We start from the raw sequence: 51179 nt of genomic DNA, 5'->3' as shown, positions 1-51179 counted from the left end.
TCCTTTTCAATGAATGAAATTTAATTGTAGCTTAATTGAAATTAATTTGAGGAAGCAATTGTTTATAGGCACGCTATATCCGAAAGGGGGTTGCGGCCTGCGCCGCAATGACGTGGTTAATTGTTTCGGAGTATGCCCTGACACTTGAAGGTTAAACGTCTCTCAATGGCACAAATCGACCTGATTAAGTCACCTTGAAACTGGAGGAGAACCCATCCAAAAGCACGGTGGGATGACGTTGTATTTTTTCTCATATCGTATGTCGGCAATTGGCACTAAATACTCGTTCAAGCCACTTCTAAACTGGAGAAGATCCCGTTCAAAAACATAACGGGATGACGGAGTATTTTTTCTAATATCGTATGTCGGCGGATGGCACTTTGTAGACCAATTGAACATTTCAACTCAAGTTGAAATCTAATTTAATGATGCACAATACGCTTGAGGAGATCCCACCCAAAACACGGTGGGATGACGTGGCTAATTGTTTTTAATATTGCTTCAGGTATTAGCTAATTTAATGTCTCTGATGTGGCACTTTGGAGACTGCAGGCTATATCGAAACTCGCTGGGATTGTAGTCGGCTCCAGCAATGCTGCTTGTAGCAGTCAATCCCTGTTTTTAACCTTCAGAAAAAAACGGGGCCAATGGCCCCGTAGTTGTTTCGCTGGTGTTATGGCTGTTCTATTCGGCCGATTTCTTCTTGGCGATATAGTTATCTACCATGGTTTCGATGAAATCGAGCGGTAGAGGGCCATTTTTCAGGTAAACATCGTGAAATTCACGAATATCGAACTTGTCACCGAGTGCCGTTTTCGCTTTTTCACGCAAACGTAAAATTTCTAACATGCCAATTTTATAAGCAGTCGCTTGTGATGGCATTACCGCGTGACGTTCTACCATTTTAACGGCGTCAGATTTTGCATTAGGTGTATTGGTTACGTAGTAATCAATGCTTTCGTTACGGGTCCATTTTTTCACGTGCATGCCAGTATCAACAACCAGACGACAGGCGCGCCATAATTCCATGGCTAAACGACCAAAGTCTGAATATGGGTCGGAATAAAGGCCAATTTCCTTTGGTAATTTCTCGGTATACAAACCCCAGCCTTCACTGTAAGCCGTATAGCCACTGAATTTACGAAAAGTAGGAATGCCTTCTAGCTCTTGCGATATGGCCAATTGCATGTGATGGCCTGGAATGCCTTCATGATACGCTAACGCTTCCATTTGGTAAGTCGGCATGGCTTTCATATCGTATAGGTTGGCGTAATACATACCCGGACGTGAACCATCTGGTGCCGGGCGGTTATAAAACGCCTTACCGGCTGATCTTTCTCTAAACGCTTCAACGCGCTTAACAATTAAGTCGGCCTTTGGTTTTACCAGGAATAATTCGTCTAAACGCGTTTTCATGTTATCGATCAACGCGGTGGCTTCCGCTAAATAACGTTGCTTGCCTGCTTCACTGTCTGGGTAGTAAAACTGCGAGTCTTCACGCATAAACTGCATGAATGCTGCCAGGTTGCCATCAAAGCCAACTTTATCTTTGATGACGCGCATTTCATCATGAATACGAGCGACTTCACTTAATCCTATTTGATGAATTTGTTCCGCCGATTTTTTGGTGGTGGTAGTGTCTTGTAGGGCATGATTGTAAAAAACATCACCTTCGGGAAATTTCCAGGCACCGGCATCATTGCTTGATTTCGCTTCCAGGCCAATCAAATAATCAATTAAGTTTTGATACGCCGGTTGTACACTGGCGAGCAAAGCCTTATTGGCATCATTGATTAATTGTTCAGTTTGCCCTTCATCCAACTCTAATGCCGTCACTTTCTTGGTAAAATCTGCCAGTATGGTTGAATCTTCACCTTCGGTAAATGGTGCACCCTGGATCAAGTTTTGAGAGTCACGTATGACGTGAGGGAAGACAAAGCTAGGGGCAATAATGCCTAACTCTTCACGAATTTTTAACTGCACGATAAGTTGTTCAATCAAGGTATTTACACCAGCGATACGACTAACATAATCGTTTGCCTCTTTGACATTGGTGATGGTGTGTTGATTGATTAAAAATGAAGGAATGTTTGAATGCTGACCACGCATTTGGTTTACCGGATAATTGTGATAGCGCCATTTGTGGTCGGCGATCTCATCTTCCATGTCCAGTTCCGCTAACTGATAACTGATTTTTGTTTGAGGGTCGAGCAAATCAAAGTTAAAAGTTTGCAGTAATGCCAAGTTATCCTTGGTAATTTGCAATTCTTTTTCCGCATTCGCTTCCGAATTATCATTCCATTTGCCGTAATCTTTTTTAATGCCTAAATAGGTTTGAAATTGTGGCGAGCGCATTACCGCTTCCATAAATTTTTCTTCAAAAAAGGCATTTAAACGTTCAGATTCGGTTTGTTTTTTGGCCACAGCAACAGGTTCTACAGTGCTTTCTGTAGGCTTTTGCTCTGCTGTGGTAGAGGTAGTATTACAACCAAAAAGCATGGCTGAAGTTAACGCCAGTGCTGTTAATGATTTTTGATTACGCATAGAATTTCCTATCGAAATGGAATGAGGTTAATGCCAAGTTGACTAATTATCTGCTTATTTTTTTTAGTTATAACGGATGAATTAGTAAATTGGTATATGCAAAAAAATTGCAGGCACAGAGATTGCCTTAAATTGGTATATTTATCAAGGTTGTATTTTTAGTCTGCGCGATGAAGCGCAGACTTTACAGGATATATTGAAGTTTTGTGATACTCGCGAGTCTTAAAAAATTAAGCCTTGTGCCCTTGGGACAATTTTTTCAATGCGATCCGGGGTATCGCTGCCGTCGATTAACGAAGAGCTGGCACTGGCGATGGAGTTGATGATGGCAGTCATCTGCTCTAAGTCGAGCGTGCCTATCTCATCACTCACTTGGTGATAGTCATGGTCATTGGTCATTTGAGTACTTGATAAGCTGTGCGCAGGCACTCCTAACTTGGCCAGTGATGCATTATCAGAGCGATAAAACAAACCATATTTTTTGTACGGGTCGGCAAAGATTTGTTGCTTAGCGTTATTGCTGTTGGCGCTCAAGTTTTGCTGCAAAATAGTCGCTAAATTGGAGCGTTCATACCCGGTCATCCAATACGTGCCGGCACCAAACTCTGCCGCCTTGCCAATCATTTCAATGTTTAACATTGCCGTGATCGAATCCGCATCAATGTCATTGACAAAGTGACTTGAGCCTAATAAACCAGATTCTTCTGCGGTAAAGGTGACAAACATGATGCTTCGTTCATTGTTGCTAATATTGGTAGGGTTTGCATAGTAACGGGCCAGATTGAGTACGGCAGTTACGCCGGAAGCGTCATCGTTTGCGCCATTATAGATAAGATCTTGGTCGTTGCCGTTGATGTCTGGTGCTTGGGTACCAAGATGATCATGATGTGCAGAAAAAACTACAAACTCATCGGCTTTCGATTTACCCGGTAATACGCCAATAACATTGCTTAACGTTTGTTGTTGATGGTCAATGCTGGCACTAACCTCAATGGTGTTTATTACGGTTTCGTCGGTTAAGATCAAAACGATTGCTGCGGGAGCACGCCTTTCTAGCGACTGACTGCCATTGGTAAACTTATTGCGATATCTAGCGAACATTTCCTGGTGCGTGCTATCGATTAACACTATGGTGTTTTCGCCGTGCTGGTTTAAACTGTTTAAGCTGCTGCGCAAATCATCATTTTTGCCAATCACTAGGTGCTGAGCCGACTCTTTATTCCAGCGAATGCTACTGATGCTACCGGCGACTGCAATTTTCTCGGCGTGAATGTTTTGCTGGTTTAACTTAACCTTGAGTGTTTTTGGCAGATAACGATTCAAAGTAAAGTTTTGCTTATAGCTGTTTAACCCTTTTAGCGGTTGCAACCCTGCTTGCTGAAATTGCTTGGCGATGTAATCTTCTGCAACGGTTATTTCGCTGCTACCTGCCAGTCGACCTTTTAAATCATCGCTTGCTAAAAACTGCATATCTGCGGTGACACTGTCAAGGTCTATGCTTTGGTCATTGCTGGATAATGCACAGGCATTAAGGCACAGGGTAAGGGTAAGCAGGCTTGCTAATTGGTAATGTTTCTTCATGAATGTATTTCTTTTTATTGTGTTGTAATTGTGGATTTTTTAGTGAGTGGTTGCTCAGGCTAATGATTACCTTGTTCTAGTAAAACTTCTGGCTCAATATGGACGGTAGTTTCATTATTGCCTAACCAAATTTGTCCAGAATCGATACTGCATTGCAGCTCCATCGTACGATCAACTAAAGTCACTAATTGCTCGCAAGTTTCTTCGTTAATTTTAATCACTGATAAGTTGCTAAATGCAGATAATTTATTTTTAATTTTAGACCACCAGATATCGACGCTTGAGCCATAACTGTATAGACGCATTTGTTGGCCTCGGCTGCAGCCTTTTTTGATGCGTTTTTCATCTATCTGGCCTAAATCAACCCATAGCTTAATGACATCACTGTAATCTTTTAACCAAATTTCAGGCTCATCATCTTCAGAAAGCCCCTTGGTAAACTGCAAGTTATCTTCGGCATTGAGGATATAGGCTAAAATCCTCACCATCATTCTTCTGTCCGTTTCTGACGGATGTTGGGCAATGGTAAGGCTCAATGTTTGATAATAATTCCGATCCATATCAGATAGCTGTATGGTGGCTTTGTATATGGTTGCTTTAATTGCCATGAACTTTGTATGTCTGCCTGTGAGTAAGTTTATTTATTGCAACGGGTATAAGTGTAGTTGATATCAATTAATCTTCTTTTGCCTGGATCAATTCGATGGCGTAACCATCGGGATCTTTAACAAAAGCAATTTCGGTTGTTCCGCCTTTTACTGGCCCAGGCTCTCTCGATATTATCCCGCCTAAAGATTTAATTTTATCGCAAGCACGATAAACATCGTCTACTTCAATGGCAATGTGACCAAATGCTTCGCCCAAGTCATAGCTTGTTTGGCCCCAGTTATAGGTAAGCTCTAACACCGTGGAGTTAGCCATATCATCATAGCCGAGAAACGCCAGCGTATATTGGTATTGTTCGTTATCGCTGCGGCGTAATAAACGCATGCCCAAAACATCTTGATAAAAGTTGATCGACTTATCTAGATCGCCAACTCGCAGCATGGTGTGTAAAATTCGCATTTTGCTAAACCTTTTATTTTTCTACGGTAATGTTCATTTAATGACTAAAAGTGACTCTGGCTTAACCGCGGTTAAGCCGAGGTCTTATCTTTAAACTCGCACAAATCTTCAATAATGCAAGCCCCACAACGTGGTTTTCTAGCGACGCAAGTGTATCGGCCATGTAAAATCAGCCAGTGATGAACATCAACTTTGAATTCTTTAGGCACTACTTTTAACAGCTTTTGCTTTACTAGAACAACAGTTTTTCCCATCGCCAACTTAGTCCGGTTAGATACCCGGTAAATATGGGTATCTACGGCAATGGTGGGCCAGCCAAAAGATAATGATGGTAGATAAGAGGTGTGGGTAAAATTAAATTGCTTTGCCCTCAATTTTACATCATAGCAGATTTTACCCTACGCAGTCTCGACGGTTACTTATAATTTAGTAATTAATGTAAAAGATAACGAGCCAATAATTGTATATTGATTTATATACAGTGTTTTAAAAAGAATAGGCTTCACACCAACAACCTTCAGAAAGCAATAAAAAACAATTTTATTTAAATTAATTGAAAAAATACGTTCGAATAGGCCCATTTGGGCGAATTTGATGAGTCTTTTTTTCATACTGCTCAACATTGCAATAGAAAAGAGGACTTTTAATGGACAATACACACAATGCCGATTTTGGCTCAGCTATAGAAAGAGAAATACCAGACACAAATAAAATAGCAGTACAGAACAGAACATCCGATAAGTTAGCTAACCAATCATTAGCAAATAAGTCATTGAAATATAGTGCGGTATTTTGGTTTGTAACAACTTTGACAGGGCAGTGGCTTTTCTTTTACTACATTTTGGGATTCTATGGAGTCACCGTAATAAACGATAATATGGAACATTGGAATGCCGTGTTGGGACAATTTGGCGTCACTCCTTACCGCGCAGGAGATTTTTCTGGTAACCTTGCTTTTGCTGCCCACGCTATCGGTGCCGGTATAGTGGCTTTTGGTGGTGCATTGCAATTAATACCCAAAGTTCGAAGCTCCTTTCCAAAATTTCATAAAATTAATGGCTATGTCTATCTAACAACGGTCTTCTGCTTAGCAGTCTCTGGCTTTTATTTAGTGTGGATAAGAGATCCTGACCCATTAGGTATTCCTGAGATTGGTACCACGATTAATGGTTTTTTAATATTAGGATTTGCTTATTTAACCGTGCGCCTAGCGATTAAAAAGGATATCGCTAACCACAGAAAGTGGGCCTTGCGACTATTTTTCGTCTCAAATGCGCAATGGATATTAAGAGTTGGTACATTTAGCTACCTAGTAACGGGAAACATGCTGGGAATGAATCCTGCTTTTGGCGACCCGTTTTTTTATATGTGGACATTTGGCTGTTATGTTTTACCGCTACTAACGTTGCAATTGTATTTTTACGCGAAGGAAAGAGGCAGTAACAGTGTTAAGAATGCAACCAGTGGATTGTTGTTTGTAATCACCATACTGATGATTATGGGCATGGTCGGCTATACACCTTTCTTATTAAATGTCATCTCAGGCGGGCCAATTGGCTTGTAGACGTTATTTGAAGCTAATGTGAAGAAATGGTGGCGATGATATTAGCGTTTTTCAGCAATGCAATTGCGTTTTTACGTTTTAGTACACAACAAAAAGTCGGTTACTTGTTAACTGTACCTTTGGCAATGTGGTTCATAATGTTAGTGGTAGGTGCAATAAAAGGCATGGAAAGAGGCCTAGCGCTCGACTATTACACTAATGCGGTTATTGCCGCAGCCTTTTTAGCATCAGGTTTTATCCTTAAAACAAGCAGAAATCCAGAGAATTAAGCGTTTTTGTATGGTGACTATTTACTCAATGATTGTATTGGAAAAGTGAATAACAACTTGTGCAGGTATACCGAGGGAACATTGATTCGTGCATTTTGAAGGATTAAACAGAATTATCAGCAAGGAGATATGTAGATTCAGATAGGTTTTAGTTTTATAATCGCAAGGAGTTATAAAATATTTTTTCCTTGGTAATAATATGGTCCACCTTTTAGCCACAATTTTATATTCCTGCATCATGGGAATAACAATACTCGCATTATTAGAGGTCTTCAAAAGGCCGAACGATAGACAAAACGTATGCCTAAAAGGCCTATTATTGCTATTGCTGATACACTCGGCTGGTGAGCTTTTTGTTTATTCAGGCGCATTTGTTCATGCGCCAGGCTTAGTTGGTGTACACCTTCCGTTTAGAGTGTTACTTGGGTCGGCCCTCTATTTTTATGCATATGCTTCTATGTCTCCTGATAAGGGCACCGATAAACGTATGGTGGTATTGGCATTGTCTGGGCCCATTATTGTGGTGCTGGGTATGCTCCCCTTTATTTTCATGATCAGTCCTGCCGAAAAGATCGCTCTGGCGACTCCATCAACGAGAGACCCTGAACTTTGGAAAATCGCCGTATTTACCTGCTTGTTCACCACTTTTGTTTTTATTTTCTACACACTGTTATATTTAGTTGCTGCTTTAAAACTTCATAGTCGTCACCGTCAACAACTGATGGAGCGCTTTGCTGAAATAGAACAGCGTTCATTAGACTGGTTTAGACCCGTACTATTAATTTGGGGAACAGTATGGTTAATGTATGCCGTCGAATTTTCACTCGGTGCTTTGGGCTGGCGTTGGTTTGGCTCTGGTATATTACTGCCTATTTTAGAGGTGCTAGCGCTGGCGATTTTTATTCAGAAGGCCCTCAACCAAAAAATGCTTAATGATTCTGAGAAGGGGTTGCCTCGTGCTAGTCAGCCTAATCAAGGTCAGACTAGAACTGCATTACTTAGCGCTGAAAAAATGCAACTGATTGCATCAAAACTTGAACATGCAATGAAAGAAGATAAGTTGTTCTTGCAAGATAATTTATCGTTAAACAAACTATCTGAATCTATCTCAGAAAGTGAAAACCATATTTCAGAAACACTCTCTCAGTTTTTAAACACCAAATTTTTTCAATTTGTTAATGGCTTTCGAGTTGAAGAAGCGAAAAAAGCTTTACAAGAAAGCGACAAGTTAGTTACTAGTATTGCCTTTGATGTCGGCTTTAATTCCAAGTCTACTTTCAATACCGCTTTCAAGAAACTGGTAGGGCATAGTCCATCAGCATATAGAAACTCATTACTCGAAAAAAATACACTTTGAATAATGTATTAGAAAGGCTTTAATTAGTTAAAGGTTATTCAGTCTTATCTTTAAACTCACACAGATCTTCAATAATACATGCACCACAGCGAGGCTTACGAGCAACACAGGTATAACGGCCATGTAAAATCAGCCAGTGATGAACATCAACTTTGAATTCTTTAGGCACTACTTTTAACAGCTTTTGCTCTACTAGATCAACAGTTTTTCCCATCGCCAACTTGGTTCGGTTAGATACCCGGTAAATATGGGTATCTACGGCAATGGTGGGCCAGCCAAAGGCGGTATTTAATACTACGTTGGCCGTTTTTCTGCCCACTCCAGGCAATGCTTCCAGTGCGGCCCGGTCTTCGGGGACTTCGCCACCATGGAGTGTAACCAGCATCTGACACGTTTTCAGAGTATTCACCGCCTTGGTATTAAACAAACCAATAGTTTTGATATAGCTTTTCAGCGTATCCAACCCTAAATCGAGAATGGCTTGCGGGGTATTGGCGATGGCATATAGCTTGTCGGTGGCTTTATTGACACTAACGTCGGTGGCTTGCGCCGACAATAATACGGCGATTAATAGCTCAAATGGCGAACTAAAATTCAATTCAGTGGTTGGATTTGGGTTGTCGTCTCTTAAGCGAGTGAGGAGCTGTAAGCGTTTTTCTTTATTCATTTTATTTATTCTTATAACTTCGTTAACGAACAGAACATACGATTTTTTGTGAGAAACAAAAAATCTTCTTCGAGAAACGAGAACAGACGATTTGCGCTGCGCTGAATCATCTGTTCTCGTTTCTCGTTTCAATTAAGCTACGAGCAAATGGCAGTCTGCGGTAACCCAATGCAATTTTATCATTCGAGCAATTAACTTGCTGCGATCTCAGTTAGATGTAAAATATCCTGCTTGTACCTTGTACCTTGTACCTTGTACCTTGTACCTTGTACCTTGTACCTTGTACCTTGTACCTTGTACCTTGTACCTTGTACCTAGCCATTATCCTTCAAAATTTACGCGTACTCGTTCAATGGTCTTAGCTTCTGCTTTTGGTTGTTTTGCCGCAATTGAGCTATCGATGGCGTTCTTGGCGGCAATTAAAAAGCCCATGGCGATAAATGCGCCGGGTGGCAAAATGGCCAGTAAGAAACTCGTATCGGAGGTGAAAATTTCGATGCGTAAAATGCTTGCCCATTCACCAAGTAATAATTCAGCGCCGTCAAATAATGTACCTTGACCTAAAATTTCACGTATGGCGCCAAGGGTCATTAACACTAGCGCAAAGCCCACCCCCATCATTAAGCCATCAAAACTTGCCGGTTTTACCGGATTTTTAGAAGCATAAGCCTCGGCTCGGCCAATAATGGCGCAGTTGGTTACGATTAGGGGTAAAAATATTCCCAGAGATTGATACAAGCCAAAAGTGAAGGCATTCATCAACAACTGCACACAAGTTACGAATGCAGCAATGATCAAGACAAAGATAGGAATGCGTACTTCTTTGGGCACCCACTGACGAATTGCTGAAATGGTCGCATTTGAACAAACCAATACTAGTAAGGTGGCTAAACCAAGACCAATTGCATTGGTTAATGTAGTGGTAACCGCAAGCAGGGGACACAGGCCCAGTAGTTGCACCAGGCCAGGGTTGTTTTTCCACAACCCTTGCCAGGATAATTCTTTATATTCACTGCGCTCAGTCATGTTGGCCTCGACACGATGTGGTATTGCTAATAATGTCTTTTTGGTGTTGATTAAAGTAGAGCATAGTGTTTTTCACCGCGTTTACCACTGCGCGCGGAGTTATCGTGGCCCCGGTAAATTGATCAAACATGCCACCATCTTTTTTCACGGCCCAACGTAAGTCTTTTTCATCGATAATGTCTTTATCATTAAAGTTGTAAACCCATTCACTTTTTCGTGTTTCGATCTTATCACCCAAACCTGGCGTTTCTTTATGTTTTAACACTCGTACACCACTCAGTGTGCCGTCGACATTGATGGCAACTAACAGTTGAATATTGCCATTATAACCATCGGGTGCAACACTGGTGATTGCAACAGCGACGGGAACGTGATCCATGCGCGCAATGTAAGCCGTTTGGCTTTGGTTGGAGCCTAAATACTCTTCATCTTTGATAAACTGGCAATCCTGGTATAAATCATTGTTGATGCGCTCGGGCGCAATGACTTGATGCAGGGTCGACAATAATTGTTGCTGCTCTTGGCGGGCAATAGTGTCTTTTGTCAGTAAACTGACCAAAGACACTAAAGCGGTGCAGGCAACAGCAAACAGTGCTAACACTTTGGCATTATTTTGAATGGCTACTTTCATGGTTATTCTGCACCCTTATGACCATAGGTTCTTGGTCTGGTGTATTGATCGATTAATGGTACGGCCATATTGGCAATTAATACCGCAAAGGCAATGGCATCCGGATACCCGCCAAATTTACGAATAATATATACCAGCAAAGCGACCAGGGCGGCATAGGTAACTCTGCCTTTACGGGTTGTTGCCGCCGATACCGGGTCGGTTAAGATGAAAAATGCACCTAACATGGTGCCGCCGGCTAACCAGTGAAACATGGTAGAAGCACTACTGTCTGGGCTTAAGCTAAACGCGATAAAGGAGAATAGCCATAACGCAGTTAAGAAACTTACCGGGATCACCCAATCTATCGCTTTTTTCGCGATTAAAAATATGCCACCAAGAAAGAAACCGGCATTTACCCACTCCCAACCGACACTAAAGTTTTCACCAAACACCGGATTGCTGATACTTTCAAATACAGTCAGGCCTAAGGTTAAATCCGTTTTTAACGTATCAAGAGGTGTGGCCATGGTGATGCCATCAATGTTCATGCGGATTTGTTCGACCGAGAAACCTTCCCAGGTATAGCCGGTGAGTATCAACCACAAATGATTAAAAAAGCTAATGTCATGGGTTAATAACTCATTGGCCGGTTGCCATGATGTCATTTGTACCGGGAAGGAGATAAGTAACATTACATAGGCGGCCATCGCCGGATTAAACAGGTTAAAACCTAATCCACCATACAGTTGTTTTACCACCATAATGGCAAATACGCTGCCGATCACGGTTATCCACCAAGGTGCAATGGAGGGAACCGATATGCCAATAAGCAAGCCGGTTAGTACCGCTGAGAAGTCGGTGATTTGGGCTTTGATGTTTTTATCACGTATCGCTAAAAACGTGATTTCAGCCAGCACCGCAAAGGTGATGGCCAAACAGATTTGAATAATTGAACCCCAACCAAAAAAATACCACTGCGCAATAACACCCGGTATTGCGGCCATAATAACCAGGCGCATGAGTGCTGATGTTTCAGCTTGAATATGATTATGTGGTGAGCTTGCTATGAAAAATGCCATATTTATTTAGACTCTTGCTCTTTTAATTTCTTTGCTTTTGCTTTCGCTACGGCGATAGCAAGTTTTGCTTTTTTATCTTCATCAGATACTGCCTGCTCAGGGGGCTCAACGTTTTGCTGGTTCGCTTTGGCTTTTGCCTTAGCTACGGCAGCAGCAATCTTTGCCTTTTTCTGTTCGTTTGTAGTCAGTTCAACGTTTGTTTCAGTGTTTAACGCGAGTTCACCTTGGCTAGCTTGTTTATTTTGCTGAGTATTTTCTACTTTCGCGGCCTGTTTTTTTGCCTTTGCCTTTGCTTTGGCAACTGCCGCGGCGGTGCGAGCCTTTTTCTGCTCTGCTGCGGTCAACTCTGCTGTTGGTTTATCTGAGTCTGCAGGTGCTTTATTGGCGTTAGTTGCGGCGGCTTTTTTCGCTTTCGCTCTGGCAATGGCTTGTGCAGCCCTGGTTTTTACATCAGTATCTGCTGCAATTGTGGTATCACCAGCCGAGGCCTGAGCGGCTTTTTTCGCTTTTACTCGGGCTAAGGCTGCGGCAACAGCCGAATTATTGGCTTGCGCTTTTTCCGGGCTGGTAGCCGCTTTTCTCGCTGCCATCGCTTTTTGATGTTTTTCTTCGCGCGCCTGTTTTTCTTTTTCAAGGCGAACTTGTCTTGCTTCAAAACGCAATTTTGCTTTTTCCGCCTTAGCTTCCTGAATTTTATTGTGCCTGATTTCCGCTTTTGCCACGCGGTAATATTGTACAAGAGGTATTTGACTTGGGCAGACATACGCGCAGGCGCCGCAATCGATACAGTCAAACAGGTTCAACTGTTCTAACTTGTCAAAATCTTTTGCTTTGGCGTGCCATTGTAATTCTTGCGGAAGTAGGGAGCTTGGGCATACTTCTGCACACTGGCCACAACGAATGCACTCCACTTCGTTAGTCACCGGAGCTATTTCGGCGAAGGTTGGCACCAGAATACAATTACTGATTTTTACTACCGGCACATTGAGTGTTGGCAGAGTAAAGCCCATTAACGGCCCGCCCATAATGACTCGTTGCTGCTCTGTTTGTTCAGGCTTAGCAAAACCACATTGTTTAAGTACATGCGCTACCGGAGTGCCTAGTGGCACCCAAATATTTTGTGGCTTTTTCACCGCCTGGCCGGTGACGGTGACAACCCGCCGGATCAGTGGCGTGTCATTCAATATTGCTTCTGATATTGCAAATGCGGTTGCTACGTTTTGTACCACCATCCCAATGGCTAAGGGATGCACACCACTGGGTACTTCCTCGCCGGTTAGCGCTTTAATTAGCTGCTTTTCACCGCCGGTTGGATATTTTGTCGGCAACACACACACATGTACGTTGTCCTTATTGAGTGTTGCGGCTTGCAGAGCGGCAATGGCTTGTGGCTTATTATCTTCGATGCCAATCAGAATTTTTTCGGGTTCGAGTAATACGTTGAGAATATCAATGCCGTTCACTACGGCAGCAGAGTGTTCGCGCATCAATAAATCATCGGCGGTGATGTAAGGTTCACATTCTGCCGCATTAATGATCAAAAATTTTATGCCCGGCTTGGCACTGACTTTAATGTTGGTCGGAAAACCTGCGCCACCCATGCCGGCAATACCGGCACTGGCAATTTTATCAATAAGTTCGGCTTTCGATAAACTGTGAAAATCGTCTACGACGTGTCGTTCACGCCATTGGTCTAAACCATCAGGCTTGAGCATTAAGCATAACTCGGCCATGCCCGATGGATGGGCGATGGTAGAGTTTTTAATGGCACTAACTATGCCCGAAGTCGGTGCGTGTACCGGCACGCTCATCGGGGTGTCATTATGGGTTAATGGCTGACCTTTTAACACCCTGTCGCCAATGCTCACTAACACTTCACCAGATTTACCTATGTGCTGTTTCAACGGCAAAATTAATTCGTCGGCAAGCTCTATGGTTTTTATCGGTTTATCGTTACTTAAAAATTTTTGCTGTGGCGGGTGAATACCGCCGGCAAACTTCCAGAAATGATTTTTTTCAATACGGTCAATGATAGATTCCATTACAACAACTCCTAATCTATCTGAACAATATCGATAGATTGCAGATCCCACTGCCAGGTTTCTGGTGTTTGTGCGATTGGGATCATTTCAATACAGTCAACAGGGCAAGGTTCAACGCATAAATCACACCCGGTACATTCATCAACGATAATAGTATGCATTTGTTTGGCCGCCCCCATGATGGCGTCTACCGGACATGCCTGAATACATTTGGTACAACCGATACAGTCTTCTTCAATAATAAAGGCAACTTTAGGGGTATTGTCTTGTTGATGAGTTTCATCGAGGGGCTGAACTTCTACGCCCATCAAATCGGCAATTTTTTTAATGGTATCTTCGCCACCCGGCGCGCATTTATTAATGGCTTCACCATTGGCAACCGCTTCCGCGTAAGGTTTACAACCCGGGTAACCACATTGGCCACATTGGGTTTGTGGCAATAAAGCATCAAGTTGTTCAACCAGTGGGTCGCCTTCTACTTTAAAACGTACCGAGGCAAAACCGAGCAAGGCACCAAAAGCGATGGCGATGAAACCAAAAACAACGATGGCTAAAATGAATTCCATGATTATTTCACCAAACCGGTAAAACCCATAAAGGCTAATGACATCAGACCGGCAGTGATCATGGCTATGGCCGCTCCCTGGAAAGGTTTCGGTACATCGGCATTTGCCAGACGTTCACGCATCGCGGAAAACATAATTAATACAATAGAAAAGCCGACTGCGGCGCCAAATCCATAAATAATGGATTCAAAAAAGTTATGATTTTCTCGCAAGTTGATAAGGGCGACGCCGAGCACCGCACAATTGGTAGTAATTAATGGCAGGAAAATACCCAAAAGCCGATAAAGGTTGGCACTGGTTTTATGCACAACCATTTCGGTAAATTGTACCACCACGGCAATGACCAGAATAAAACCCATAGTGGTAAGGTATTCAAGACCAAGTGGCTGGAGCAAATAAGTACTGAACAAATAACTGAGCAGGGAGGCCAGCGTGAGGACAAAGGTTGTCGCCAAAGACATGCCAATTGCAGTTTCTGTGCGTGATGAGACCCCCATGAAGGGACATAAACCTAAGAACTGTACCAGAACAAAGTTGTTCACCAACACAGTCCCAACCAAAAGTAATAGATAATCAGTCATTTAAAATATTTTTATCTGCAGTTAATTGCTTCGCTTGCCGACTATTATCCTAGTTTCTTAAGGTTTTAACAACTTGTTGTTTGTAGGGTTATTTTATTTGTTCATTAAACGAACAAATTAATGGTTTTTAAAGGGTTTAGCAATGCAAGGCAGCTGAAATCATTTAATGCCTACGCTGCTACAGCGGCTCAGGCTTGGCCAAATAAAATCCCTGACAACCATCAACGAATATTTCATCAAAGGTGCACTTTTCCTCCTGAGTTTCAACGCTCTCGGCAAGCACACGAACCCCTAATCTATGGGCTAAATCAATCATCAAACGTAAGAAATACTGATTGTTTTTATCGATGTGGATATCGCGGGTATAACTGCCATCAATTTTTATGAAGTCTGGAGATAATTCTCTGAAAAACTTAAATGAGGTAACGCCGACCCCAAAGTGTTCAACACAAATACGCGCGCCAACTCTGTGGATCATTTCAATAAAGTGCTTACTGCCTCTGATATTTTGCTCTAAACCATATTCACTAATTTCAAATATTAAGCGCGTGGCGATATCGTGATCTTTTAATAAACGGCGCTCTAACCATATGACAAAATGTTGATCGTGGATTGAACGGGTGCTTAAGTTTATGCCAAAGGCTTGTTCACTTAGATTTTTAGCTTTTATTTCCACTAGGGTTTTTTCAATTACCAGGCGGTCAATTAAGATGATTTTATCAAGTTTTTCAGCCATCGCGATAAACGTCTCTGTCGGTAAAATATCCCCTTCAGAGCTGGTGAAACGGGATAACACCTCGTTATAAATACGGTTATTTCTACTGTTTGGTTGAATGACCTGTGATAACAGGGAAGCACTCTGGTGTTCAATTACGAAACTAATTTCTTTATTCCAGTTTTGATTGCCAAAACCAGCCGTTTCACTTTTTAGTAATTGTGGGTCGCTTTGCACATACCAGGAATTTTTATTACGGGTTTGTGCCAGACTTATCGCTGAATCAGCCAATGCCAGCATTTCACCAAGAGGTTTTTGCAAATCGAGTTTTACGATGCCTGAGTAGGCAATAGAATCGTAATCTGCAAATTGTTGGTATTCATTAAATAATCCGGTTAACTCAGCACAAAACTTTTCCGCTTGATTTACCGTGGTATTTGGTAAAAATATTGCAAAGTCAGAACCATTCAACCGGTACACATGGGCCGAGTCGATATGTTGTACTTGTTTTTTTAAGATATTGGCTACCTGGCGAATGTATCTGTCGCCTTCTTGGTAACTATGTATTTGATTTATCGTCATCAACTCGGAACAGCGGGTAATAATTAACACGCCAAAAGCCGATTCTTTACTTTGCTCTATGTAATTATCGAAAAAATCAACAAAGCTACTGCGATTTTCCAAATCGGTTAAGTGATCAATAAACGCCGTTTGTTGTAATTCTTCGAATTTGAGCTGTTTGTTACTTACAAACGATTGTAATTGCACAAGCACGCTATTCATTTCTGCAAATTCTTTCGGCAGTTTTAATGTATTGGGCGGGCCTGTAGATTCAAGCGCTGTTTTAATTTCTACGGCAATTAATTTGGAAATGTATCTTTTTGCTTTACTACTGGAGCTGTTGATGATCGAGTTGGTAATGAACGAGCCCAAAATCAACACTAACAAAACAACCGCGATGACAAACGAAGTGATGGTGTAATACACCTTATACAGTTGATCGTTATTTACCCGATATTTGATAAAAATAGCTAGCGCATTGTTTTTTACCGTGCTTAACGGCACTTCATTGTCGATAAGCGTTAACGGGTTAAATGTAGCGTTTTCATTTTTATAGCTATAGATAACTTCATCATTAAAATTGCTGATCAACAGTTCATCGTATTCAAAGGCTAACTTTAACTGCCTTGAAAACCCTTTAAGATCATCGTCTTTATAATGTTCGGTAATTTTTTTTAGAGATACCTGGTGAGCGCTTTGCTCTTCAATGACAAAATTGTTTAAGCTATAAAAGCTAAAACTGAAATAACAAACACAGAAGATGATGGTAAGAGCAATATTTTTGAAAAATATGCGCGAAAAAGTCGACATAGGTAAAGAGATCCCTCGAATCTAAATTTATTGTAGTTATTTTTATTACTTTCAATCACTTGAAATTAAAATATAGAAACTTATTTTTATCATCTTACCTTAGGTAACTATGGGGAAAAATGCAATGTTTAATAAGATGGAGCGGCGAAAAAATCCCTTTTTTCGTCTGCTTTCATTACCGTTAATTTTTGTTGCTCGCATATTAAAACGTTATTAAATATAATGTCTTACTAAATGAGCGAAGCAGAATAATCAGACCAGTTCTATGAATAACAACCAACAACCGCTAAACAAGCCCAATGGTACAGGGTTAAAACGCCTGTTTAAGGCAACTTACTGTTCGTTGCTAGGTTTTAAAGCCGCGTGGCAACATGAGGCTGCATTTCGTCAGGAATCGGTTTTAGTACTGGTGCTACTGCCGTTTTCGTTTGTTATCGCGACTTCGGTCAACCATTGGTTAATGCTGTTGTTCAGTTTATTGTTTTTATTGTTTGCTGAGCTGGTAAATTCTGCGCTAGAGGCCTTGGCCGACAAGATAACCTTGCAACACGATGAACTCATTGGCCGGGCAAAGGATATTGGCTCGGCGCTGGTGTTTATTGCCTTAATGTTTTTAAAGGTAATTTGGATCATCGCCACATTACAATATTTTCAAATTATCTAGTCGAGAATACTGCTGAAAGTGACTGCATTTATGGTCTTTCAAGATATTTATCTCTAAGTTACGGTTAGTCATAACATTTTTATATATTTTTGGGTAAACTAAACGAACTTTCTTACCGTTAACGATTCAAACTGTAAATGACCCTATTAATTGTTTATCTATCTATCGCCATTGGCGTCTCTTTTATTTGTTCAGTGCTTGAAGCTGTACTGTTGTCGATAACCCCCAGTTTTATTGCTCGCACCTCGAAAAACAAAAGTAAAGGTGGGCAAACCCTAACAAAGGTGAAAACCAATTTGGATCAGTCTCTTTCCAGTATTCTGATTTTAAATACTTTCGCTCATACCATGGGTGCTGCCGGGGTAGGTGCTCAGGCGATTCGGGTGTTTGGCGAAAAATGGGAAACCTTAATTGCTTTTTTGCTGACTCTGGCCATTTTATATTTATCAGAAATTATCCCGAAAACACTTGGCGCCACATTTTGGCGACAATTGGCCATTCCCTCAGCGTATGTTATCGCTTTTTTGGTAAAAATCGTCTATCCACTGGTTTGGTTGTCAACGCGGGTGACTAAGTTGTTTTCTAGCAAGAGTGCTCATGAAACCAGCCGAGAAGAAGTTTTAGCCGTTGCTTCGTTAAGTTATAAAGACGGGGCAATCGCCAGCCAGGAAAATCAACTGGTTGAAAATATTTTAAAGTTACGCGATGCCAATAGCGAAGACATTCTCACGCCACGCAGTGTCGTTCATGCTTTGGATCAGAATATGACCGTAAGTGCGGCCTTGGCAATAGAACAAACCGCAACCTTTACCCGCATTCCCATTTATCACAACAGCATAGATACCATTACCGGGGTGATCATAAAAGGTCAGTTATATGAAAGCGAACTCAATGGTAATGGCGCTGTATTATTAAAAGATATTGCCACCCCTTTGTATCGGATCTCGGAAAGCTTTCCGGTGTTAAATTTACTGGATCTGTTTATTAAACGCCATGAGCATATCTTTTTGGTGGAAGATCATTTTGGCCAAACGGCAGGTATCGTAACGCTTGAAGATGCGATTGAAACCATATTGGGCAGAGAAATTGTCGATGAAAGCGACAAAGTTGCAGATATGCAAAAATTGGCAAAGGCAAATTACCGACAACGGTTAAGGGAAAATTCTGCCAAGGAATCTAATGAAAATTCTGAGTAAACTATTTTTATTATCAATTTAGCTGTTTATTTATACAGTTGCATGTTGTACCTTAACAACGTTGGAAATTTAATTTAATAAACGAGGCTTAAAAATGATTGGATACGTAACTTTAGGTACAAACGATTTACAACGAGGCGCTAAATTTTATGATCAATTACTAGCTGAAATTGGTGCTAAAAGATTTATGGAAGAAGAAACCTTTATCGCGTGGGCCGTTGACCCAGATAAGCCTGGTTTAGCTATTACCAAACCATTTAATGGTGATTCCGCAACCACTGGTAATGGTGTTATGGTTGCGCTTGCTGTCGAAAACCCTCAGCAAGTTGATGCATTGTATGCGAAGGCCATTGAGCTTGGTGCCACCGACGAAGGACCTTCAGGACCAAGAGGACAAGGGTTTTATGCCGGTTACTTTCGTGACTTGGATGGTAATAAACTCAACTTTTTCTGCATGACGTAGCATGGGTATTAGGTAAATTAAGGAAATGCGATGGCACAATCGGCATCTCAGACAGCTGCATTTTGTAAGGATGTAGCTAAAAATGGGAAAATATAATCCTGTTAATCCTATGAGCTCCGAAGATTGGCTAAGTTTCGTTGCACTTCACCTTTTAGACAATAATTATAAACGTCCTTAAATGGCGTTATTACTCTCGGAGCACCTTTGCGTAAAAAGTTATATTTAATTCCGGGAACCATGTGCAACGAGCAATTATGGGCAGAATTGATCCCGTATTTGCCTCACTCGCTTGAGCTGATTTACTTGAATATACCACAGGGAAAGAATTTTACGGAACTGGCTGAGCACTATAACGATATACTTGGCGGTGATAAAGTAAACCTCATTGGTTTCTCTCTAGGGGGCTATATTGCGAGCTATTTTTCGATGCTATATCCAGAGCGCATTGAGAAATTATTTGTGATATCCAATAGCCCGGCTCGTTTGCCTGTTGATGAATTGCAGCAACGAAATGAGATTTTAAAATTCGTTAAAACCTATGGTTACCAAGGCATTAGCCGGAATCGAGTAGTAAATTTGTTTGATAAAACCAAGCAAACTGAGCGCTTGATAGATATCGTCCTGAACATGGATAGTGAGCTCGGTGAAGACGAATTTATCAGTCAGTATCAATATACGTCAGCAAGGACGGATCTTTCTCAAACTATAGGTCAGTTACCATTTCATACTCATTTTTATTATAGCGATAATGATCCATTGGTGAATTCTCAATGGTTTAATGAGCTTACGGGGGCTAGCCCAAAATTGTCGGTCATTAATACCTCTGGTTCAGGCCATATGCTGCCATTGGAAAAACCAAGAGAGTTAGCAAATTACCTAAATTCGTGGCTAGAGTTATAATATGTATCAGTATTTAGTCAGTAAAAAGAGAGCATGAATACCTTGGCGGAAAAAAAATTACAGCATTTCTATATTGCCGAAGATCAATCCATTTATTTGCTTAGCCACAAAGATGCCGCCAAGTTAAAACATTGGATTGATTTATGTAAAAGCCAATTACATCAACTGGGTTATCAAGACGTTGAGTTGCTTGGTAAAGGCGCTTATGGGTTTGTGTTTTGTGGTGAAAATGATGTGGGCAGACAGCAAGTGTTTAAATTTTCACGCGCCAATTTGCCGCAACATGTGCAAGACCGCTTAAGCGATGAAGCCGAAATGCAAGCGATGCTAGCACATCACCACATTCCGAAATTAATTGAATATTTAAAAATAAAACGCCAGTCTATTTTGCATATGAGCCGGGCTCCTGGCCACGATTTGGATGTCATCTCACACCAGCAAGGGCCTTTGGCGGTAGAGCAAGTTGTTTCGATCACCATCCAGTTAATTGAACTGTTACAGTTCATCCGCGATCCAAGCAACAACACCAAAAACAAACCGATAGTGCATGGAGATATTAAACCCTCGAATATCGTGTTCGATGAAACCAATGGCCAGATACAGTTGATTGACTGGGGGTCTTCGGTGTGGGCGCAAACGGATAAAGATGGTCACAGCACCGCCAATAATGTGATGGATTTAATGAGTGGTGATTTACAACATACCAATTCGCGCATGGGCGATATTTATTTTATCGGTGAAGAGCAGTTAAATGGTGGCTTATCATCCCCTCGTTTTGATGAACAAGGCATGGCTGCCACCATATATGCGCTGGCTTCAGGTCAGTCGTGCCGTTATGGTTATAAGGTGATCACTGCGTCTTCACTGGGCTTGCCGAAAATGTTGGCGAAAGCTTTGGATGGCATGCTTGGCGAAGATGAACGCTTGCGCAAAGAAGCAGGGGACTATTTGTTTAACAATTTATCTTTGCTTAAAAACCTGGTGTTAGCCGATAAACCAACATTGGCTGTGGTTGATGCCTTGATCCCGGTTTGGCAGCGCAGCCATGACGAGGAAATTGATACCGTTGGTTATGGTTCTCGTAAATCCTTTTTACGCGAACAGGCTGACAAAGAAAGCCTGATTGATGTTGATGATGTGCAACTGGAAAAGTATTACAAAAATTTTCTGGTGGGGATGGGCGATACGGAAAAGGCATTTATTGCCGCGGTCAGTCGCTTAGCTAAATTCCCTGTGGTGGGAGGCTTGGCGATCCGTTGGGAAAAAGACGGGGTTTATGTCGATTCTAATTTGACCTTGTTCGATCCCTTATTGGAATACTCATTTAAATCGGCGGTGAATAACATGGTAACGCTGGCTCGCGGGGTTTTTCGCGTTGGCATGTTTAAATCTTGCTTTTTTAACGCCCGTGATACCCTGCATGTCGAGCGGAAAAATAAAGAGCGGCCATTTATCGCCCATCAAGGGCAAAAGCTGAGCTTTGAGGTGAGTAAACTGGTCGAAGTCGATAATGCCAGCCAATTGCATTCTTACTTTGAAGATGGTGTCGACCCGGATGAATACCTGCATTTACCGGAAGAAATTATGGCGGTATTGGCGAAGATGAATTTGATTCATCATACCGGTTGTATCATTTTCGAATTGCTGGAAACCCATTGTAAAATTCACAGTTATTTAATGCTGCTTAATCACGATAAACAGGCCGAATTTGAGCAATGCTTAACCGACATCTTGGCATTACTGCCGACGATTAAAGGTATTGGCATTTCAGGTTTTATGAAACTACCTTATAAAGATACCCGTTTCTTTGAGCACAGAAATCAGGCAACGGATGAGTTTTACCCGAAAAATCCAAAGCTGTTGCAATAGCAAAGCACTAACTTAATTGATCACAACAGAGGCATAACAGATGGAAAATAGTAATATTGGCGACATGGCCTGGTTAGATCTAACCGTGAAAGATGCAGATACGGTTAAGGATTTTTATCAGGATGTGGTTGGCTGGCAAGTAGAAGCTTGTAGTATGGGCAGTTACGATGATTACTCGATGAATCGAGTCAGCGATGGTACGCCACAAGCCGGGGTTTGCCACGCCACTGGAGTAAATGCCGATTTACCACCGGTGTGGATGGCATATTTTATCGTGGCTGATATTGATAAATCAATTGCCGCAGTGCTGGCTAACGGTGGCGAGCTATTGACCGACGTTAAATCGATGGGCGGTGATGACAAATATGTGGTAATTAAAGACCCCGCCGGTGCCATTTGTGCCCTGTACTATAAAAAGTAATTGATACTAAGTTGATTAATACCAACACTAATACCTATTAACAAGGAAAGCTGTAACGTGACAAAGGCGTTAGCTGTATATGCAGGACCATCTGCATTAGCGCAAATAAAAGAGCAGGGCCTTAGCCAAGAGCAAATTCAAATGATGGTAGGCGCCAGTGGTGGCCCTAAATGGTTTAATTAAATTACCATACACCGACTTTTACAGTGTTAATCAAAAGAAAATCCAAATCATTAATATTAACAAATAATGCCAAACTAAATTGATTGGTTAATCTATGAGCATAATTCTTAAATGTCCATCTATTTATTTTGTTAAATTGATGAAAAATAGTACCTTAGTGACAATGCTCTTTCTCGAGCGTTATAATTTCAAATATAAATCATGATAACGATTAACTTATTGAAAAGTACCATTATTTTTAGTAACTTAAAATCCATGGGATTTAGTCTCCACTTTATAATAACAATTAAGTGTTTTCCTGAATCATTAATTAGAAATATGGATATGCCAATGAAAATATTAAAAAGAATATTAATTACTTTTAGTTTAATCGCTTTAATGTCGGGTTGTAAAACCACTCAAGAAGAAAACCCTCAAGATGTAAAGAAATATCATGACCAGGTATTGAATCTTAATGTTAAAACGTATCCTGAAGTTTTAAACACATATGCCATTAAACATAATGTTGAAGTGCAAGAGACGGAACGTTTTAAATATGTAGATTTACCTGAATATCCTTATCATTTTGACACATTATCGAGCCGAGTTTGTCGTTCATCAAATAAACAGGTTTATATCGGAAATTATGAATCAATAATAGGTAATCCGATTCAAGTTAATGACGCTTTATATGCTGAAGTACTATTTGAAAAGAACTCATATCGAGGTCCAATCCCCCCTGAACAAACGTTAATAAATACAATGTTTAATGAAATGGGGTTTGGATCTGGTTGGGATGATTACTTAATTAAAAGGCAATTCCTTGAAATTGAAACTTTAATTAAATCTAGAATTCCTTTAAACGAAATATCAAAATTAGGTTTGTATAGAATCTTTGATGGGACGATGCATCTTGAAAAAAAACAAAGATTAATTTCAAGTTATTCATTAAATAATAAAATACAAACTTCATCGAATAGAGTAGTTATATGCGATAACTATAAAAAGCGTCCTTCTTTTATTCCTGAAAAAAATAAAGTTAATGATATTGGAAATACCCCATATTTCGATTTTTTAAAAGTTATTAAAATTCAATCGGATGGAAAAGAACTTTATAGGCTTTTTACTTTCACCCCTGCGGGTTATAAATACTTTGTAAAACGAGAGGTTCGGTCTACAAATTCCTCTAACAATTATAGGAGCTATGAGGATTTATTCACTGGAGAGAAAAAACTGTCGTACTATTTGAGAAATAGTGATAGATATCATATAGCTAAAAAATTCACTAATGAATATATATCAGAGATATCGTCTAAAATTTCGAATTCTCACGATGGAAAATATTTTGAGAGTGATTTAACCATTACGGTTAACAATACGTCAAATGAGCCATTATTTATTGAAGAAGATAATTTTTTATCAACTGTAGAGCTTGATGGTTCTAAATTCTCAGGTGCACACAAAAATACACGTTCAGGAGCCATTCACGTTATATATAAAGATTGTAGTCGAGATAGCGAAACGAAAGCTTTTGTTGTCAATCCAAAAGGAACTTGTACCTTTAACTTAAGTAAAATTCGTTTTTATAGCGGTAAGGTTAAAAGAGATGAGCCGTATAACCTTTATTTATTTGGTGAGAAAGTATTGATGGAACCTATAATTGCTGAAGAATTGTTAGTTGAAATTGTTGAGCGCTCTAAGGCTTACTATAATTCTATACTTAACACAGATAAAGTCGAAAGCACTTTATAATAAAACTTATAACAGCTCAAATATGAGTGATAGCTACCTGCTTTGGTTTGACTCTCTTTCACTTTTAATTTGAGTTAATATTTTTTGTTCTTAGTTTGTTCTTGGGGTTTTTAATAAAGTAAGTTTCCCTCAGTAAAATGGTTGTCTTTGTATAGCTAAACACCGACATTCAAATTTAATAGGTTATTACTCTGTGAGTATAGTTCTGAATAATATTAATTTTTTATAACACCATAAAAACCACAATTCTTCATAACCAAGAGAATTGTGGTATTAGCTGCTAAGTTAATGAGTTTTTACAACACTTATTATCTAATATGAATCTCTTCTCCATTTAACCCAATGCTTTTTAAATTCGGCTGCAGCTTCGGTCATGGCTGTTTTATCATTTTGTTCAGGTAATGTTTTAGCTATAAGAAAACGGTTCATAGTGCTATATTTACCGCCACCAGTTAATTCAAATCGATATTCTTGAACATAACCTATATAAATCATCGCAGCAGTTTTTTTATCAATGCATCCTATTTGATAAACTCCAAAACCTCCCATAATCATTTCATTATAACTTCCACCTCTAATGTTGCACCATTTTCGGTAGCTACCTAGGGTATCTTTTGTTTTGCCATATTGATTATGAAATTGAGTTGTATAGAATTCAGTATTTTCGGTTGTATTTGAACTAGAGGTTGCTACTGCAATCATTCCATCCATTCCAACTGATTTATCACTAATAAGTTGTTTAGAGAATTGAATTGGATCACTATGTGAATATAAGTCGACTTTAGGTCCTGAGGCACAGCCTGTTAGAAAAGTAGCCATTAGAGCAAGTAATTTGAATTTCATATTTTTCCTTTATTATTATTTAATTCGTTTTTACACCACATAGTTTAATTAAAACAGTATGTTAAAATCAATAATTAAATCAAATCATAAAGATTTAAGTACATTTATTTGTCCGTATTAATCACTGATTCAAAGATAAAACTCTTTGATATTTCATCTGATGTATGGAATATTATGGCATTTATGAAACCATCCTTCTCATAAGCTAGGAGGACGCTTAGGAAATTGAGTTAATATCCAAAGTTATTGTTTTCTCGAAAGGAACTAATCTAAATCATCTAGGTAAACTTTAATATGACCAAAGCGTTAGCTGTATATGCAGGACCATCTGCATTAGCGCAAATAAAAGAGCAGGGCATTAGCCAAGAGCAAATAAAAATGATGGTAGGCGCCAGTGGTGGCCCTAAATGGTTTGTCTTAGCCGGTTTAGATCGTTATTTTTGTGGCGAATTTTTTAAATCACGAACTAGTACTCTGTATACGTTAGGCTCGTCTGCGGGTGCCTGGCGCTTTGCTTGTTATGCACAACAAAATCCACTCGCGGCCATTAATCGCTTGATCCATGCTTATTCGCATTTATCGTATCCATTGAACGCGGATAAAGACCAAGTCACTCGTGCCAGTGAACAAATGTTGGCGGATGTTTTAGCCAGCCGGGGCGCGGTTGAAATAGCCACTAACCCTTTGATTAAGTCGAACATTATCGTTGCCAAATCAACAGGGTTAACGCGATATGAACACAAAGCACTGCAAATACCCGGCTTAATAGCTTCAGCTGCCGGGAATCGATTACAGCGTAAAAAGCTGGGTAACTATTATCAACGGGTCATTTTTACTAGTGACAATAGTTATATTCCATTTGATTATGATGATGGTATTCGCTCAAAAGTGGTGTCATTAACCAAGCACAATACTGAACAGGCGCTGCAGGCGACTGGATCTATTCCGTTGATCATTAATGGGGTTCGCGATATCAAAGGAGCAGGTAAGGGCATGTATCGTGATGGTGGTATTATTGATTATCATTTTGATCAGCGCTTTTTACCAGGCTCAAATGCTAGCCAAGCACAGCAAGAAATCAAAGATGATCAGCAAGGCGGGTTAGTATTGTACCCGCATTTTTATAATGAATTTAAACCGGGTTGGTTTGATAAATACATAAAACACCGTTTTGCCAATAAGCAACATTTTGACAATACCGTTGTTTTGGCGCCTACCGCGGAGTTTGTCAACAAACTGCCGTTTGGCAAAATTCCTGACAGAAAAGATTTTACTCAATTAACCGAGGCTGAGCGGATAAAATATTGGCAATCGGTTATTGATGAGAGTGAACGGTTGGCCGAAGAGTTTGACCAGCTTATTGGCAACGAAAATGCAGCGCAAATTATCAAGCCGATATAATTAAGCTACAAAGTACAAGCCTTAGTCCATTACTTGAGTTAATAATTTTCTTCTTTGATACTAAGACCGTTAGCCAAAAATAAACTGTTATACACTTTGGTGGCAAATTCGTCGGTCATGCCGGATAAATAATCGGCGATAACGCGCTGTGGGTTTTGGCTGTTCTCGCAGGCGAGCAGCCAACGTTGACACGTTGAATCGGGTAACAAGCGTTGTGGATCGCTGGCGAAGGCTTCAAATAATTCCATGACAATTTGCTGCCCTTTATATTCCATTCGCTGAATGTCGGTTTTTTTAATCACAAATTTGTAGACATAATCTTTACACACTTTTAATGCTTGCGCCTGTATTTCTGGTAAAGCGGCGTTAAAACGTAATAGCGGCTCGGCAAAATCGCAATCCTTAGTTTCATTCAAATCGATTAGTTCAATCGCCGTAATTAAGTAGTTCACCAGCGCGCCAATGGCATCTTTTTGTAAATGGTGCTGATGAGAAAACAACTTATCGGCAAGGCTTTTTATAAGCTCATTTAACCAATTATCGTTAAGTTGTGTTAACGGCTTCACCACATGCTCGATGAAACTGTCTTTACCCACTACGCCGGTGACTATCGCATCTTCCATGTCATGAATACCATAAGCGATATCGTCGGCCAGCTCCATAATCGAGCAATCAAAAGATTTAAATTGGGTTCTATGATGTTTATTGGTTTTCACACTTATTTTTTGGAATTGATTTTTGTCATCCGTCGATAATGGCGCCAGTACCCACTCGAGCAGTTCGCTATCGTCGGCATATAGGCCCTTTGGTGGGTGCCAGTCACCGGCTTTTAATTGGCGAAAGTTTACCGGTGCAGCCGGTACTTGCGGACAGGCTAATCGGTCGATTATTTGAGGGTATTTCATTAAACCGAGTAAGGTTCGGCGGCTTAAATTCATACCAAAATGTTCGGTATAAGGTTCGAGTTTAGTCACTATTCTAAAGGTTTGGCCATTGCCTTCAAAACCGCCAAAACTGTGCATCATGAAATTTAATGCGACTTCACCACCATGGCCAAAGGGTGGATGGCCAATATCATGAGCCAGACATATGGCTTCGATCAATGAGTCTTCGCGAGGCAATAATTGTTGGCACTGATCGCCAAATTTAGAACGCAATTGTGCGGTAATGCCTGAGCCAATCTGTGCGGCTTCCAGAGAGTGGGTTAAGCGGGTACGATAAAAATCACTTTGGCCAATGCCCATTACCTGAGTTTTTGCTTGTAGGCGCCGAAATGCGGCAGAATGCAATATACGGGCACGATCACGTTGAAACGGGGAGCGATGATCTTGCTGTCTGGAGGAGCTGTTCGGTAATCGTCTTTGCAACCAGTTCTCGTTCATGCTGTGATCCTTGTCGCCAGGCCATCTTGGTATTATTATTGTTAAAAACCTCAACTCGGGAAAGTGGGGGCTGTATATCTCGAGTCCAAGTTAATACCACTATATCAAGCACATGAGGAAGATCAAGACCTCAAAATATTGTCTTTATACTAATTGCTATTATTCTCTGTCGGCTTGATGCTCCGCCAAAATCACTTGCTCGAGCAACAATACCCCTGGGCCTGCATTTTTTCTGTCGGGGATCACTAAGGTGACTGGCACTGCCAATGAGGTAGAGCCTTCTAACTTAATCGCGATTAAAGAGCCATCGTTAAGCTCGGACTCGATTAAATGTTTTGGTACCCAGCAAAAACCTATGCCTTGCTTTAATATGGTAATGGCTTCATAAAAGCTGGAAACCGTCCAGCGCTTTTCGGCCTTAAGCCAACCCTTATCGGGTTTCGCCATACCGGTATCGCCGATCACCAGCTGTAAATAATCGGCCAATTCTTCACTACTTATGCTGTTGGTTTGCAGTATTTCATGACTATGTAAACACACAGGTAGCATGGTTGTGGTGTAAAGGTAGTTTCCATGCACGCCTTCGGGAAAGTGCGGACTTAATACCAGATCTGCAGTTTTGTTTTTAATCGCTTCAGTAGAGCCTGAGATTACTTCGTCGGTTATTTTTAAACGACTGCCATGGCTTTTTGGCCAGTAGTCTTTTAACGCATTTAATAAACGATGTTTTGGATACAGCACTTCACAGGCGATGGTAATTTCTGCTTCCCAGCCGCCGTTTAAGGTATCGGCAAACTCTTCTAGTGATTGCATGTCTTGCAGAATTTTTTTCGAGCGGCGTAGCATCGCACTGCCAGCTGTCGTGAGTTGAGTTTTTCGGCCATCCACCTCTAACAGCGCAATACCTAGTTGTGACTGTAATTTTGCCACCGCATGATTGAGCGAGGACTGACTTTTATTCAGCACCTCACTGGCCTTGGCATAACTGCCATGCTCAACCACAGCATGCAATATCCGCCATTGCTCGATGGTGGTTTTGGCGCGAAAGACTTTATCCATAGTTATCTCTTTATATTGGCTGTCTCTTGTTATTAACGTTCTATTTTATTTACTCAACCCGGTTCTTAGTTCTGCACTATAGCCATAACCTTAGCTTTAGGCGTTAGCGATGACGATAGCTCTTAATGGTGCCGGGTAGCCCTCGATGGTTTTGTTGGCATCATCGGGATCAAGGAAGTCTTGTAACGACTCGGTATCCATCCATGGTGTTTGACGCTGTTCTTCAAATGCGGTTTGATCGGTACTTACTACACGCACGTTTTTAAAGCCCAATCGTTCCATCCAGTGCACTAATGCGGCGCCACTGGGCAAAAACCAAACGTTGCGCATTTTTGCATAGCGATCGCCGGGCACTAATACCGTATGTTCGTCGCCTTCAATGATTAACGTTTCCAACACTAATTCGCCACCGGGTTTTAACTGAGCTTTTAATTGCTGCAAAAAATCGATGGGCGATTTTCTGTGGTACAGCACGCCCATGGCAAATACTGTGTCGAAGGCTTTTAGCTCAGGTAAGTGCTCAACGCCTAATGGCAACAAGTTAACGTTGTCGTCTTTGATGAAGTGCTGCATCGCTAAAAATTGCATCAAAAATAATTGCGTTGGATCGATACCAACGACAAACTTGGCGCCGTCGCCACGCATGCGCCATAAGTGGTAGCCACTGCCACAGCCAATATCTAATACATAGCGGTTTTTTAAATCACTAATGTGCGGGGCCAACCGATCCCATTTAAAGTCGCTGCGCCATTCGGTATCAATATGAATACCATGTACGTGGTAGGGGCCTTTACGCCAGGGCTTGAAATTTTTCAGTAAATTGGTGATGCGTTTTTGTTCGCCCTGATTGATGTCGTCACTAGTACCAATGGTGACACTATTGCTGATATCGATTGTGCTTGCCTTTGTTTGCGGCAGCGCATCCAGAGTTTTTAGCCACTTGGAGAATTCACCGTGCAAGTCATGCTTTTGCCAGTCGGCCAATTGCTGCGGCAAACAGGTAAGCCAGTGCGCCAGGTTGTTACCAGCAATTTGTTGATAAAATCGATTAAATAAATTCATGGGAATATCTTTTGTCTGTTATTTGATGGCAATCAGTGAGAAAAAGTTAAAACATTGAAACCAGGGGGTAGCATGGCGAAAACCGGCGTTATCTAAACGCTGCAAATGTGTGGTTAGCGTATCTGGCAGCATTACGTTTTCGATAGCTGCGCGCTTTTGCGCAATTTCCAAGTCACTATAACCATTGGCTCGTTTAAAATTGTGGTGTAAATCGTTCAGTAAGTCTTTGCATACCGGATCATTGTCGTAAATTTTTTCCGATAAAATCAATACGCCACCCGGCAGCAGGGCGTCGGCAATTTTCGACAATAGCGTTTGTCGCTGTTCGCTTGGGATAAACTGTAGGGTGAAGTTTAAAACAATCACTGAGGCATTGTGCATGTCTTCACTGAGAATATCGCCTTGTTTGACGGTACACGGGGTATTGGCTTTAAACGCATTTACATGAATTTGGCAGCGTTCTACCATCTCTTTCGAGTTATCAATGGCGATAATTTGGCAGTTCTGCGCGCTGATATTTTGCCGCATCGCCAAACTGGCTGCGCCTAAAGAACAACCCAAATCGTATATGTTACTGTTATCTTGCGCATACTTGTGACTGAGCTGGCCAATGGTTTCAATGATGGTATTGTAGCCTGGCACCGAGCGTTTGATCATGTCTGGAAACACTTCAACCACTTGCGCGTCAAAACGAAAATCCGCCACTTTGGTGTGTGGCTTGGAATAAATAAGATCTGTATCTTGTTGACTCATTTAACCTGCTTATTTAATTAGCTATTTTAAGTGAATAGAATGGTCGATATTATTAGGGTCTGTTGATCTTTGCGGTGCATTTTTGCTGCCCTTCGGGTTCAAACAGGCGAGCTTTGCTCCGCGTTATGGCTCAATCATTTGGAACAACCAAACTTCTATCGCCATGCCTTGTTCAAAGCTCGCCTGTTTGAACAAAATTTGTACCTCAAAGGTCAACAGACCCTAGTTATTTTATCTTAAAATTTACCGTTAGAGAAATAATCTCAGCAATCTATTTCACAATCGAGCAAGAATGCTGATAAAAAACGCTAAAGCAATGGAAAAATCATTAATCACTATGGTTTGCAGGTGACATTAATGACATTTGCTTTATAATACCGCTTTTAATTTTAGGCATCTTAAACCGTAACAGAGCGGTTGCTCGCTAGTTCAGATGCACAGCAATATTATTTTCAGGATATTAGACATGCGCAGTTTATTTTGTGGTGAGGTGAATGAATCTCACGTAGAACAAGAAGTAACTCTTTGTGGTTGGGTTAATCGTCGTCGCGACTTAGGTGCGGTGATTTTTGTAGATTTGCGTGATCGTGAAGGTATCGTACAGGTGGTATTTGATCCCGACCTGGCGGAAGTATTAGCCACAGCAAATACTCTGCGTAATGAATTTTGTGTTCAAATTAAAGGTAAAGTTCGTGCCCGTCCTGAGACGCAAATCAATAAAGATATGGCGACCGGTGCTATTGAAGTATTAGGCTTAGAGTTAAATATTATCTCTAAAGCTGCACCACTGCCGTTGACGCTTGATAACCATCAAAAAAATTCTGAAGAGCAACGCTTAAAGTACCGTTACCTGGATTTACGTCGTCCAGAAATGACTGAACGTTTACGTTTTCGTGCAAAAGTGACATCACAAGTACGTGCGTCTCTTGAAAAACAAGGGTTCCTGGACATTGAAACGCCAATTTTAACGGCGGCAACTCCTGAAGGTGCTCGTGATTACTTGGTACCAAGTCGTACTCAAAAAGGTAACTTTTTTGCCTTACCACAATCGCCGCAGTTATTTAAACAATTACTGATGATGTCGGGTATGGAGCGTTATTACCAAATTGTGAAATGTTTCCGTGATGAAGATTTACGTGCTGACCGTCAGCCAGAATTTACCCAAATAGATATCGAAACATCGTTCATGAGTGCTGATCAGGTAATGGCAGTTACCGAAACCATGATCCGTGAGTTATTCCAATCATTATTAAATGTGGATTTGGGCGACTTCCCACGCATGCCATATTCGGAAGCGATGCAACGTTTTGGCTCAGACAAACCTGATTTACGTAACCCGCTGGAAATTGTCGATGTTGCCGATATCTTAAAAGACGTTGAGTTTAAAGTATTCTCGGGTCCTGCCAATGATGAAAACGGCCGTGTTGCGGTTATTTGTGTCCCCGGTGCGGCCAGTAAAGTCTCTCGTAAAAACCTCGATGATTACACCAAGTATGTCAACATTTATGGTGCCAAAGGATTAGCCTGGTTAAAAGTGAACGACAAAGATGCTGGCATGGAAGGCTTACAATCGCCTATCTTGAAATTCTTACCCGAAGCCGCGGTAACTGAGTTATTAGCGCGTACGAATGCCCAAACGGGTGATTTAATCTTATTTGGCGCAGACAAGAACACAGTAGTTACGGAAGCGTTAGGCGCACTTCGTTTAAAACTGGGTGAAGACTTAGGCTTAACGGTTGAAGGCTGGAAACCATTATGGGTTGTTGATTTCCCTATGTTTGAAGAAATCGATGGCAACATGCATGCCTTGCACCACCCGTTTACCGCGCCTAGCGATTTAACGGCACAAGAGTTAGAAGCCAATCCAATTGGTGCATTATCAAATGCCTACGATATGGTGCTTAACGGTTGTGAATTAGGCGGTGGTTCTGTACGTATCCACAGCCAGGAAATGCAAGCCGCCGTATTTAGAATTTTAGGCATTAGCGATGACGAAGCTGAAGAGAAATTTGGCTTCTTACTCGAAGCTTTACGCTACGGTACACCTCCACATGCGGGCTTAGCGTTTGGCTTAGACCGCATCGTCATGTTAATGACTGGCGCTACGTCTATTCGTGACGTGATGGCATTCCCGAAAACCACAACGGCTGCTTGTCCATTAACCAACGCGCCAGGTCGTGCTAACCCGGCACAATTGGTAGAGTTGGGCGTTCAAGCCATTCCAGCAGAAGCGAAAGCAGACGATTCTGAATAGAATTTGATAGTTTAAAAAAGGCCTTGCTTGAGTGATTGAGCAAGGTTTTTTTTAGCTACGAGCTACGAGCTACGAGCTACGAGCTTCGGGCAACGAGCGGCCGGCGTTTTAGTCGTGCTTGCTTTTCATTTACGCCGTTCTATGGCATCTTTAAACTCATACCTTTATAAGTCTACTAATATTCATGAGTATCATTTTAGGAATCGACCCTGGTTCGAGACTAACCGGTTATGGGGTAATCGAAAAACAGGGACGTAAATTTAATTATCTTGGCAGTGGTTGTATTAAAACCTTAGCTGCTGGCGATAACCACCCCGAACGATTACAAATCATCTTTGCTGGTGTGTCTGAGCTGATATTACAATTTAAACCCGATATGTTTGCCATCGAGCAAGTCTTTATGGGGTTAAACCCCGGTGGCGCCTTAAAACTTGGGCAGGCTAGGGGCGCGGCCATTGTCGCGGCGACCAATAATGGCATTGAAGTGGCTGAATACTCGGCCAGGCAAATTAAACAAGCCGTAGTTGGCACCGGTGCTGCCGATAAGAAACAAGTGCAGCATATGGTCACCTCATTTTTAAAGCTACCGGCACCACCGCAAGCCGATGCGGCCGATGCCTTAGCCATCGCAATTTGTCATGGTCATAGTTATGACTCGTTAATAAAAATGGCCGGCCAGGCGAAAAAAACGGTACGCGGACGGCTTAGATAAAACTAGGGTCAGAGTCAGGTTACGGTAAATTTGACTCTGACCCCGGTTTTTAAACAAGCTTTCTGTTTGCTATATATTTATACAGTGGTAATATATACAGTATTAAAGTGCATACCTAATGCAAATCATTAAAAGCAAGAATAATTGATAGGATATTACTGTGATAGGACGTTTACGCGGGTTATTAATAGAAAAACAGGCCCCAGAAATTTTACTCGAATGTAACGGTGTTGGCTATGAAGTCACTCTACCCATGACCAGTTTTTACCATCTCCCAAAGCTTGAACAAGAAGCGACTATTTATATTCATTTTGTCGTGCGAGAAGATGCGCAATTGTTATACGGCTTTGCCAACCAAACAGAGCGTAAATTGTTTCGCTTATTAATCAAGGTGAATGGTGTCGGGCCCAAATTGGCGTTGGCCATCTTGTCGAATATGTCGGCAGGGCAGTTTGTCCATTGTGTAAACCTTGATGATGTAGCCACGATTGTAAAAATACCTGGTGTTGGCAAAAAGACCGCAGAGCGACTACTCATTGAAATGCGCGATAAACTCAAAGACTGGGGCCAGGATACTGCGACTCCGGCAACAGACAGTTTCCCGGTAGACACGATTACTGCTGACAATTCCTTGCTAAGTGCAGCAAATAATAAAGATGATGCCATTACCGCGCTGGTATCTCTGGGCTACAAACACATTCAGGCAGACAAAGCGGTTAAAGCGGTATTTGTTGAAGATATGAGCTCAGAAGAGTTAATTCGAGACGCATTGAAATCTATGCTGTAATCTATAGTGAATCTGTGTTGCTAACATTAACACCAATACTGACACCCTAACCAAGAACAATAAAAATAACTAAATTTATAACACCATAACTGTAACTGAATATATAACACTAAGTCGAATACTATGATTGAAGCCGATCGATTAATACAACCTACTGCAAGTCGTGAAGAAGAAACGATTGATAGAGCCATTCGCCCGAAAATGCTCGGCGACTACACCGGCCAAGAGCCGGTAAAAGAGCAGATGGAAATATTCATTACTGCTGCTAAAAATCGAAATGAGCCACTCGATCACCTGTTGATTTTTGGCCCGCCGGGCCTTGGTAAAACGACATTAGCCAACATCGTTGCCAATGAAATGGGGGTGAACATTCGCACCACATCGGGTCCGGTATTGGAAAAAGCCGGAGACTTGGCGGCGCTGTTAACCAATTTAGAAGAAAACGATGTGTTATTTATTGATGAAATTCATCGCTTAAGCCCGGTGGTAGAAGAAATCCTCTATCCGGCGATGGAAGATTATCAGCTCGACATCATGATAGGTGAAGGCCCGGCGGCGCGTTCAATCAAACTGGATTTACCACCATTTACTTTGATCGGGGCAACAACACGTGCCGGCTCTTTAACCTCACCACTGCGTGATCGTTTTGGCATAGTACAACGCTTAGAGTTTTATAAAGTAGAAGATTTAAAAGACATCATTAGCCGCTCCTCGCATTTTTTGAATGTCGATTTAAACGATGAAGGCGCATTTGAAGTGGCACGCCGCTCGCGCGGTACCCCACGAATCGCCAATCGTTTATTGCGCCGGGTTAGAGATTATGCCGAAGTCAAAACTACCGGCCCGGTAGGCCAAGATACCGCCTGTAAAGCGTTAAATATGCTCGAGGTAGATGGTGAAGGCTTTGATTTAATGGATAGAAAACTGTTGCTCGCCATTATTGATAAATTTGGCGGCGGCCCGGTCGGCTTAGATAACGTTGCCGCGGCTATTGGTGAGGAGCGCGAAACCATTGAAGATGTGATTGAACCGTTTTTGATTCAACAAGGGTTTTTACAGCGCACTCCACGTGGTCGCATTGTTACCGACAATGCCTATTTGCACTTTGGTTTGGATAAGCCAAAGCAGTAAGTTTTTTAATTTTTAATCGAAAGTTCTTAGTCAGTCTATCTCATAACGCCTTGTATCGACTGTTCAGACAAATAATACTTAAAAATATCGAGGGAATATGCGGAAAATTTTATTATTACTAATTTTATCTATTTCATTTGCTGCCAGTGCTGCAAATGACTCTTTAGTTACTGAATTTATAACGTTAAGCGATAAAACCAAAGTTAAAGGGGCAGTAGTAAGCGATATCGAAAATGTGGCACTGCTACTAGCCGAGGATATGCGCTACCAACACCCTAATTACAGTGCCGACTTAACGAAAAAGGAATTCATTCAGGGACTAAAAAATTATATGGGAGTTGCCGATTCATTATCTACAGAAATCATAGACAAGATTGAGGGGCTAAACGCAATCTCAATTACCTATGTATCTACAACTGAAATGAATGGAGCTACTGAGGTTGATAAAAAACCATTAATGCGTTTGTTTGAGTTTAACGATGGTAAAATCACCCTGATAAAAGAGTATTGGTAACTTTGATACCTCCAATAAAGTAATGGTTATTTATTGAAATCGAAAGGCTAGTGTGAGCAATTAATAGAAAGTTGGTTTTAAGGAGCATTTATGACTTGGTCTACTATAGGTGTGATATTTGTTGTATTTATCGTTATTTTTGTTGCATCGAAAAAGAAGAAGTAGTCAACGGCTATAAAGAGCGATTAAGAGCCGTACAATACACCACTTAATCTAGAAAAAACACACCGTCATTGCGGCGCAGGCCGCAACCTCCTGACGCATGCTGTGGCTAGCAAAAATAAACTCAAATAATATCAAGGTATAAATCTCGCCAGTTTGGATTTACCCCTCCAATTAATCTATTTTTCCATCTTCGATGCCACTGCTTTAATCGCTTTTCTCTTACAATCGCGTTTTCCATGTCGTTGAATAATTCAAAATAAACAAGTTTTGTTAAGTTGTATTTAGCACTAAAACCACCAATAAGCTTTTCTTTATGTTGGTATATTCGTTGAACTAAATTGCTGGTTACGCCAATGTACAGAACTGTATTGTGAACATTTGAAATAATATAGATTGCGGGTTGTTTCATGATTGAATTCCTTTTCAATGAATGAAATTTAATTGTAGCTTAATTGAAATTAATTTGAGGAAGCAATTGTTTATAGGCACGCTATATCCGAAAGGGGGTTGCGGCCTGCGCCGCAATGACGTGGTTAATTGTTTCTAAGTATGCCCTGATATTGGAAGGTTAAACGTCTCTGAATGGCACATTTGATACGTTCACGGAAATTTAAAAAACAAGTTTGAAATGATTTTTTTGTGATTTTACAATAATCGCGATTAGCAATAAGTGATTTATTTCAATAACTGAATCACCTTCACTTTGATTGTGATGGCCAATGCTCTGTCAGATCAATATCTGCTATAACACCTTCATCGCTCACCTCTATTTCAACGAACGCCGGGCGGTTATTTTTTATGATACTCATTGCGCCGTTATCGCCGGATAAAGCTTTTAATGCAGGGAAAAAGAATTTGCCAAAACACACCGGGTGGCCAGATTGATGGTTAAATACGGGTCTTACGATACTGTTTGGGTTTGCTTGTTTTATCACTGCACTTATTGACTCAAACTGGATAAATGGCATATCCGCTAAAAAAATACTTATGCTGTCTATGGTAGCAATTGATTGTTCAATTTTTCTTACGCCGGTTGCGATGCTGGTGCCAATACCAATATTCTCTAATGGCGCGGGTATTAATGTGGCTTGATTAGCGTTGATGAGATCTATAAGAGCATCATCTTGATGACGGTGGATAACAAATACATGTTTATAGTGTGCACAAATCTTATCTAAGCATTGCAAAATCATCGGCTTATTTTTGCCACTTAAGCGTTTATCGCTGCCATAGCGCTTTGAAAACCCTGCGGCTAATACCAGTGCGACATGGTTACTCATAATTGCTCTTTGTTTATTTGATGACGAACCCGGATGATATCGGCGAGGATGGAAATGGCAATTTCTACCGGCGTTTTACTGCCAATATTTAACCCTATTGGTGCATGTAAACGGCTCAGTTGCTGCTCGCTTAACTCACAAATCCGTTGCAGTCTTTCATTGCGAGTTTCCGTGGTACGCTGCGAGCCCATTGCGCCGATATAAAAGGCCTCACTGGCAAATACGTTCATCAGTGCGACATCGTCTATACGTGGGTCGTGCGCTAAAGCTAAAACTGCGGTTCTGTGATTAACGTATTTATCAATAAATAAATCTGGCGACATCCATATGACATCAACGCCACCATTGGCTTTGTTAAAGCGCCAACTGCTGGCGAGTTCTTTGCGCATATCACACACTTTCACATCAAAGCCGGCAAGTAAACCGAGTTGCGCCACATGTTCTGTTACCTGACCAATACCGATCAATAACAAGCGATAAATCTGTGCGTAAGCCAACGTTATTGATTGCTCGGCAGTTACAATTTGTTCCGTTGCTTGTTGACCAATAGCACTGATGGTTCGCAACTCTTGCTGTAAAAAAACTTCGCGGCAAAACGGCTGCTGTGCTTCGGCAAAAGTTAACCATTGCTGGAGGTGCGACTTATTTTCAGCACCAGGTAACAGTTTCTCGACCAATAACTTAATGGTGCCACCACAGGGCAGCTCTCTTACTATGTTTTGTTCAGTGCCATGTTCACCATAAATAAAGGTTTGGTTGGACCGCTGAAACTGTCCTTGTGCTATCATCTCAACAAACACGTCTTCCAAACAGCCTCCTGAAATGGAGCCGTAACGCTTATCGCCATCGGTGACAAAAATTGAGCCGATAGGGCGAGGGGCGGAGCCGTAGGTATTTAAAATAGTGCAGAGCCAGACGGGCTTATTTTTAGTCAGCCAATCGTTCGCTTTTTTGATTACGTGAATATCGGTTAATTGCATTAAACACTTAGCGTTAACAATGATTGTTATTAACTTACTGATTATTGAATGGGAAGTAAAAATTAAATGGCTTATTTCAGGCGTAAAAGGAGGCTTGATTTAAGCTGATTTGTAACCAAAGGTTTCAACCGATCAAGCTACACTTGTTACATTCCAATTACATTTCAATTACATTGTTGTTATTTACTGAAAAAAATAGCCCATATCGCCGATATTCCCTTGAGTGTATAGCCAAAATTCGCGTAACATAGGGCATTGCGATTCAAACTAATTCACTAGCATTTTGCTACTATGACAAATAATAACGCCTTTAGCTATCAACTCAGAGTTTACTACGAAGACACCGACGCCGGTGGCATCGTCTATTACGCTAATTATTTAAAGTTTGCCGAACGAGCTCGTACCGAGTGGTTAAGAGCGCTAGGCATAAATCAGTCATTTTTTCTTGAACAAAAATTAGGTTTTGTGGTCAGAAAAGTTGAAATGGATAACAAAGCGTCTGCCAAACTTGATGACTTGCTAACCATAACAACAACAATTACAAATTTAAAGAAAGCCAGTTTGGTCTTTTCACAGGCGATTGCAAATCAACACGGAGACGTTTTGTGTAATGTTTCTGTGCTCGTTGCCAGTGTCAATTTAGAACGTGCCAAACCTTGTGCTATACCAGAACAAATTTTAGGAGCCTTACACAGTGCACGCTGAACTCTCGTTTTTTGACTTATTTTTACAAGCAAGTTTATTAGTACAAGCAGTAATGCTTTGTCTGTTAGGCTTTTCCATTGCTTCCTGGACCATGATCATCCAACGCTCGAAAGCAATTAACAAAGCGCAAGTACAATCACAAACATTTGAAGATAAATTTTGGTCTGGCGCCGACTTAAGCAGCTTATTCAAAGAAGTCAGTGCCCGGAAAAATGTGGATGGTATTGAAAGTTTGTTTGTCGCCGGCTTTAAAGAGTTTGCCCGCATTCGCAAAAGCCCTGATGCCAGTTCACAAGCGGTAGCAGATGGTACTCACCGCGCCATGCGCGTGGCGCTGTCGCGAGAAGTAGACGAGTTAGAAACTCACCTGTCATTTTTAGCCACGGTTGGCTCCATTAGCCCTTACATTGGTTTGTTTGGCACCGTTTGGGGGATCATGAATTCATTTATCGCTTTGGGTGCTGTACAACAAGCCACACTTGCGATGGTAGCACCAGGCATTGCTGAAGCTCTTATCGCCACTGCCATGGGCCTGTTTGCCGCCATTCCTGCGGTTATGGCATTTAACCGTTTCTCGCACAGCGTTGAGAGACTAGAAAACAGTTACGGTAATTTTGTCGAAGAGTTTGCCAGCATATTACAACGCCAGGCGGTTGCTTCTAATCGCCAGCAAGCTTAATAGATTGAAGTAGGATTTAGCATGTACGTTCGAGTTAAACGTAAACGCGTCGCTGAAATCAATGTGGTCCCGTATATCGATGTAATGTTGGTGTTACTGATCATCTTTATGGTCACGGCGCCACTGATCACCCAAGGGGTGAAGGTTGACTTACCAAAAGCCGATTCTGAATCGTTACCGCAAGATTCAAAAACACCATTAGTGGCCAGTGTCGATGCCGAGGGCTTGTTCTATTTAAATGTAGGTGATAGCAAATCAGACCCATTGGATCCTGATGAGTTGGCCGTGTTAGTAAAAGCGCGTCTGCTGGTTGACCCAGAAACGCCGGTTGTGGTTAATGGTGATGGTAATGTACCTTATAATTCGGTGATTCAATTGATGGTGCTGTTACAGCAAGCGGGTGTGCCTTCTGTGGGATTAATGACTGAGTCGCCGGAGTTATAAGCAGTGTTTGCCTTCTTTAAAAACGCGATAGCCAGTTTAGTCAATCAATGCATGCTGGTGTTTACCTATTTACCCGATGGTAAAAACCTGAAACAACAATACTACATTGCCATTGGCGCCGCAGTGGGCATCCATTTGGTGATGGCCATAGTGCTAATGCTGAATGCCGACTTTTCGCCAAAAGCAAAACCACAAGCTAAACCGCAAATGCAAGTGATTGATGCGGTGGTGATTGATGAAAGCAAGTTAAAGCAGCAGGTGGACAAGCTTAAAAAGCAAAAAGAAGCGTCAGCAAAACGTGAACGGGATCGAATTAAAGAACTGGAAAAACGTGCTAATGACGCGAAGATAAAACGTCAAAAAGAAGCCGAACGTATTAAAAATTTAGAAAAACAACGTAAACAAAAAGAAGTTGAAAAGAAAAAAGCGGATGATGCTGCGAAAAAATCCAAGGCCAAAGCTGCCAGCGCAGAGAAAACCCGGAAGAAAAAAGAGCAAGAACGCAAGCAAGCCGAACAAGCGGCAGAGGACGCGAAAGCAAAACGAATTAAAGAAGAAAAAGCGGCAGCGGACGCAGCTGAAAAACGCCGCCGTAAAAAACTTGAGGATGACAAACGCAAGAAAGCCGCAGCCGAGCGTGCCGAGCAAGAACGTTTGCTAGAGCAACAAATGCAAGAAGAAATGCAAGCTCGTTCGAGTGCCCGTAGTCAACAAGTGATGAATGAAGTTGATAAATACGCCGCATTAATGACACAGGCGATTAAACGTAACTTTATTGATGATCCTAGCTTTAAAGGAAAATCATGTAAGTTAAAAATAACCTTAGCCAGCAGTGGCTTCGTTATCAATGTGCAATCGGGAACGGGCGACCCTTACGTTTGTAAAGAAGCGGTGAAAGCCGTAAATAAAACCGGCACCTTACCCGTATCGAAAGATCCGGAAGTATTTGAACAACTAAGAGATATTAGTTTAACTTACCATTCTGAATATCAATAATTGGAACCTTAACAACTATTATGTTTAAAAAAGTTATTATCAGCGTTATGTTAATGAGCGCTTTTATAAGCAAAGCTTATGCTGAGCTTGAATTAGTGATCACTGGCGGCGTGAATACCGCTCGTCCGATTGCAGTATTGCCGTTTACCTACGAAGGCAGCGAACAGTTACCTGAAAACATTGCCCAAGTGATCAGCGATGATTTACTGCGCAGTGGTAAATTTAATCCGATAAACGCAATGAATATGCCACAACAGCCAAGTAAGGTTAGTGACATTGACTACCAGGCCTGGGCTGATTTAGGTGTAGAAGCCATAGTCATGGGCGAGATAAAACAAGCATCGCCAAACAATTATCTGGTTTCATTTAAGTTAATTGATGTGATCGAAGGACAAATGAAAGATGCCAATGGTAGCTCTTTGCAAAATGGTCAATTGGTACAAAGCAGCTCTCATGTATTAATTAATTCAAAACCTAACCAGTACATTCCGACAAGCTTATTCAGACCGAAAGCGCATCAAATTTCTGACAGTGTATTTGAAAAATTAACCGGAAACAGGGGCGCGTTTTTAACGAAAATTGCCTACGTGATCGTGCGCGACAGCGGTGCTAAAAAGTATCAATTAGTGATCGCCGATTACGACGGTTATAACGAGCAAGTGTTATTGAGCTCATCCGAGCCGCTAATGTCACCAACCTGGTCTCCAGATGGTACCAGGTTATCTTATGTAACGTTTGAAAAACGCCAGGCACAAATTTATATTCAAAATATTTATACTGCTGAGCGGGAAGTGTTATCAAGCTTTAAAGGCATCAATGGCGCTCCCCGTTGGTCGCCGGATGGCAAGAATATGGCGCTAGTGTTATCAAAAGATGGTAACCCAGAAGTTTATACCATGAACATTGCCACGAAAAAATTGCGACGCATTACCCGACATCGTGCTATTGATACTGAACCAAATTGGTCTCCTGATGGAAAATCTTTGCTATTTACCTCAGAACGGGGTGGTAAACCACAGTTATATCGCGTAAATTTAACCGATGGTAAAGTGAGACGATTAACGTTTGATGGTGAAATGAATTTAGGTGGTTCATATACGCCAGATGGCCGTCAGATAGTGATGGTGAATAGAACACAAGGACAATACCATCTTGCTAAGCAAGAGCTTGATTCGATGAATCCGATACAGGTTTTAACGAAAACAAGATTGGACGAATCACCAAGTATTGCCCCCAATGGCGGCATGATCATCTATAGTACTTTGCGTGGTAACCGCCAAGTACTTGGTTTGGTTTCTGTTGATGGTAGGTTTAAGGCCCTTTTGCCAGCGAAAAATGGGCAAGTTAAAGCACCAGCATGGTCACCATATTTATAATTACAATAAATTGAAAATTTTTAAATTAACAAAGGAAAAATAATGCGTTTAAACAAACTAGTAAAAAGCATTGCGGTAGCTTTGCCATTAATGGCATTGGCAGCATGTAGCTCAAATGATACTACAGAAGCAGATGCTCAAATTGCCGCAAACGAAGCTGCAGCAGTAGAGCAAGCACAAGCTGAACAACAAGCTGCTGAAACTGCAGCCGCTGCAGAAGTTGCTCGTTTAGAGAAAATTAAAGCCGATGAAAAAGAGAAGTTACAATCGTCTAATGTTATCTATTTCGATTTTGACACCTCAAAACTTGATTCATCAGTAACTGAGTTACTAGACCTGCATGCTGCATATTTAGCAAATAACTCAAGTGCTCGTGTTGTCATCGAAGGTCATGCCGATGAGCGTGGTACGCCAGAATATAACATTGCCCTAGGCGAACGTCGTGCCCAGGCCGTACAAAAATATTTAGAGAACTCAGGTGTTTCAGGGTCTCAAATTGAAACGGTTAGTTACGGCGAAGAAAAGCCCGCTATCAGTGATCGCAGCGAGTCAGCATTTGCGAAAAACCGTCGTGCAGTACTTGTATACTAATCTGTAACAGTCATCGATTAGGACAATTAATGAAATCGTATAAACTAATTTTGGGTTTTGCGGTTGCTGCTGGTGCATTTAATGCGCTAGCAGCCGAACCAGCCCCCGTTTTAGACATAAACGAACAATCCACACCCGCCATAGCTAACAAGGCATCAAGCAACGATATAGCAAAGCTGCAACGTACTTTGCAGAGTCGTAACAGAGCGCTTAATGATATGCAACAGCATATAGATGAGTTGCAAACTGAAGTAAGCGAATTACGGGGTATTACCGAAGAACAAGCGTACACCATACAACAGATCCTTCAGCGTCAACGTGAGCTTTATCAGGAAATTGATCGCAGATTAACTGCAGTGAAAACTGTCGCCCCAGAAATTTCAGCGGATAACCCCGCCAATGTGGACTATTCTTCTAATCTTAATGAAAACGAAGCTTACGACCATGCGGTTAATTTGGTGTTGAAAGAAAAGCGCTATGATAACGCCATTTCTGAGTTTAAAGCGTTCAATAGCAAGTTCCCAAATTCGAGTTATTCGGCCAATGCACATTATTGGTTAGGGCAACTGTTATTCAACAAAGGTGATTTAGTTGTTGCTGCCAATGAGTTTTCCATTGTGGTTAATAACTTTGAAAATTCACCGAAGCGTAGTGATGCGATGCTAAAACTTGGCATGGTGGCACAGAAGCAAAATGATTTGAATAAGGCTAAATCTGTCTTTAACCGTTTAATTAAAGAATACCCAGATTCTTCAGCGGCGCAGTTAGCAAAATCTCGATTAGCGAGTTTATAATTGAAATCAATCATTTTGTAATACACTCTTTTACAAAAATTGACGATAACTTGCTCTATCTGGTGGCTTTTTATGCAGACAAACTTATTTTTTCAAAAAACTGAAAATTGTTGTTGCACTTAAATTTATTATCAGTATTATATGCCCCGCGTTGAGGCAGCAACCTTAACGTAAAAAAATATGTCGGTCGTTAGCTCAGTTGGTAGAGCAGTTGGCTTTTAACCAATTTGTCGAAGGTTCAAATCCTTCACGACCGACCACTTTCTTTTTTGAAGTTAGTTAGGGTATCGAAATTAAAAGCCGAGGCTTTTAACGCTAATATCCAAATCGGTCGAAGGTTCAAATCTTTATGTCCGACCACTTTCTTTACCGAAAGTGAATTAATTATTTTCTAGGATGTCTTCCTATTACCAGAATAATTAATTTAGCAAAGTTTATATATCGGTCGTTAGCTCAGTTGGTAGAGCAGTTGGCTTTTAACCAATTTGTCGAAGGTTCAAATCCTTCACGACCGACCAACTTTTTATTTATGGAGTAGTTGGGGTATTTAAATTAAAAGCCGAGGCTTTTAACGCTAATATCCAATATGGTCGAAGGGTCAAATCCTTCACGACCGAGCAACTTCTTTTAACGAGAGTTGGTCAAAAGTAAACATTGCAAATTTAGAAATTATATTCGGTCGTTAGCTCAGTTGGTAGAGCAGTTGGCTTTTAACCAATTTGTCGAAGGTTCAAATCCTTCACGACCGACCAACTTTTTTTCATTATGAAGTAGTTGGGGTATTTAAAGTAAAAGCCGAGGCTTTTAACGCTAATATCCAATATGGTCGAAGGTTAAAATCCTTCACGACCAAGCAACTTTTCAAAGTTGGTTTTAAATTCTAAAACTCTCAAGATACTTCTGTCGGTCGTTAGCTCAGTTGGTAGAGCAGTTGGCTTTTAACCAATTTGTCGAAGGTTCAAATCCTTCACGACCGACCACTTCTTCTTTCTTCATACTTCGTATTCATCAATTTAGATTTAATCATCGAACCTAGTATTTTTGATATCTGCTTAGCCTCATCAATCATTGGTAGTCCATACCTCTAAATTTTCAAATATCATGCTAACTCCTTTAGCACAGCTGAAACTATTACCATTATAGTTATTCATTGGTTAGTTAACGGTATAAAGGGACTTATTTACATGTACTCATTCTATGCTCTTCGTTTCTCGTTTCTCTTTATATCTACTATATTAAAATCAACAATTTAAAAAAATGATTCCGTTAGATAGTTAGGGAAGAGTATGAAAAAGTTATGCCTCGCGTTTACCATAGGGTTAGCTATGTATTTCATGGCGTCATCAGTTACAGCCGAAGAGCAAAGTGTAGCGCCGTTAACCGATGTTTGGGTGGTAACAATCAATGCTGCTAATAAGGCGAAATTTGAGCGTGCTCTGGCTCAGCATATGCAATATCGTGTGGATAATGGTGATCCAAATACTTGGCAGGTTTATACCCAAGTTATTGGCGATAGCATGAACACTTATGTACTGAGAGCGTGTTGTACAAATTGGGATCAAATAGCGGCATATAAAAGCTGGGCCAGAGATTCAAAGACTTCCAGTCAGTGGCGTAAAACGGTGCGCAAATACGTAGTAAAGAATGAGCATTACTATACCCGCTACGATGAGAGAAATAGCTCATGGGACACCCAGAAGAGCTTTAAATACTTCTCGGTTAATACCTTATACCCAAAACCGGGCGAAGGCTTTGCATTAAAAGCTTCGGTAAAAGCGCTCAGTGATGCGGCTAAACAAATGCAATGGCATGAAAGTTGGTCCTGGCACAGTCGCATAGGCGGAAAGCCACAAATGCAACTGGTGATAGGGCACGAAAATTATGCTGATATGATGCCGCAAGCGAAGTCTTTTTTTGAACCGTTAAGCGCGCAACTGGATTCGCAAGACAATGCTCAACAATTGCTGGAAGAATATGAAAAACACTTTGCTGAAACCAACTATGCCATTTATGTCTTACGCAAAGGACTGTCTTCCCCGGCTACCGTATCGAAAAAGTAAACCGTGTAGCAGATAGTTATTAAATGGGAAGTTAGTTTTTTGAATATGAAGTGCCAACTAAAGTAAGAGATATAGGTAGACATTTAGCATCAGTCAAACTACTCGTTGCCCGGAGCGAAGCGTGCACGATGCTCGAAATTAATACCATCTGCCTGTACTCTGTACCGACAGTTCGTTTCTAGTTTCTCGGCTCTGCTCTACTATTCAACCTTTGTTTGATAAAGCGCCACACTGGATAAATCAATCCGCCAATAGCACCCCATAAATGCGCGTCAATGGCGACTCGGGCATTAATCATCGCTTCCACATCGGCGCTCGCACCAAAGACCTGTTCATAAATGATTTTTCCCCATACACCTAGCAATAACAAATAACCTGACTTCCAGCCTTTTTGAATATCACAAATGGCACCCCAAACAAATATACCGTGTAAAACGCCGGACAAACCGACATAACGGATCATCTCCGGGACAAAGAAGTAAATGCCCACGCTACAGAGCACTGCAGCGAATAAAAAATTAACCGCATAGTTTTTTGACGAGTAATGCTCGCCATGCAGTGCCCAAAGCATACTTAGCCCGGCAATATTTAACAGTAAGTGGTTAAAGTTGGTATGATCGAAATGCCCGGTGAGCAACCGCCAAAACTCGCCATCGTTAATGCTGTGCCGGTTGTAAATCAGCAAGTCGCTGATACTGTCGGGCAACAAATAAGTCATTATCGCCAGGATGAGAATAATCAGTGGCGAGGTACAAGCTTGACGAGTAATTGGTAAAGACAACTTCAACATAAGGGCAATTCAGGTTTATAATGATTTCTTTTATTATTTTAACGTTAATCACTAACTTAAATATAGATAATTTAATTATACCAAGTCCGATAATTTATTGACCATTTAGCGAGAATTAAAAGGTTTATATACAAGGCATTGATTGCTGAGAAGGGTTGTCCCCTTGTCAAAATCAATAACGCAGTAGATAAATCTTTTAAACTCGCCCTTCGGGAGCTTGAAAGAGTCGAGATAACTGCTCAAAATTTGTTTTATATAGAATGACTATATCAAAACAAATTTCGATTGTTCTCCCGCCTCTTTCAAAGCTCTAAATTGACCAATAAATTGTCGGAATTGGTATTAGTGATTAAGGTAAAGGCGTTATGAGTCGACAGTATTGCACAAGGTGTCATAGACCGCTAGTTACATGTATCTGTAGTTTACGCTGCAATATTGACAATAACGTCGATATTTGGTTATTACAGCACCCAAGTGAAGAAAAGCAGGCTAAGGGTACTGCCACATTAACGGATTTAAGTTTGCGCAATTGCCGCGTGTTAATCGCAGAAGATTTTAGTCATTGTGAAGCGCTTAACCAAATTATTGCCGATGCTGAAATAAACGTTATTCTGCTTTATCCGGGTGAAGACGCTAAAGTTGCGACTGCACAGAGTTTGTCAGAACAGCTTAAAACCGTGGTTTTGGTCTTGGATGGTACCTGGAAAAAAGCTTATCGAATGTATCAGTTATCTAAAAACTTGCATAATTTAGCGAAAATCACTCTGGCAGATAGCATCAAAAGCCAGTATCTTATTCGTAAGCACCATAAAGCCAGCGACGTATCTACCATTGAAGCTTGTGCGTATGCCTTGGCAGCCTTAGAAGGCGACAATGAAAAGTACCAACCATTACTGGAAAGCTTTGCAAACTTTAATCAATTCCAATTGTCTTTAGTGCCTGCTAACAAAGCTGCGCATTAGAGAGTAAAATTAGCATAAAAATGAAAAGGACTCTCCGTGTTTAATAAATTGAAACTTTTTGCGCTTATCCCGTTATTACTGCTTAGCTCTGCTTGCGTTTTCGAGCAAGCTAATAATCCAGTTGCCAGAGAGGACCGTGAGCCGGAAGCCGCGACAGGTTTTCAACAAAACAAAGCGGTTGTTGGCAGTAAACATATGGTGGCGGCAGCCAACCCATATGCCAGCAATGCCGGCTTTAATATTTTAGAAAAAGGCGGCAATGCCATTGATGCCGCTATTGCCGTGCAACTGGTCTTAACCTTAGTTGAGCCACAGTCTTCTGGCATCGGCGGTGGCGCGTTTATTTTGCATTTTGATAATTCCACCAAACACCTCAGCACCTTTGATGGCCGTGAAGTTGCCCCTGAAGCTGCCAGTCAAGATCAGTTTCTCAACCCTGATGGCTCTGCTGTTCGCTGGATTGATGCCGTTGTTGGTGGCCGAAGTGTTGGCGTTCCCGGGGTATTAAAAGCATTAGAAGATGCCCACAAAAAACATGGTAAATTGCCTTGGGCTGAGTTATTTAGCGATGCGATAAAACTTGCCGAAGAGGGCTTTATTGTTTCTCCGCGAATGGCGAAGTTAGTGGCGATGGGCTTTAACCCAGGGGTGAAAAAACTGGCAAAGGCAAGCCACTACTTTTTCCCCAATGGTGTCCCGGTTAAGCAGGGACGTTTGTTAAAAAACCCTGAGTTGGCGGAAGTATACAAGGCAATAAGCAAACAAGGCACGAAAGTGTTTTATCAAGGCTGGATTGCCCAGAGTATGGTAAAAGCCGTCCAAAACTCAGCCATTGCCCCAGGGCGATTAGCGTTAACCGATTTAGCCAATTATCGTGCGACTGAGGTTGATGCGGTTTGTGGACCTTATAAGCAGTTTAATATTTGCGGCATGCCACCGCCTAGCTCTGGTGGTGTCGCCGTTATTCAAATGCTGAAACAACTAGAACAACATAATTTAGCGAAATTCTCTGCCAATGATGTTAACGCGCTACATTTGATTAGCCAAAGCTCACGCCTTGCCTATGCGGATAGAGCAAGGTATATCGCCGATCCTGACTTTGTACCCGTTCCGGTTAGGCAATTAATTGATGATCAATACCTTAAACAACGAGGCCAATTGATAAATCCAGTTCAGGACATGGGCCAAGCTGTAGCCGGTGAATTCAGCCATGTGGCAAAACTTGCTATCGATAACGCGATTGAAATGCCATCAACATCGCACATCGCGATAGTTGATAGTGCAGGCAATGCTATTTCGATGACCACAAGTATTGAAATGGCGTTTGGCTCTGCCGTTTTTGTCGAAGGGTTTTTATTAAACAATCAGTTAACCGACTTTTCTTTAACGCCTAAGGTTAACGGGTTACCCGTTGCGAATCGCTTAGAGCCATTTAAGCGGCCAAGAAGCTCAATGGCGCCCACCATGGTATTTAATCAAGATGGTAGCTTACGTTTGGTGATAGGCTCTCCTGGCGGTAGTCGAATTATCAATTATGTGGCGCAAACCATGATCGGCGTATTAGACTGGCAGTTAGATATTCAAGCGGCGATTAATTTACCGAAAATCACCAATAGGAATGATATTACCACCCTAGAGAAAGGCACTTCTTTAGAAGCATTAAAACCGCAGTTAGAAGCAATGGGTCATAAGGTGGCGATTAGAGATTTAAACAGTGGTATACACGGCATCGAAGTGTATCGCGGCAAATTAGTCGGAGGGGCCGATCCTCGCCGAGAAGGCAAAGTATTTGCGAACTAATCATTAGTTAAAACAATATTTTTTCGGTCCTAAAAAAAGGGAGATAATCGTAAGATTATGTCCCTTTTCACATTTTCAACATGGATGTTGAAAATTATTACTGAGTAAGTTCCGCGTCAGTAAACATATCAGCAAATAACGGACTCGATAAATATCTCTCCGCTGAACTTGCCAAAATGACGACAATGGTTTTGTCGGCATTTTCTGGCTTTTCTGCTAAGCGTTTCGCTGCAACAACGGCCGCGCCTGATGAAATACCGGCTAAAATGCCTTCTTCTTTCATCAATCGATGCGCCATGGCAATAGAGTCATCATTTGATACGCGTTCAACAGAGTCAATGATTGACAGATCTAAGTTACCTGGAATAAAACCCGCGCCAATGCCCTGAATTTTGTGTGGTCCCGGAGTTAATTCTTCGCCAGCAATTTTTTGACCAATTACTGGTGAATCTGTCGGCTCAACCGCAACCGATTGAATTGCTTTGCCCTGAGTGTTTTTAATATAACGACTCACACCGGTAATGGTGCCACCAGTGCCAACGCCGGCAACAAAAATATCTACGGCGCCATCAGTGTCTTGCCAAATTTCAGGACCTGTGGTTTTTTCATGAATTTCCGGGTTGGCCGGGTTATCAAATTGACCCAAAATTAAGTATTTTTCCGGGTTGGTTGCTTTAATTTCTTCGGCTTTATCAATCGCACCTTTCATCCCTTTAGCACCATCGGTAAGTTCAATTTTGGCGCCAAGAGCAACCAATAATTGTCTGCGTTCTAAACTCATCGTGTGAGGCATGGTGAGAATGAGGTCATAGCCTTTCGCAGCGGCAACAAAGGCCAAAGCGATACCCGTATTACCACTGGTTGGCTCGACAATGGTGATATCTTTAGTGAGAGTGCCTTTTTTTTCAGCATCCCAGATCATGTTGGCACCAATACGACATTTCACACTAAAACTAGGGTTTCTTGCTTCAATTTTTGCGTATACGTTTCCACCACATACATTATTTAATTTAACGAGTGGGGTTTTGCCAATGGTTTCAGGGTTGTCTTGATATAGATTCGACATGATTAATCCTATTAAAAATTCTTAAAAAGCGTTAAAATTTCACTTATTATAGATTAGATTACAGATTTTTTTTTATTGTTAAAGTAACTGATAAATATAACTAATAACAGTTTGTATTAAAATATT

At 41.3% G+C, this 51179-nt stretch carries 49 protein-coding genes, 4 tRNA genes and 1 pseudogene; 31 read left to right on the top strand and 23 right to left on the bottom strand.

What is annotated here, in order from left to right:
* Positions 1-684: 684 nt before the first annotated feature.
* The 5 genes and pseudogenes from ND16A_RS02095 to ND16A_RS20800 all read right to left on the bottom strand — a co-directional run.
* Positions 685-2544 carry a DUF885 domain-containing protein gene (locus ND16A_RS02095; RefSeq protein ID WP_033079093.1) on the bottom strand — a complete coding sequence of 620 codons (1860 nt, stop codon included), beginning with the start codon at positions 2542-2544 and terminating at the stop codon, positions 685-687.
* 222 nt (positions 2545-2766) lie between these two features.
* Positions 2767-4125 (bottom strand): M28 family peptidase, encoded by a 1359-nt coding sequence (locus ND16A_RS02100; RefSeq protein ID WP_052073301.1) that lies wholly within the window; start codon positions 4123-4125, stop codon positions 2767-2769.
* A 59-nt stretch (positions 4126-4184) separates the two neighbouring features.
* Complete coding sequence (locus ND16A_RS02105) at positions 4185-4733, bottom strand: YaeQ family protein (protein WP_033079092.1); 549 nt, start codon at positions 4731-4733, stop codon at positions 4185-4187.
* 67 nt (positions 4734-4800) lie between these two features.
* Positions 4801-5190 (bottom strand): lactoylglutathione lyase, encoded by a 390-nt coding sequence (gloA, locus tag ND16A_RS02110; RefSeq protein WP_033079091.1) that lies wholly within the window; start codon positions 5188-5190, stop codon positions 4801-4803.
* A 71-nt stretch (positions 5191-5261) separates the two neighbouring features.
* Positions 5262-5513, bottom strand: a pseudogene (locus tag ND16A_RS20800) (endonuclease III); the annotation flags it as partial.
* Between the two features lie 323 nt (positions 5514-5836).
* Here ND16A_RS20800 and ND16A_RS02115 point away from each other — a divergent pair.
* From ND16A_RS02115 to ND16A_RS02125, 3 genes are all read left to right on the top strand, one after another.
* Positions 5837-6754: a DUF2306 domain-containing protein gene (locus ND16A_RS02115; protein ID WP_033079089.1), complete on the top strand. Its 918-nt coding sequence runs from the start codon at positions 5837-5839 to the stop codon at positions 6752-6754.
* A gap of 35 nt (positions 6755-6789) precedes the next feature.
* Complete coding sequence (locus ND16A_RS02120; RefSeq protein WP_200880863.1) at positions 6790-7023, top strand: hypothetical protein; 234 nt, start codon at positions 6790-6792, stop codon at positions 7021-7023.
* A gap of 199 nt (positions 7024-7222) precedes the next feature.
* Positions 7223-8380, top strand: a complete 1158-nt coding sequence (locus ND16A_RS02125; RefSeq protein WP_033079087.1) for a helix-turn-helix domain-containing protein — start codon at positions 7223-7225, stop codon at positions 8378-8380.
* Between the two features lie 34 nt (positions 8381-8414).
* On the opposite strand, the gene nth is transcribed toward ND16A_RS02125, so the two are convergent.
* From nth to ND16A_RS02165, 8 genes are all read right to left on the bottom strand, one after another.
* Positions 8415-9047, bottom strand: coding sequence for an endonuclease III (gene nth, locus ND16A_RS02130; RefSeq protein WP_033079086.1), 633 nt, complete (start codon positions 9045-9047; stop codon positions 8415-8417).
* 321 nt (positions 9048-9368) lie between these two features.
* The gene (locus ND16A_RS02135; protein ID WP_033079085.1) at positions 9369-10073 is read right to left on the bottom strand and encodes an electron transport complex subunit E; all 705 of its coding nucleotides are present in this window, start codon (positions 10071-10073) and stop codon (positions 9369-9371) included.
* Positions 10066-10704, bottom strand: coding sequence for an electron transport complex subunit RsxG (gene rsxG, locus ND16A_RS02140; RefSeq protein WP_033079084.1), 639 nt, complete (start codon positions 10702-10704; stop codon positions 10066-10068). Before rsxG ends, ND16A_RS02135 begins: the two co-directional genes overlap by 8 nt.
* Positions 10705-10706: 2 nt before the next feature.
* On the bottom strand, positions 10707-11765 hold the full coding sequence (gene rsxD, locus ND16A_RS02145) for an electron transport complex subunit RsxD (protein WP_033079083.1): 1059 nt from the start codon (positions 11763-11765) through the stop codon (positions 10707-10709).
* A gap of 2 nt (positions 11766-11767) precedes the next feature.
* Positions 11768-13807: an electron transport complex subunit RsxC gene (rsxC, locus tag ND16A_RS02150; RefSeq protein ID WP_033079082.1), complete on the bottom strand. Its 2040-nt coding sequence runs from the start codon at positions 13805-13807 to the stop codon at positions 11768-11770.
* 11 nt (positions 13808-13818) lie between these two features.
* The gene (rsxB, locus tag ND16A_RS02155; protein ID WP_033079081.1) at positions 13819-14373 is read right to left on the bottom strand and encodes an electron transport complex subunit RsxB; all 555 of its coding nucleotides are present in this window, start codon (positions 14371-14373) and stop codon (positions 13819-13821) included.
* A 2-nt stretch (positions 14374-14375) separates the two neighbouring features.
* Positions 14376-14954 (bottom strand): electron transport complex subunit RsxA, encoded by a 579-nt coding sequence (rsxA, locus tag ND16A_RS02160; protein ID WP_033079080.1) that lies wholly within the window; start codon positions 14952-14954, stop codon positions 14376-14378.
* A 178-nt stretch (positions 14955-15132) separates the two neighbouring features.
* Positions 15133-17040, bottom strand: a complete 1908-nt coding sequence (locus tag ND16A_RS02165; protein ID WP_033079079.1) for an EAL domain-containing protein — start codon at positions 17038-17040, stop codon at positions 15133-15135.
* A gap of 265 nt (positions 17041-17305) precedes the next feature.
* On the opposite strand from ND16A_RS02165, the gene ND16A_RS02170 reads away from it, so the two are divergent.
* The 8 genes from ND16A_RS02170 to ND16A_RS02200 all read left to right on the top strand — a co-directional run bounded on the left by ND16A_RS02170 (position 17306) and on the right by ND16A_RS02200 (position 24467).
* Complete coding sequence (locus tag ND16A_RS02170; protein WP_033079078.1) at positions 17306-17704, top strand: diacylglycerol kinase; 399 nt, start codon at positions 17306-17308, stop codon at positions 17702-17704.
* A gap of 137 nt (positions 17705-17841) precedes the next feature.
* Positions 17842-18900, top strand: coding sequence for a CNNM domain-containing protein (locus ND16A_RS02175; RefSeq protein WP_033079077.1), 1059 nt, complete (start codon positions 17842-17844; stop codon positions 18898-18900).
* A gap of 94 nt (positions 18901-18994) precedes the next feature.
* The gene (locus tag ND16A_RS02180; protein ID WP_033079076.1) at positions 18995-19363 is read left to right on the top strand and encodes a VOC family protein; all 369 of its coding nucleotides are present in this window, start codon (positions 18995-18997) and stop codon (positions 19361-19363) included.
* Between the two features lie 204 nt (positions 19364-19567).
* Positions 19568-20263, top strand: coding sequence for an alpha/beta fold hydrolase (locus tag ND16A_RS02185; RefSeq protein ID WP_033079075.1), 696 nt, complete (start codon positions 19568-19570; stop codon positions 20261-20263).
* A 33-nt stretch (positions 20264-20296) separates the two neighbouring features.
* Positions 20297-22132, top strand: coding sequence for a protein kinase domain-containing protein (locus tag ND16A_RS02190; protein WP_033079074.1), 1836 nt, complete (start codon positions 20297-20299; stop codon positions 22130-22132).
* Between the two features lie 40 nt (positions 22133-22172).
* Entirely contained in the window at positions 22173-22553 is a 381-nt protein-coding gene (locus tag ND16A_RS02195) for a VOC family protein (protein WP_033079073.1), read from the top strand.
* A gap of 57 nt (positions 22554-22610) precedes the next feature.
* On the top strand, positions 22611-22736 hold the full coding sequence (locus ND16A_RS21905; RefSeq protein WP_268746322.1) for a hypothetical protein: 126 nt from the start codon (positions 22611-22613) through the stop codon (positions 22734-22736).
* Positions 22737-23066: 330 nt separating this feature from the next.
* Positions 23067-24467: a hypothetical protein gene (locus tag ND16A_RS02200; RefSeq protein WP_033079072.1), complete on the top strand. Its 1401-nt coding sequence runs from the start codon at positions 23067-23069 to the stop codon at positions 24465-24467.
* A 312-nt stretch (positions 24468-24779) separates the two neighbouring features.
* On the opposite strand, the gene ND16A_RS02205 is transcribed toward ND16A_RS02200, so the two are convergent.
* Positions 24780-25310, bottom strand: coding sequence for a hypothetical protein (locus ND16A_RS02205; RefSeq protein WP_033079071.1), 531 nt, complete (start codon positions 25308-25310; stop codon positions 24780-24782).
* A gap of 294 nt (positions 25311-25604) precedes the next feature.
* Here ND16A_RS02205 and ND16A_RS02210 point away from each other — a divergent pair, with 294 nt between their 5' ends.
* Positions 25605-26711, top strand: coding sequence for a hypothetical protein (locus ND16A_RS02210; protein ID WP_033079070.1), 1107 nt, complete (start codon positions 25605-25607; stop codon positions 26709-26711).
* A gap of 38 nt (positions 26712-26749) precedes the next feature.
* Here the strand turns inward: ND16A_RS02210 and ND16A_RS02215 are convergent, their stop codons facing one another.
* The 4 genes from ND16A_RS02215 to cmoA form a co-directional block, all read right to left on the bottom strand.
* A complete protein-coding gene (locus ND16A_RS02215) occupies positions 26750-28093 on the bottom strand; it encodes an anti-phage deoxyguanosine triphosphatase (RefSeq protein ID WP_052073300.1) in 1344 nt (447 codons plus the stop codon).
* 159 nt (positions 28094-28252) lie between these two features.
* A complete protein-coding gene (locus tag ND16A_RS02220) occupies positions 28253-29152 on the bottom strand; it encodes a LysR family transcriptional regulator (RefSeq protein WP_033079069.1) in 900 nt (299 codons plus the stop codon).
* A 96-nt stretch (positions 29153-29248) separates the two neighbouring features.
* Positions 29249-30214 (bottom strand): tRNA 5-methoxyuridine(34)/uridine 5-oxyacetic acid(34) synthase CmoB, encoded by a 966-nt coding sequence (gene cmoB / locus ND16A_RS02225; RefSeq protein ID WP_081945682.1) that lies wholly within the window; start codon positions 30212-30214, stop codon positions 29249-29251.
* Positions 30215-30232: 18 nt separating this feature from the next.
* On the bottom strand, positions 30233-30967 hold the full coding sequence (cmoA, locus tag ND16A_RS02230) for a carboxy-S-adenosyl-L-methionine synthase CmoA (protein WP_033079067.1): 735 nt from the start codon (positions 30965-30967) through the stop codon (positions 30233-30235).
* Positions 30968-31433: 466 nt separating this feature from the next.
* On the opposite strand from cmoA, the gene aspS reads away from it, so the two are divergent.
* The 5 genes from aspS (at position 31434) to ND16A_RS02255 (ending at position 36365) form a co-directional block, all read left to right on the top strand.
* Entirely contained in the window at positions 31434-33221 is a 1788-nt protein-coding gene (gene aspS, locus ND16A_RS02235; protein WP_033079066.1) for an aspartate--tRNA ligase, read from the top strand.
* A 184-nt stretch (positions 33222-33405) separates the two neighbouring features.
* Entirely contained in the window at positions 33406-33933 is a 528-nt protein-coding gene (gene ruvC, locus ND16A_RS02240) for a crossover junction endodeoxyribonuclease RuvC (RefSeq protein WP_033079065.1), read from the top strand.
* 160 nt (positions 33934-34093) lie between these two features.
* Entirely contained in the window at positions 34094-34720 is a 627-nt protein-coding gene (gene ruvA, locus ND16A_RS02245) for a Holliday junction branch migration protein RuvA (protein WP_033079064.1), read from the top strand.
* A 123-nt stretch (positions 34721-34843) separates the two neighbouring features.
* Positions 34844-35851: a Holliday junction branch migration DNA helicase RuvB gene (gene ruvB / locus ND16A_RS02250; protein WP_033079063.1), complete on the top strand. Its 1008-nt coding sequence runs from the start codon at positions 34844-34846 to the stop codon at positions 35849-35851.
* Between the two features lie 97 nt (positions 35852-35948).
* Entirely contained in the window at positions 35949-36365 is a 417-nt protein-coding gene (locus ND16A_RS02255; RefSeq protein WP_033079062.1) for a nuclear transport factor 2 family protein, read from the top strand.
* 286 nt (positions 36366-36651) lie between these two features.
* On the opposite strand, the gene ND16A_RS02260 is transcribed toward ND16A_RS02255, so the two are convergent.
* The 3 genes from ND16A_RS02260 to ND16A_RS02270 all read right to left on the bottom strand — a co-directional run bounded on the left by ND16A_RS02260 (position 36652) and on the right by ND16A_RS02270 (position 38790).
* A complete protein-coding gene (locus ND16A_RS02260; RefSeq protein ID WP_033077939.1) occupies positions 36652-36939 on the bottom strand; it encodes a GIY-YIG nuclease family protein in 288 nt (95 codons plus the stop codon).
* 289 nt (positions 36940-37228) lie between these two features.
* Complete coding sequence (locus tag ND16A_RS02265) at positions 37229-37810, bottom strand: nucleotidyltransferase family protein (RefSeq protein ID WP_033079061.1); 582 nt, start codon at positions 37808-37810, stop codon at positions 37229-37231.
* Positions 37807-38790, bottom strand: coding sequence for an XdhC family protein (locus ND16A_RS02270; RefSeq protein ID WP_033079060.1), 984 nt, complete (start codon positions 38788-38790; stop codon positions 37807-37809). The genes ND16A_RS02265 and ND16A_RS02270 overlap by 4 nt, the downstream gene beginning before the upstream one ends.
* Positions 38791-39081: 291 nt before the next feature.
* Here ND16A_RS02270 and ybgC point away from each other — a divergent pair, with 291 nt between their 5' ends.
* The 12 genes from ybgC (at position 39082) to ND16A_RS02330 (ending at position 46435) form a co-directional block, all read left to right on the top strand.
* Positions 39082-39495, top strand: coding sequence for a tol-pal system-associated acyl-CoA thioesterase (gene ybgC, locus ND16A_RS02275; RefSeq protein WP_033079059.1), 414 nt, complete (start codon positions 39082-39084; stop codon positions 39493-39495).
* Positions 39485-40174 (top strand): protein TolQ, encoded by a 690-nt coding sequence (gene tolQ, locus ND16A_RS02280; RefSeq protein WP_033079058.1) that lies wholly within the window; start codon positions 39485-39487, stop codon positions 40172-40174. The genes ybgC and tolQ overlap by 11 nt, the downstream gene beginning before the upstream one ends.
* A 21-nt stretch (positions 40175-40195) precedes the next feature.
* Entirely contained in the window at positions 40196-40618 is a 423-nt protein-coding gene (gene tolR, locus ND16A_RS02285; protein WP_033079057.1) for a protein TolR, read from the top strand.
* A 3-nt stretch (positions 40619-40621) separates the two neighbouring features.
* Positions 40622-41614, top strand: coding sequence for a cell envelope integrity protein TolA (gene tolA, locus ND16A_RS02290; protein ID WP_235282235.1), 993 nt, complete (start codon positions 40622-40624; stop codon positions 41612-41614).
* A gap of 20 nt (positions 41615-41634) precedes the next feature.
* Positions 41635-42990 (top strand): Tol-Pal system beta propeller repeat protein TolB, encoded by a 1356-nt coding sequence (tolB, locus tag ND16A_RS02295; RefSeq protein WP_033079056.1) that lies wholly within the window; start codon positions 41635-41637, stop codon positions 42988-42990.
* A gap of 42 nt (positions 42991-43032) precedes the next feature.
* Entirely contained in the window at positions 43033-43581 is a 549-nt protein-coding gene (gene pal, locus ND16A_RS02300) for a peptidoglycan-associated lipoprotein Pal (protein ID WP_033079055.1), read from the top strand.
* A gap of 29 nt (positions 43582-43610) precedes the next feature.
* Positions 43611-44375, top strand: coding sequence for a tol-pal system protein YbgF (gene ybgF / locus ND16A_RS02305; protein WP_033079054.1), 765 nt, complete (start codon positions 43611-43613; stop codon positions 44373-44375).
* 184 nt (positions 44376-44559) lie between these two features.
* A tRNA-Lys gene (locus tag ND16A_RS02310) sits at positions 44560-44635 on the top strand.
* A 182-nt stretch (positions 44636-44817) separates the two neighbouring features.
* Positions 44818-44893 (top strand) — tRNA-Lys (locus ND16A_RS02315).
* A 158-nt stretch (positions 44894-45051) separates the two neighbouring features.
* Positions 45052-45127 (top strand) — tRNA-Lys (locus ND16A_RS02320).
* Between the two features lie 152 nt (positions 45128-45279).
* Positions 45280-45355 (top strand) — tRNA-Lys (locus ND16A_RS02325).
* Positions 45356-45661: 306 nt separating this feature from the next.
* Positions 45662-46435 carry a hypothetical protein gene (locus ND16A_RS02330; protein ID WP_033079053.1) on the top strand — a complete coding sequence of 258 codons (774 nt, stop codon included), beginning with the start codon at positions 45662-45664 and terminating at the stop codon, positions 46433-46435.
* A 178-nt stretch (positions 46436-46613) separates the two neighbouring features.
* Here ND16A_RS02330 and rrtA read toward each other — a convergent pair whose 3' ends face one another.
* Entirely contained in the window at positions 46614-47225 is a 612-nt protein-coding gene (gene rrtA, locus ND16A_RS02335; RefSeq protein ID WP_033079052.1) for a rhombosortase, read from the bottom strand.
* A 365-nt stretch (positions 47226-47590) separates the two neighbouring features.
* Between rrtA and ND16A_RS02340 the strand changes: the two genes are divergently transcribed.
* Positions 47591-48187: a tRNA-uridine aminocarboxypropyltransferase gene (locus ND16A_RS02340; protein ID WP_033079051.1), complete on the top strand. Its 597-nt coding sequence runs from the start codon at positions 47591-47593 to the stop codon at positions 48185-48187.
* 36 nt (positions 48188-48223) lie between these two features.
* Positions 48224-49987: a gamma-glutamyltransferase gene (gene ggt, locus ND16A_RS02345; protein ID WP_033079050.1), complete on the top strand. Its 1764-nt coding sequence runs from the start codon at positions 48224-48226 to the stop codon at positions 49985-49987.
* A 97-nt stretch (positions 49988-50084) separates the two neighbouring features.
* Here the strand turns inward: ggt and cysK are convergent, their stop codons facing one another.
* The gene (cysK, locus tag ND16A_RS02350; RefSeq protein ID WP_033079049.1) at positions 50085-51053 is read right to left on the bottom strand and encodes a cysteine synthase A; all 969 of its coding nucleotides are present in this window, start codon (positions 51051-51053) and stop codon (positions 50085-50087) included.
* Positions 51054-51179: the final 126 nt, after the last annotated feature.

The sequence above is a fragment of the Thalassotalea sp. ND16A genome, assembly GCF_000764205.1.
Classification (GTDB): Bacteria; Pseudomonadota; Gammaproteobacteria; order Enterobacterales; family Alteromonadaceae; genus Thalassotalea_A.
Note: the sequence above shows the minus strand (reverse complement) of the source record. Positions and strands in the feature narration are given on the sequence as shown.

Excerpts from the sequence above, each read along its gene's own strand:
- rrtA (WP_033079052.1), bottom strand. The coding sequence starts at position 47,225 with ATGTTGAAGTTGTCTTTACCAATTACTCGTCAAGCTTGTACCTCGCCA.
- ND16A_RS02330 (WP_033079053.1), top strand. The coding sequence starts at position 45,662 with ATGAAAAAGTTATGCCTCGCGTTTACCATAGGGTTAGCTATGTATTTC.
- ybgF (WP_033079054.1), top strand. The coding sequence starts at position 43,611 with ATGAAATCGTATAAACTAATTTTGGGTTTTGCGGTTGCTGCTGGTGCA.
- cmoA (WP_033079067.1), bottom strand. The coding sequence starts at position 30,967 with ATGAGTCAACAAGATACAGATCTTATTTATTCCAAGCCACACACCAAA.
- ND16A_RS02210 (WP_033079070.1), top strand. The coding sequence starts at position 25,605 with ATGACCAAAGCGTTAGCTGTATATGCAGGACCATCTGCATTAGCGCAA.
- ruvB (WP_033079063.1), top strand. The coding sequence starts at position 34,844 with ATGATTGAAGCCGATCGATTAATACAACCTACTGCAAGTCGTGAAGAA.
- ND16A_RS02170 (WP_033079078.1), top strand. The coding sequence starts at position 17,306 with ATGAATAACAACCAACAACCGCTAAACAAGCCCAATGGTACAGGGTTA.
- ND16A_RS02190 (WP_033079074.1), top strand. The coding sequence starts at position 20,297 with ATGAATACCTTGGCGGAAAAAAAATTACAGCATTTCTATATTGCCGAA.
- cysK (WP_033079049.1), bottom strand. The coding sequence starts at position 51,053 with ATGTCGAATCTATATCAAGACAACCCTGAAACCATTGGCAAAACCCCA.
- pal (WP_033079055.1), top strand. The coding sequence starts at position 43,033 with ATGCGTTTAAACAAACTAGTAAAAAGCATTGCGGTAGCTTTGCCATTA.
- ybgC (WP_033079059.1), top strand. The coding sequence starts at position 39,082 with ATGACAAATAATAACGCCTTTAGCTATCAACTCAGAGTTTACTACGAA.
- ND16A_RS02220 (WP_033079069.1), bottom strand. The coding sequence starts at position 29,152 with ATGGATAAAGTCTTTCGCGCCAAAACCACCATCGAGCAATGGCGGATA.
- ND16A_RS02165 (WP_033079079.1), bottom strand. The coding sequence starts at position 17,040 with ATGTCGACTTTTTCGCGCATATTTTTCAAAAATATTGCTCTTACCATC.
- nth (WP_033079086.1), bottom strand. The coding sequence starts at position 9,047 with ATGAATAAAGAAAAACGCTTACAGCTCCTCACTCGCTTAAGAGACGAC.
- aspS (WP_033079066.1), top strand. The coding sequence starts at position 31,434 with ATGCGCAGTTTATTTTGTGGTGAGGTGAATGAATCTCACGTAGAACAA.
- gloA (WP_033079091.1), bottom strand. The coding sequence starts at position 5,190 with ATGCGAATTTTACACACCATGCTGCGAGTTGGCGATCTAGATAAGTCG.
- ND16A_RS02095 (WP_033079093.1), bottom strand. The coding sequence starts at position 2,544 with ATGCGTAATCAAAAATCATTAACAGCACTGGCGTTAACTTCAGCCATG.
- ND16A_RS02340 (WP_033079051.1), top strand. The coding sequence starts at position 47,591 with ATGAGTCGACAGTATTGCACAAGGTGTCATAGACCGCTAGTTACATGT.
- rsxD (WP_033079083.1), bottom strand. The coding sequence starts at position 11,765 with ATGGCATTTTTCATAGCAAGCTCACCACATAATCATATTCAAGCTGAA.
- ND16A_RS02260 (WP_033077939.1), bottom strand. The coding sequence starts at position 36,939 with ATGAAACAACCCGCAATCTATATTATTTCAAATGTTCACAATACAGTT.
- rsxG (WP_033079084.1), bottom strand. The coding sequence starts at position 10,704 with ATGAAAGTAGCCATTCAAAATAATGCCAAAGTGTTAGCACTGTTTGCT.
- ND16A_RS02255 (WP_033079062.1), top strand. The coding sequence starts at position 35,949 with ATGCGGAAAATTTTATTATTACTAATTTTATCTATTTCATTTGCTGCC.
- rsxB (WP_033079081.1), bottom strand. The coding sequence starts at position 14,373 with ATGGAATTCATTTTAGCCATCGTTGTTTTTGGTTTCATCGCCATCGCT.
- ND16A_RS02180 (WP_033079076.1), top strand. The coding sequence starts at position 18,995 with ATGATTGGATACGTAACTTTAGGTACAAACGATTTACAACGAGGCGCT.
- rsxC (WP_033079082.1), bottom strand. The coding sequence starts at position 13,807 with ATGGAATCTATCATTGACCGTATTGAAAAAAATCATTTCTGGAAGTTT.
- tolB (WP_033079056.1), top strand. The coding sequence starts at position 41,635 with ATGTTTAAAAAAGTTATTATCAGCGTTATGTTAATGAGCGCTTTTATA.
- ND16A_RS02120 (WP_200880863.1), top strand. The coding sequence starts at position 6,790 with ATGATATTAGCGTTTTTCAGCAATGCAATTGCGTTTTTACGTTTTAGT.
- tolR (WP_033079057.1), top strand. The coding sequence starts at position 40,196 with ATGTACGTTCGAGTTAAACGTAAACGCGTCGCTGAAATCAATGTGGTC.
- ND16A_RS02200 (WP_033079072.1), top strand. The coding sequence starts at position 23,067 with ATGAAAATATTAAAAAGAATATTAATTACTTTTAGTTTAATCGCTTTA.
- rsxA (WP_033079080.1), bottom strand. The coding sequence starts at position 14,954 with ATGACTGATTATCTATTACTTTTGGTTGGGACTGTGTTGGTGAACAAC.
- ND16A_RS02175 (WP_033079077.1), top strand. The coding sequence starts at position 17,842 with ATGACCCTATTAATTGTTTATCTATCTATCGCCATTGGCGTCTCTTTT.
- ND16A_RS02270 (WP_033079060.1), bottom strand. The coding sequence starts at position 38,790 with ATGCAATTAACCGATATTCACGTAATCAAAAAAGCGAACGATTGGCTG.
- ND16A_RS02115 (WP_033079089.1), top strand. The coding sequence starts at position 5,837 with ATGGACAATACACACAATGCCGATTTTGGCTCAGCTATAGAAAGAGAA.
- ND16A_RS02205 (WP_033079071.1), bottom strand. The coding sequence starts at position 25,310 with ATGAAATTCAAATTACTTGCTCTAATGGCTACTTTTCTAACAGGCTGT.
- ND16A_RS02195 (WP_033079073.1), top strand. The coding sequence starts at position 22,173 with ATGGAAAATAGTAATATTGGCGACATGGCCTGGTTAGATCTAACCGTG.
- ND16A_RS02105 (WP_033079092.1), bottom strand. The coding sequence starts at position 4,733 with ATGGCAATTAAAGCAACCATATACAAAGCCACCATACAGCTATCTGAT.
- ND16A_RS02135 (WP_033079085.1), bottom strand. The coding sequence starts at position 10,073 with ATGACTGAGCGCAGTGAATATAAAGAATTATCCTGGCAAGGGTTGTGG.
- ND16A_RS02125 (WP_033079087.1), top strand. The coding sequence starts at position 7,223 with ATGGTCCACCTTTTAGCCACAATTTTATATTCCTGCATCATGGGAATA.
- ND16A_RS02100 (WP_052073301.1), bottom strand. The coding sequence starts at position 4,125 with ATGAAGAAACATTACCAATTAGCAAGCCTGCTTACCCTTACCCTGTGC.
- ruvC (WP_033079065.1), top strand. The coding sequence starts at position 33,406 with ATGAGTATCATTTTAGGAATCGACCCTGGTTCGAGACTAACCGGTTAT.
- ND16A_RS02215 (WP_052073300.1), bottom strand. The coding sequence starts at position 28,093 with ATGAACGAGAACTGGTTGCAAAGACGATTACCGAACAGCTCCTCCAGA.
- ND16A_RS02265 (WP_033079061.1), bottom strand. The coding sequence starts at position 37,810 with ATGAGTAACCATGTCGCACTGGTATTAGCCGCAGGGTTTTCAAAGCGC.
- cmoB (WP_081945682.1), bottom strand. The coding sequence starts at position 30,214 with ATGAATTTATTTAATCGATTTTATCAACAAATTGCTGGTAACAACCTG.